This is a genomic window from Mammaliicoccus sp. Q-M61 (assembly GCF_022386055.1).
Lineage (GTDB): Bacteria > Bacillota > Bacilli > Staphylococcales > Staphylococcaceae > Mammaliicoccus > Mammaliicoccus sciuri_A.
The window spans coordinates 115,343-173,013 of the sequence record NZ_JAJNJL010000003.1 but is presented as its reverse complement, the minus strand read 5'-3'; the positions used below and the strand labels follow the sequence as shown (position 1 = coordinate 173,013).

Below are 57,671 nucleotides of genomic sequence, written 5' to 3'. Positions count from 1 at the left end.
CGACCGTCGAATGCTTTTTTAGAGATACCACGGAAGTCACGTACACGTGGTAATGAAACTGAGATTAATTTATCAAAGAATTCATACATTCTTTCTCCACGTAATGTAACTTTTGCACCGATTGGCATACCTTCACGAAGACGGAAAGTCGCAATAGATTTTTTAGCTTTAGTTACTAATGGTTTTTGACCAGTGATTGCTTGAAGTTCTTCAACTGCAGAGTCTAAAACTTTAGAGTTTTGAACTGCATCACCGATACCCATGTTTACAACTATTTTTTCGATTTTTGGTACTTCCATAACTGAACTATAGTTAAATTTCTTAACTAACTCAGCAGAAATTTCATTATTAAACTTTTCTTTTAAACGTGTCAAAGTGGATCCTCCTTTCACTTAATAATTATTCGTTTGATGATTTGATTTCTTCGCCAGATTTTTTAGCGATACGAACTTTTTTACCATCTACTACTTTGTATCCAACGCGAGTTGGTTCATTTGTCTTAGGATCAAGTAATTGAACGTTTGATACGTGGATAGTACCTTCTGTTTCTAAGATACCACCTTCTGGATTGAACTGAGTTGGTTTTTGGTGTTTTTTAATGATGTTAACACCTTCTACAACTACGCGTTCTTTCTTAGGTAATGCTTCTAAAACTTTACCAGTTTTACCTTTATCTTTACCTGAGATAACGATTACGTTGTCACCTTTACGTACGTGCATGTGTAGGCACCTCCTTAGGAATTTTGTTTTTTATCATTATAGATTAAAGTACCTCTGGCGCTAGAGAAACGATCTTCATGAAGTTACCTTCACGTAATTCACGCGCTACAGGACCGAATATACGTGTACCACGTGGACCTTTGTCATCACGGATGATTACACATGCATTTTCGTCAAATTTGATGTAAGAGCCATCTTCACGACGTACACCTGATTTAGTACGTACAACAACAGCTTTAACAACTTCACCTTTTTTAACAACGCCACCTGGTGTAGCATTTTTAACAGTAACGACGATTACATCACCAATGTTAGCTGTCTTACGACCAGATCCGCCTAAAACTTTAATTGTTAATACTTCACGAGCACCAGAGTTGTCTGCTACTTTTAAACGTGTTTCTTGTTGGATCATCTTTGTTTGACCTCCCTTATCTTTATACTTCTATTAAATAATTACTGATTCTTCAACGATTTCAACTAGACGGAAACGTTTAGTTGATGATAAAGGACGTGTTTCTGCAATCTTAACGATATCGCCCATTTTTGCTGAATTGTTTTCATCATGCGTTTTATATTTTTTTGAATATTTTACGCGTTTACCATATAATTTATGAGTTTTGTATGTTTCAACAACTACTGTAATAGTTTTATCCATTTTATCTGAAACTACTTTACCAACGTAAACTTTGCGGTCATTTCTTTCACTCACAGTAATGAACCTCCTCTACTTGATTATTTATTATCTGCTGCTTTCTCTTCTTCGATTTCTCTTTCGCGAACGATTGTTTTTAGACGTGCAATCGTCTTTTTAACTTTTCGAATGTTAGCAGTCTCTTCAAGTTGACCAGTTGCTAACTGAAAGCGTAAGTTGAATAATTGCTCTTTAGCTTCTTTGATTTCTTTTTCAATTTCAGTAGTGGTTAAATTTCTGATATCCTTAGCTTTCATTTGTGTCACCACCCAATTCTTCACGTTTTACAAACTTAGATTTAACTGGAAGTTTGTGTGCTGCAAGACGTAATGCTTCACGTGCAACTTCTTCTTGAACACCTGCAACTTCGAACAAGATACGTCCTGGTTTAACTACTGCTACCCATCCTTCAACTGCACCTTTACCTGAACCCATACGTACTTCTAAAGGTTTTTTAGTATATGGTGTATGTGGGAATATTTTGATCCATACTTTTCCGCCACGTTTCATGTAACGTGTCATTGCGATACGAGCTGATTCGATTTGACGAGAAGTAATCCAAGCTGCTGTTTGAGCTTGTAAACCGTACTCACCAAATGTTACTTCATTTCCGCCTTTTGAACGACCAGTTGTTTTTGGACGATGTTGACGACGGAATTTAACACGCTTTGGTAATAACATTATTATTTTCCTCCTTCACTAGACTTCTTTGTAGGAAGAACTTCTCCACGGTAGATCCATACTTTAACACCTAATTTACCGTAAGTAGTGTCGGCTTCTTCATGTGCGAAATCAATGTCTGCACGTAATGTATGAAGTGGAACAGTTCCTTCTGAATATTGTTCTGCACGAGCGATATCTGCGCCACCTAAACGACCAGATACTTGAGTTTTGATACCTTTAGCTCCCAATTTCATAGCACGTTGGATAGCTTGTTTTTGAGCACGACGGAAAGATACACGGTTTTCTAATTGACGAGCAATGTTATTTGCTACCAATGTTGCATCTAAATCAACTTTTTTGATTTCGATAACGTTGATGTGTACTTTTTTGTTAGTCAATGCGTTTAATTTGTTACGTAATTTTTCAATTTCTGAACCGCCTTTACCAATAACCATACCTGGTTTACCAGTGTGGATAGCGATATTGATACGGTTTGCTGCACGTTCAATTTCAACACTTGAAACTGAAGCTTCTTTTAATGCTTCTGCGATATATTTACGAACTTTTAAGTCTTCATGTAAAAGTGTTGCGAAGTCTTTACCTGCATACCACTTTGCTTCCCAGTCACGAATTACACCGACACGAAGTCCGATTGGATTAATTTTTTGACCCACTATATTCCCTCCTTAATGATTTAGTTAATTATGCTTCTTTAACTTCTTTAGCTTCTTTTTCGCCAACTACGATTGTAATGTGGCTAGTACGTTTGTTAATCGCACTTGCACGACCTTGTGCACGTGGACGGAAACGTTTCAATGTAGGTCCTTCATTAGCGTAAGCTTCTTTTACTACTAATGTGTCAGGATTTAAATCATAGTTATGTTCTGCATTTGCTAATGCTGACATTAATAATTTTTCAACAACAGGTGATGTTGCTTTGTTTGTTAATTTTAAGATGGCAATTGCTTCTGCCACTTCTTTACCTCTAATAAGATCTAAAACTAATCTCACTTTACGAGGTGCGATTCTTATTGTTCTAGCAACCGCTTTTGCTTCCATTGTGACTTCCTCCTCTTTTTAGAAATTAGCGTTTAGTCTTTTTGTCGTCTGCAGCATGACCTTTATAAGTACGTGTAGGTGCAAACTCTCCTAATTTATGTCCAACCATATCTTCAGTAATGAAAACTGGCACATGTTTACGACCATCATATACTGCTATTGTATGTCCGATGAAGTTAGGAAATACTGTTGAACGACGAGACCATGTTTTAATAACTGATTTTTTTTCACCTTCGTTTTGAGCTTCAACTTTTTTCATTAAATGATCATCAACGAAAGGTCCTTTTTTAAGACTACGAGCCATTATGGCGCCTCCCTTCTTATTTAATGCGCGCGGCATCTAAGCCGCACACGTAAATAAGGTATTATTATTTTTTCTTACGACCACGAACGATAAATTTAGATGAACGTTGGTTTTGTTTACGAGTTTTCTTACCAAGTGTTGGTTTGCCCCATGGAGACATTGGTGATTTAAGACCGATTGGTGTACGACCTTCACCACCACCGTGAGGGTGATCGTTAGGGTTCATTACAGAACCACGAACTGTAGGACGTTTACCCATCCATCTAGAACGACCAGCTTTACCAATTGTGATTAATTCGTGTTGTTCGTTACCAACTTGACCGATTGTTGCACGACAAGTAGATAAGATCATACGAACTTCACCTGATTTAAGACGAACTAGTACGTATTTACCTTCTTTACCAAGTACTTGTGCACTTGTACCAGCTGAACGGACTAATTGTCCACCTTTACCTGGTTTTAATTCGATATTGTGAATTGTAGTACCAACTGGGATATCAGTTAATGCTAATGCATTACCTACTTTGATATCTGCATCTGGACCATTGAATACTTCTTGTCCTACTTTTAATCCTTTAGGAGCAATGATATATCTTTTTTCACCATCTGCGTATACTAATAATGCGATATTAGCTGAACGGTTTGGATCATACTCGATAGTTGCTACTTTAGCAGGAATTCCATCTTTGTTACGTTTGAAATCAATTACACGGTATTGACGTTTATGACCGCCACCTCTGTGACGAACTGTCAATTTACCTTGGTTGTTACGTCCCGCTTTTCTCGGAAGCGGTTGTAATAAAGACTTTTCAGGAGTCGTTGATGTAATTTCAGCGAAATCTGAAGATGTCATATTACGACGACCATTTGTAATTGGCTTATACTTTTTAAGAGCCATTGTCGTTTTACCTCCTTAATGGTAATTGTTTTTAGTTAAATAGGTCTATTGAAGAACCTTCTTTTAGAGTTACGATTGCTTTACGACGTTTGTTAGTGAAACCATTGTAACGACCAACACGTTTAGCTTTTGCTTTAACGTTCATGATATTTACTGTATCAACTTTCACGTCGAAAATTTCTTCGATTGCGATTTTTACTTGTGTTTTGTTTGCACGTGTATCTACATCAAATGTGTATTTATCTAAAGCCATATCTGATGAAGATTTTTCTGTGATTACGGGGCGCTTAATAACATCTCTTGCTTCCATTATGCGAGCACCTCCTCTACTTTATCCACTGCTGCTTTAGTTATTACGACTTTACTAGAATCTAAGATATCTAATACGTTTAAGCTTTGAGCGTCGATAACTTTAACACCTGGAATGTTACGAGCTGATAATTCAACGTTGCTGTCTACAGTATCAACGATGAATAAAACTTTCTTAGAAAGTTCTAAGTTGCTCATTACATTTTTGAATTCTTTTGTTTTAGGTGCATCAAAGTTGAATGCTTCTAAAACTGTTAATTCGTTACCACTTACTTTTGAAGATAATGCAGAACGTAATGCTAAACGACGCATTTTCTTAGGCATTTTGTAAGAATAACTTCTTGGTGTAGGACCGAATACGATACCACCACCACGCCATTGTGGCGCACGGATTGTACCTTGACGAGCACGACCTGTACCTTTTTGTTTCCAAGGTTTACGTCCACCACCACGAACTGCTGAACGATTTTTAACTGCGTGAGTACCTTGGCGTAATGAAGCACGTTGTAAGTTGACTGCTTCGAATAATACGTGTTGGTTTGGTTCGATACCAAATACACTATCATTTAATTCGATAGAACCTGATTTTGATCCATCTACTTTTAATACATCAATATTAGCCATAATGTTGTTTCCTCCTTTCACCTAAATAATTATTTATTACCTTTTTTAATTGAAGTTGTAAGTTTTACTAAACCTTTTTTAGGACCCGGCACATTACCTTTAACTAAAATTACGTTATTTTCTGCATCAACTTTAACTACTTCTAAGTTTTGCATAGTAACTGTGTTTCCGCCCATACGGCCTGGTAATTCTTTACCTTTAAATACTTTAGAAGCATCTGAAGCCATACCCATTGAACCAGAGCCTCTGTGGTAACGAGAACCATGACTCATTGGTCCACGAGAGAAACCGTGGCGTTTAATAGAGCCTTGGAAACCTTTACCTTTTGAAACGCCTGTTGCATCAATAATGTCTCCTGCTTGGAAAGTATCTACAGTGACTTCTTGACCTACCTCGTATGCTGAAACATCAATGTTTCTGAATTCACGAGTGAAGCGCTTAGGTGCTGTACCTGCTTTTTTAGCATGGCCTTCAGCAGCTTTAGTAGCATATTTGTTAGATTTACGATCTTTTTTATATGCTTGTTTGTCTTCAAAACCGATTTGAACAGCGTTGTAGCCGTCTACTTCTTCAGTTTTAGTTTGTAATACTACGTTTTGACTAGCTTCTACTACAGTAACTGGTATTAATTCACCGTTTTCTGCGAATACTTGAGTCATTCCAATTTTTCTTCCTAAGATTCCTTTGGTCATCGAAAGTCGCACCTCCTGTTATTTTAATGAATTATAATTTGATTTCGATGTCTACACCTGATGGTAAGTTTAAGCCCATAAGAGCATCAACTGTTTTTGGTGTAGGGTTAAGAATGTCGATTAAACGTTTATGCGTACGTTGTTCGAATTGTTCACGTGAGTCTTTGTACTTATGAACGGCACGGATTACAGTATAAACTGATTTCTCAGTTGGTAATGGAATCGGACCAGACACTTGAGCTCCTGAACGTTTAGCTGTTTCAACAATTTTCTCTGCTGATTGATCGATCATGCGGTGATCATACGCTTTTAAACGGATACGAATTTTTTGTTTTGCCATAATTTTCCCTCCTTGTTCGTCTACTTTATAGTGATAGACTTCTCCACGAAAACTCTCTCACACACCGCCATGGCAAAGCGGCCGGGTGTGTCAGTAACCTCTCGCTTCATCGCTTCTTAAAGTCCAACATTAGATATGATACATGATTTATTTCTATTAATCAATAGATAACCATATATTTTTTCTAATTTCATCTAACACATACCCAAGTATTATAACGGATTATGCGTTCTTTTTCAATAGGTAAAATTTAAATAGATAATTTGTAATCAAAATGTTATAATATAACAAGCAATTTTAACTAGGTGGTGAAATCATGAAAAGAGGAATTAAATCAGTGTTGCTAGTTCTTTCTATTATATTAGTTGTATCTGAGTTATTATTAGCCATTCCATCTTTAGGTGGAGGAATTGTTCTATCAACTGGTTATAATGCTTTGGTACTTAATGGAACGTTATACTTTATTACGACACTTATCCTATTAATAGATAACCAGAATTCTGTTAAAGTAATATTTGTCATTCCATTAATCGGACTAATCGCTAGCTTTGTTGCAATCATTCCTATTATTGGCTGGTTATTACATATCGTAATGGTCGTTTTAATGATCATCTTCTTATTTACGATTATAATTGCCCCAGTATATATCCCATCTAAATATTACAAGACTACTTATAAAAGTTAATATATAAATAGAAAGCCACGAGACTTCATTAAATGAAATCTCGTGGCTTTTTTTATTATGCATGTACAAATACAAAGTAAGCGACAAAGACGAAGAATAAACCGTACATAATTGGGTGAATTTCTTTATGTCTTTTTGCTACGATCATTGTGATTGGATAGAAGATAAATCCACACGCAATACCTGTTGCAATTGAATATGTTAAAGGCATCATAATCATTGTTAAGAAAGCTGGTACTGCTATCTCAAATTTTTGCCAATCAATTTTACCTAAGTTACTAACCATCAATACACCTACTATAACAAGCGCTGGTGCTGTAACCGCACTTGTAACAACTGCCATTAATGGAGAGAATAATAATGCTGCTAAGAAACAAATACCTGTTACAACACTTGCGAACCCTGTACGTGCACCAACTGCAACACCTGCACTAGATTCTATATAACTTGTTGTAGTTGAAGTACCAAATATTGCACCTACAATTGTTGCTAATGAATCAGAGAATAATGCTTTACCTGCTCTAGGTAATTTATTATCTTTCATTAAACCAGCTTGGTTTGCAACCGCAACTAACGTTCCTGCAGTATCAAAGAAATCTATAAATAAGAAAGTTAAAACGACAATTAAGAATTGTACATTAAATATAGTAGATAAATCACCAAACGCTTCGAATGCTGCACCAAATGTTGGTGATACACTTGGTACCTTCCCTACTATACTATCTGGCATTGCAATTAAACCTGTAATTAATCCCGCAATAGCTGTTAAGACCATTCCGATGAAAATTGCTCCTGGTAATTTTTTAGCCATTAATATAATAGTAATGATAATACCAAATACTGCTAATAGTACTTCTGGGTTATGCATTGTTCCAAGAGTAACTAAAGTTGAATCTTCTTTTTTAACAATACCTGCTCCTTGTAGACCTACAAAGGTAATAAACAAACCTATACCGGCAGATACAGCCATCTTTAATTCAAATGGTATTGCATTGATAATAACCTCTCGTAAACCACTCATCGTTAATATCGCAAATATAACACCTGAGAATAGTACGCCCGTTAAACCAGTTTGCCATGGAATACCCATTGTAAGCACAACTGTAAACGCGAAAAATGCATTTAATCCCATACCTGGTGCTAAAGCTATCGGGTATTTCGCTATGATACCCATAAATAAACAACCAACTAATGCTGCTAACGCTGTAGCAACAAACACAGAACCTTGGTCCATTCTCATTGAATCAGGTACATTTTCAACACTTGCCAAACTTAACATTGATGGGTTAACGGCTAATATGTATGCCATAGATAAGAATGTCGTTAAACCACCAAGAATTTCTCTTTTATAATTTGTTCCCAATTCATCAAACTTAAAGTAACGTTTCATCATAAGACTCCTTTATTAATTTCAACACTGTACATTGTATTACTGGGAACATCAAAAATCAATACTTTTTACGAACATTTATATAATTAATTTTATTTATGTTCGTGTTATAGTTCGGTTTTCACACATTATAACCCCTGACAATACGCTTCTAGCCAACTCAATTGCTACTAATAGATTAAAAAAACTGAGACATCACACGATGCCCCAGTCTCTTTTCATATTAAATTAGAACTTCAATCCTTTTAAAGCGTCTTTAAACGGATTGTTTTCTACTTCTTCAGTTTGCATATATTTCTTCATTTCTTTTTTACCTATTTTGCCTGATTTTCTGTTTTTAAGTCTTTCGTCCATATGCTCTTGTGTTTCTGTATGACCACATACACATCTATATGTCGCTTTTTTACCTGTTCCATACAGTGTTAGTTTCTTCTTACAGTTTGGACATCTGGCATTCGTTTTTCTTTGTTGATTCTTCTTAGTCTTACATGTTGGATCTTGACAGACGAGCATTTGACCATTTTTCGTTTTAACTTTAAGCATAAATTTACCACAAGTCGGACACTCAGTCGTTGTGATATTATCATGCTTGAATTTATCATCACTTTCTTTAATATCCGCAATGATTTCTCTCGTGAAGTTTCTCATTTCATTCATGAATTTATTTTTAGAATAATTTCCTTTTTCGATTTGCGTTAACTTCATTTCCCAATCTGCCGTTAATTCTGGTGATGTTAGTTGTTCAGGCGCTAAGTTTAATAATTGTTTTCCTTTAGGCGTTATCTTAATTTTACCTTGCACCGCTTCTATTACATTAGAACTATATAACTTCTCGATGATATCCGCTCTTGTCGCAACTGTTCCGATACCACCTGTTTCATTTAAAGTTTGAGCCATTTTCTTATCTTTAAGTTTAAAGAAATGATGTGGTGATTCCATCGCTTTAAGTAAAGTTCCTTCATTGAAGTATGCAGGCGGTTCTGTATCTTTACTAACGACATTCACTTTTTGTATGTTCACATGCTGCTGTTCTTTAAAAGGCAAAGCTTTCACATGCGTCTTTTCTTCATATAGTTCTTTAAAGCCTAATTCAACTGCTACTTCTTGTGTCAGTTTAAAAATTTCCCCTTCACATGTTAATGTCACAGTTGTTTCTTCATATTGATATGGTGGTAATAATACTTCTAAAAATCTTTCTGCCACTAGCATATAAATTTTCTGTTCTCTAGGAGATAACTGATCAAAGTTAGGTCTCACTTCTGTTGGTACAATCGCATGGTGGTCTGATACTTTCTTATTATCAACAAAATGTTTACCCGCTCTAATTGGTTTTTTAAGCAATGGTACAGCATGTGATTTAAGTGGTGTAGCGCTTAATGATGATACTCGTTCTTTCAGAGAAGAAACCATATCATCTGTTAAATAGTTAGAATCTGTTCTTGGATAAGTCAATACTTTATGTTGTTCGTACAATGCTTGCATTGTATTCAACGTTTCTTTCGCACTCATTTTATATCGTTGATACGCTGTTTGTTGCAAACTTGTAAGATCGTATAACTTTTGAGGATACTTTGTTTTTTTCTTCTTCGAGATATTTTGGATAATACCCTTTTTATTTTGAACTTGTTGTTTAACTTGTTCTATTAAATCAGAATCAAATGTTTTATCTCCGCTCTTACTCAACCATTTAAATTTATAACCTTCTACTTCAATATTCATCTGATAATACTTTTCAGGTTTAAATGATTGAATTTCTTGTTGTCTCATTTGTACAAGATTTAAAGTTGGTGTTTGAACACGACCACATGATAATTGTGCGTCATATTTCGTTGTTAAAGCTCTAGTCGCATTTATACCGACAATCCAATCCGCTTCACTTCTACATAATGCTGCTTGATATAAATTGTTGTATGCTTCACCAGGTTTTAAATTTTGAAAGCCTGCTTTAATTGCTTTTTCAGTAACTGAACTGATCCATAGTCGCTTAATTTGCTTTTTAACTTTTGCTTTTTCAATAATTAACCTTGCAACAAGTTCACCTTCCCTACCAGCATCTGTCGCAATAATAATTGAATTTACATCGTCTCGTTTCATCAAATGTTGAACTGTATTAAATTGGCTTCTTGTTTTCTTAATTACAACATGTTTCATATAATCAGGAATTATTGGTAAGACATTTAAATTCCATTCTTTAAATTTCTTATCGTATTCTTCAGGCGTAGCATTCGTTACAAGATGTCCTAATGCCCAAGTAACGATATAATTTTTATTTTCAAAGTAACCTTTCTTCTGATCATGAATACCTAATGCTTTAGCGATGTCACGACCTACTGAAGGTTTTTCTGCAAGAACTAATGCTTTCATTTCTTTTCACCCATTCTTTTTTACATTCGTACTATTATAACATGAATAAAAAGTGTTCTAAAGGCATGAAAAACTTTTATAAATTTTCGATTAATCGTATAATGGAATAAAATAATCGTTGAATATTAAAGGAGTGACTATCATGCAAATACTGCCTCTTAAAGAAATCGATCCGATAGCTTCTTATTTACACGAAAAAAACAGGCAAGAAACAAACTACGTGACACATATACCTCAGTCAATAGAAGAGATTAAGAATGACTTAAGCCATAAATTTGATGAAACCACCTTCTACTATATAGAAGACAATGACACAATTACCGGGATATTAGGATTTGAGCGTGTAGATGATGAGACTGCAAATGTATGGGGACCAATCGTTAATAATACAAATGAAGAAACGTTAAACGCCTTAAAAGAAATATGGGAAACACTTTTAAATAATCATCCAAACATTAAATATTGCCACATTTCGCTACATAAAGATCACATTTTAAATAATAGTAAACTGAAAAGACTACATGCGGGATATGTAGAAACGCAATATACTTTAGAAATTCAACAACCACCTTTACCAATTGATAAGCAACACCAAATGACGCCATACAGCAAACCTTATTACTATGCCTTTAACAAATTACATTCCAATAGTTTCAAACATAGTGATATAAGTGCTGATGATATTATAGATTCACTAGATGACAATCATGCGCTTTATTTATATATAGCTGAAGGTCTTGTTAAAGGATACATCTATCTATCCATAGATATACCTGAGAAATTAGCCACAATTCCTAATTTAGCTTCTCACCATGATTACAGAAAACAAGGCATCGCGTTTCAAATGATTCATTTCGCGACGACAGAAGCATTTAATCATCAAGATGTCGAAACAGTTCGTATTTATGTAGATAGTAAAAAGCATGAACAAATACAATTATTATATGAAAAAGTCGGTTTCCACATCGTCAATGAAACACATCATTTTAAATATGTGAGACCATACGATGTATAATATTTAAACTAAGGCTCATGAATGCTTAATAAGCGCTCATGGGTCTTTTTTAATAGTAAAATTACATTGTGAGCTATATGTTTTACAATAAAAAAGTTTCGGGCGTATAATACTTGGGTAGTTTAAATAATACAAATAAATAGAGAAAGCGAGTCTTGTGTATGGAATACCTTATAGCGCTATTACCAGCATTGTTCTGGGGAAGCGTCGTATTAATCAATGTTAAAGTTGGTGGAGGTCCTTATAACCAAATTTTAGGTACAACAATCGGGGCTTTCATCATCGGTTTATGTCTATTCTTCTTTGGTGATGTGCACTTTACATTCACTACAATTATTATCGGTATGATTTCTGGTGCTTTCTGGGCACTTGGACAAGGATTTCAACTTAGAAGTGTAGACTTAATTGGCGTTTCAATAACGATGCCTATATCTACAGGCTTACAATTACTTGGAACAACATTATTCAGTGCTGCATTTTTAGGAGAATGGTCAACAGGTACGCAAGTTGCACTTGGCCTATCAGGTTTAGTGTTACTGATTATCGGTGTGATATTTACATCTGTTCAGAAAAAAGGTTCTGGAAATAGCGGAAATACTAAAAAGCTTGGTAAAGCTATTCCAATATTACTCATCTCTACTGTCGGTTATGTCGTATACGTTGTAATCGGCCAAGTATTCGGTGTTGAAGGTTGGGATGCATTATTTCCACAATCTATAGGTATGGTAATTGGGGGTATCATTTTATCATTCAAACATAAACCTACTGTTAAACATACGACACTCAACTTATTGCCAGGGATTGTATGGGCATTAGGTAATATGTTCCTATTCATTTCACAACCAAAAGTTGGTGTCGGAACGAGCTTTTCATTTTCACAAATGTTAGTAATCGTTTCTACTCTAGGTGGTATTTACCTATTAGGCGAACAAAAAACAAAACGCCAAATGACATTTATTTGGATAGGTATCGTGTTAATCATTATTGCAGCATTCATTATTGGTGCAGCTAAAGGGTAAACTCAATATATAAAAATAGGAGTGTTTAATATGTATGAAGATTTAAAAGATAAAGTTGTGATTGTCACTGGTGGTAACAGTGGTATTGGTAAAGCAACTGCTGAACGATTTGGTAAAGAAGGATCAAAAGTTGTTATTGGATATTTAGATCACGTTGAAGAAGCTGAAAAAATCGTTCAATCTATTAAAGATTCTGGTGCTGACGCGGTTGCTATTAAAGCAGACGTTTCAGTAGAAGCAGATATCAAGAACTTGATTCAACAAACACATGAAACATTTGGTCGTATAGATGTGTTAATCAATAATGCTGGTTTCGAAAAACCAATTCCATCTCATGAAATGAGTTTAGAAGAATGGTCTAAAGTTATCGATATCAACTTAACAGGTGCTTTTATTGGTAGTAGAGAAGTCATTAATTACTATTTAGAGCATGATATTAAAGGTCAAATCATCAATACTGCAAGTGTGCACGATGTTATTCCTTGGCCAAACTACGTCAATTACGCAGCAAGTAAAGGCGGCTTAAAATTGATGATGGAAACTTTATCTATGGAATACGGTAAAAATGGTATAAGAATTAATAATGTTTCTCCAGGGGCTATTGTTACAGAACATACTCGCGAAAAATTCTCTGACCCAGCAACACGCGAAGAAACATTAGAAATGATTCCACTACATGAAATTGGTGAAGCGGATCAAGTTGCAAATATTAATGCATTCCTAGCTTCAGAACAAGCAAGTTACATTCACGGTACAACAATATATGTTGATGGCGGAATGACAAACTACCCTGCTTTCATGGGCGGTAAAGGTTAATAGATTACAAAAAGCGTTTGGATGCGAAATCCAAACGCTTTTTTTGTTTTATTAAACAAAGAAAAATTGATATACATATAAAATGACGATTGATATGACAATACTTAAATTAGTAGCCATACCCACTATAGGTAAAGTCTTATATTTAAATGTAATGGCATAAGACAGTACTGAAACACCTATAGGTAATAACCAACCAATAAGTAACGTCGTTTTGATCATTGGGTCATCAACAGGTAAGAAGAAATGAACAATTAATCCCATTAATAAACCAAAGCCATAATGAAATGCTAAGTATTTAACAACAATCGGTAAGTATGCTTTTTCGATTTTAAAATTCAAGAATAAACCTAATAAGATCATGGATAATGGCATATTCGCATTTGCAATAATTTCAAAGAAATCTATCGCTTTGTCAGGTACTTTAATGCTCATTATATTTAAGATAAACATAATCATATATGTCATAAGTGGTACGGTCTTTAATAAATTTAAACCCATTCGTTTAAAGTCAAATTGATCGCCACCATCATTGAAGTAACTACCAACAAAATATGTTACACCGAACATAATGATAGCTGTACCAATGTCTAACATACCAAAGTATAATAAACCATTTTTAGGCCAAATTTGTGCGACTAATGGATATGCAAACAGTCCAATATTAACTGAAGCGGCCATCATGCCCACAGTACCTCTTATTTGATTATTATATTTTTTCTTGAATAACCATATGATTAGTAGCTTTGCTATAATGCCGTATAATAGCATTAATATAGGAAGCCATCCTAAAGATAAATCTAAATCAGATCCATTTAAATTTACAATCACTAATGAAGGCAAAGTAACATTTAGTACAAGTGTTGCAAGTACATTACCATCAGAAGCTTTAAAGAATTTAAGCTTCTTTAGAACGTATCCTAAAGCAATTAATAAAATAATCATTATAAATTTTTCTGTCACTTTATCACTTCTCTCATTAAACTCACATTTATCTATATTAACAACAGTTTAACTTCTATGCACACTTTTTGTTTGAAATATTAATAAATTATACTAAAATTAGTTTAGTTATATTTAATAATATCATCAAATCTTACATCAATCACTTTGGCTAAATCTGCTGGATCAAGTTCAATCTGATAGCCACGTTTACCTGCACTGACGATAAACGTAGATAATGATTCAGCATTGATATCTATTACGGTTTGATATGTTTTTTTCATACCAATTGGAGAACAACCACCTCTTACATAACCTGTAACTTTGGTGAGTTGATCAAGTGGTAAGAGTTCTAATTTTTTCTGACCAACAGCTTTACTAGCTTTTTTCATATCAAGATGTTCAACGACTGGAATAACAAAGATGAAATATTCACGATTCCCATTTGTTAATACAAGCGTCTTATACACTTGATGTTCTGGTTTCTGAATTAATTGCGCAACTTCATGACCATCTAAATGATCTTTTCCTATTTTAAATTCATGAGTATGATAAAATATATTATATTGATCTAAGATGCGCATCGCATTGGTTTTAACTTTTTTCAATTTATCACCTACTTCATAGCTATTTTATAAAAAGGAGTGTTTAAAATGGATTTAAACCAACAACTTTCTGAACTTAAATATGATTACATACGTATACAAAATGACCTAGAAAAGAGAGAATCTACTGGTCAAGCAACCGACTTACTTGAAAAACAACTTGTCAAAATCGAAGAAGAAATCAGTAAAGTTCGCGCTCAACTTGATCAAGATTAACGAAAGGAAATGACTATGTTAATTCTCATACTTTTATTATTTACCATTATTTATCTTATTATTAGTTACTTAAGTATATACCAACTACATACGATGCTTACGCAAGCTTTAAGATTTATAATGGGGCTTATGCTTATTGTCTTTTTAGGCAGTATTGTATTTAGTTTTGCAATGCAAACTTGGTGGATATTAGCTGTATTGGTTTGTCTCGTTATCAATGTTGAAATCACAGCATTTAAATATCGCATTAAAGACCAAAAAGCAATTCAACTACTCAATTATATGTCGATCTTTATATTAATCATATTTGTGATTTTATTATTTATAGTGTTTTAATACCCTAAAGCATATCTACAAAATCTCATTTATATGAAAAAGCTGAGAAAATTATTTCTCAGCTCTTTTTATTTATATAAGTGAGCTAGACCTTGTAACCTCTTAGCACCTTCCAATAGTTCGTCATCACTTAACGCTAATGAGATTCTGACATAATTTTGACCATTATCGCCGAATGGTACTCCTGGAGCAACTAATATAGAAACCTCTTGTAATAAGTATTCTACAAATGCTTCTCCATCATAATCTGGAGGTGTTTGTAACCAAAGGAATATACCACCTTTCATTGGTTCAAATGGTATACCTACTTCTCTTAATGACGCTTCAAATTGATCTCTTCTCGTCTTAAATATTTCATTTTGTTTAATAAGAAAATCATCGCATTCATTTAAAGCGACAGTACTCGCATCTTGTAATGCACCAAACATACCAGCATGTGTGTGCGTTTGATATTTCTTTAAAGCAGCAATCATTTCTTTGTTACCGACTGCAAAGCCTACTCTGTAACCAGACATGTTATACCCTTTCGATAAGGAAAATATCTCTACAGCTGTTTCTTTAGCACCTTCCGATTGGAGAATACTCGGATTCTTCTGATCAAATCCGAAAGCACTGTATGCAAAGTCATGTATGATATTTGTTTGTGTATCTTTAAATTTAGCAATCGTTTCATCAAAAAACTCTGTATTTGCAACAGATCCAGTTGGATTATTTGGATAAGTTAAATAAATTAATTTTGTCTTATCTAAGATTTCAGGTTCTATGTCATCCCACTGTGGTAAGTATTGATGTTCAGGCGTTAATTCTAAAGAATATGGTTTAGCACGAGCGAGTAGAACACCTGCTAAATAATCTGTATAGCCTGGATTCGGTAATAATACATAGTCATTAGGTTCTACAACACAAATCGGTAAACCGACCAAACCATTTTTTGTACCATATAAAATACAAACTTCCTCTTCTTTATCTAAATCCACATCATATTGCCTCTTATAAAAATCTACAATCGCTTGTTTAAACGTATCTTTACCATGAAAAGCACCATATTTCTGATTTTCTGGCTTTTGTACAGCTTTAATAAATTCATCTACGATAACTTTTGGCGTCTCACCATCAGGGATGCCAACCGCCATATTAATTAACGGTAACGGACCATGTTCAACCTTACGACCCATTGTCTTTCCAAAGTAACTGTCTGGTATTTCTGATAATAGTTTTGATATTGGCACAATAACGACTCCTCGAAATAAAATTCTTCAGACTATTTTTTGTATATGAATATATTCTATCAAAGTATGAAACACGAACAAGTATTTTCTTATTAAATTACTAAGAAATAAATCATAATAGGTATATGGAATGGTTACTCAGGTTGCTTTTATTAGGATAGGCAGCTCTTAGTTACAATTCTCACGACTTTTGTTACTAACTTAACCAATATATATTTACTACATACAAAAACCCCTCCTTGTCTCACAGACATGGAGGGGTTAATCATCTATTCTATACGTTCTTTTGGTCTTTTAAATATTGCTCGCTTAAATTTCATAATGATTTCATATGAAATTGGCACAACTAATAGTGTTAATAATGTTGAAGAAATTAATCCACCTATTACTGTAATTGCTAATGCTTTTGAAATAAGAACAGAACTTCCGCCACCAAATAATAGTGGTACTAATGCTCCGATTGTCGCAATAGCTGTCATTAAGATAGGTCTTAAACGCGTGCCTGCTGCTTCTATTAATGCTTCTCTTGTAGTCATGCCCGCCTCTTCCATATTAATCACTCTATCTATTAATACAATCGCATTCGTTACAACAATACCAATCAACATTAACATACCAATCATACTTGGTACGGATATCGTTTCTTGTGTAATTAACAGTCCTGCGATTACACCAATAATAGATACTGGTAATGAGAATAATATTGTAAATGGTGCTAATCCACCTTTGAATGTTAATACGATTACTAAATATACGATTAGAATTGCTGCACCCATTGCAAGCAACAGCTGTTCTATTGCTTCGTTGATGTCATCATTTGTACCGCCAACATTTAATTCAACATCTGTTGGTGTATCAATTTTAGAAACTTTTTGATTAACATCTGTTGTTACTTTAGCAACATCGTCTGCAATGATTTTCGCATCTACAGAAACAGAAATTTTGTCATTTTCTCTTGTAATTGTATCTGGTGAAGTTGTTTTCTTCAATGTCGCAATATCACTTAGTTTCACATCTTTACCTAATGGAGATGTAATCTTAGTATCTTCTAATTTCTTCTCTGACCAATCTGTTTCTTCTTTCTTAGTCAGTTTAACATCGATAGATTTACCATCATCATTTAATTTAGTAACAACTTTTTCTTGTGTAGTTTGATTAAGCGTCATAGCAATTTGACCAGCTGAAAGTCCTAATTTGCTCGCTTTATTTTGATCGACTTTCACATCGTATTGCTCATAAGATTTAGAAAGGTTCGAACTTACGTTTTCTACACCTTTAACTTTCTTCATTTCTTTCTCTACGTCTTTAACTGTACCTTCTATTGCTTCAGTTGATGGACCTGATACTTTTACAGATACTTCGTTCGCTGTACCGCCAGTAGAGAAATCTTGTTGTTTCCATTCACCTTTATGGTTGAATTTACCGATATGATCCATAACTTCTTTACCGACATTATCCCAGTTAGGTGTATCTTTATCGTATTTAACCATTAAAGCCATGTCATTTTTGGCAGAAGGATTAAATGGATTTTCGCCACCTACACTATATTGAACGAATTCTACGTTTTTATCTTTTGATAAATATTTCTCAGCTTGTTCACCGTTTTTAACAACTTGATCTTCTTTTTCACCTGGTGAAGGTTTATAAGTTAGTGCTAACATTTTATCTTCACCTGTATCGATAAACGACTTACCGATATATGGCGTAAATACAAGTGCAATACTTGCGATAACAAGCACGATACTTAATACAATAACAAGCCATTTATGATTTAAATTCCATTTTAAAATGCCTTTGTATTTATTTGCTAACCAATGTCCTCTTTCTTTCTTAGCTTTCTTAATTCCATTTCTAAAGAAGATGTGTGAAAGAACTGGCACAATTGTTAATGCGATAAGTAGTGAAGCTAATAAACTAAATGCTACTGCTAAAGCAAATGGTCTAAACATTTCTCCAATTTGACCAGTTACAAAAGCTAACGGTAAGAACACGACAATTGTAACGATTGTTGAAGACATGATTGGAATAAACATTTCTTTCGTCGCACTTGTAATCAGTTTACTACCTTTCAGTTCTTCACCTTTATCCGACATGCGTCGATAAATATTCTCTATAACAACAATGGAGTCATCAATAACACGTCCAATTGCAACTGTTAATGCCCCTAAAGTTAAGATATTTAATGAAACATCCATCGCTTTTAGACCAATGAGTGCCATTAATAATGACATTGGAATAGAAACCATCGCGATAATAGTTGATTTAATATCTCTTAAGAAGAACATAATGATAATCACTGCAACGATAGAACCGATTAAAGCTTTCTCAACCATTGTCGATACTGAGTCTTTAATTGTTGATGCTGTTTCCATCAATTGTACAGATTCTATGTTCTTATGATCTTTCTTATAAGCTTCAAGTTCTTTGTCTACATTATCAACGACATCTACTAAATTGGCATCTGTAGATTTCGTTACTTGAAGCGCTAAAGCATCTTTACCATTTGTTTTAGAAATTGAATCTCGTTTCTTCTCTTGTTTAACATCTGCGATATCAGATAATTTTACAGATGGGATACTTTGAGATGCGCTACTATCGCTTGATTCAGAACCCTCTTGACCTTGTTGAGCTTGCTGGCCTTGTTGTGATTGACTTGCTGCACTTTGCCCTCCACCACTTGAAGCGCCACCTGTCATAGGTATTTCTAAATCTTTCAGTGCTTTTATTGAAGTGAATCTTCCATCTACAACAATTGATTTCAAATCATCACCAAATGTATATAAACCTAAAGGTGATTCTTTCGTAGCACCGTCGATGTATTGAAGTACTTCATCTTCACTCATACCACGTTTCGTTAATTCATTTTGGTCAAATTCTAAATTAACTTCTTCTAATGTTTGACCTGACAATGATACATTTTGTACGCCGTCTACTTTTTCAAGTTTAGGTATTAAATCTGATTGCATTTGTTTTGTTACTTTTTCAAGATCGTCATCTTTATCAGAAATTGAATAACTCACAACTGGGAATGAGTACATAGACATTCTACTCATATCCGGATCTTGAACACCGTCAGGTAAATCTAACGCTTCTAATTTCTTTCTTAATTCAGTCTCAGCTTCATCCATGTCTGTTTGATATGTATATTCTAATGTAATTGCTGAAGCATTTTCTAAAGACTGACTTGTGACATTTTGTACGCCTTCTAGATTTTGAACTTCTTTTTCAACTGGTTCTGTTACATTTTCTAGAACACTTTCAGGTGTTGCACCTGGATATGGTGTCGTAATTGTTATAACAGGTGTTGTAATATCCGGTAATAACTCTAGTTTCATTTTAAACGCTGAATATATGCCGCCAAGCAAAATAATAATCGTCATAAGCAAAATAGCAAATTTATTATTCAGCGAGAACTTGATCATTTTTTGAACCACTCAATTTCCCCCTAATTTATGATTTGTAAATAATTGTATAATAATTTAACGCTAAAACATACCTTATACATAAAGAAAGCACTAAAATTTTAATAATTTAAAGTTTTAGTGCCTTAATCTTATGTCTAGTTTCTTTTGATTTTCTTTTCGATTTTTCTTTTATAAGTAACTACTGCTGGCTTAACTTTCTCGATTGCAGTATAAAGTGGTTTATTTAACACATAATCAAATTCACCAATTTTCTCACTTAAATAAGTGCCCCAAACTCTCTTGAAAGCCCATAATCCATAATGTTCATGGTCTTGGTCTGGGTTATTATCCGTACCACCGAAGTCGAACTTAGTAGCGCCTTTTTCTTTAGCAAAACGCATCATTTCAATAATCATGCGGTGATTTGGTAAAAATTCACGATATTCATTTGATGACGCACCATATAAATAATACGATTTCTTACCTGAGAAGATTAAGATACCACCAGATAAATACACGCCATCTGGTTTTTTACTTTTTAACTCTTCCATTTCTTGAATTCGTTTTTCAAAGTTACCTAATTTTTCATCAGCATCATTTAACTGATTAACGACTTTCTTAGTTTGTCTTCTATTTGCTAATTTTTCTTTTTCTTCAAGTAGTGCATCACGTTCTTTAAATAAGTCTTTTAAGACTGTATCTGGCACAACTTTAACTAAGAATAATTCACAGTCGCCATCTGGATGTAAATGATCATAAATATTCTCAAAGTATGAAACATCTCTTGTTAAGAAATTGTCTCTCTCGCCTGTTTCTTCCATGATTTTTGCAAAGATTTTTAAGTCATCACGGTTACCAATAACTAATTCAGTACCTCTTTTTAAAGAGTTTCTAACACGTGAGCGGTTTCGTTTATCAAAGCTTTGCATTAAGTCTTCTTCAGGTTGATCGATTTTTGTGATCATCGTCATTCTAGGTTGGATATATTTCTTACTTAATCCATCTTCAAAACCTTTATGTTCAAATCCTAATGAAGTTAAATATTCAAGAACACCTTCAGATTGATCCACTTCTATATCTGGGTCAATTTTAATGGCATAACTTTTCTCATTACGTGCGATTTCTTTAGATAATTCAAAAAGTACTTTAACAGATGTTTCGTCTTTATAATCAACAACAAAACCTCTAGATATGTAACATAATGTATATGGTAGCTTTGGCACTTTCTTAAATAAAAGTTGTGCTACACCTGTTATCTTTTCACCATCGCCCACTGCTATACGACGAGAATACCAACCTGTAAGCTTTTTGGATTCTGCCCACTTTGTAAGTTGCAACATATCACCATTTGGATGTTGCTTTACAAATTCATCATGTTGCTCATGAGTGATATTCATTTTCTTTATCGTCATTTATAAATCTCCTTTTTATCAATTCGTCTTTTAATTATACAATGAAACGTACTATAATTTCACGCAAAAGACCAATATTTGTTATACTTGTCATATAAAACATACAGTTAGGATTGAAATATATGAGACAACTTGTTCTAACGCTTTTTATTATTATAAATATCATACTGATTGCGGTCAGTCTAAATTTTGATAGCACAATTAATTATTTAAGCTATCGTATCATAACTGTTGCCTTCACCTTGCTACTAAGCATCGTCTTTATTCTTGAGAACGCACGCAAATCTATATTATTTATAGCCATTATAAGCGCCTTAATTGCACTCGTACATTTAGGCATTATTGTTCAAAGCGTCTATCTCAGTGTTTATGCTAATTAGCTTTGAATTCGTAACACGCGCCTTTAAATAAAATGCGCGTGTCTTTTTTTATATTTGTTGATGAGAGTGATAATGTTGTATATTTCTCCTCTACATCCTCTGTAAGTTTAATGACAACATCATCTTCTTTAAAGCTTAACTTAACATATTCTTCGCTTTTCTCAAGCTCTTTCAAACCATACCAAGATTGCCAATTTTGACTCGATTCATGAAGATTCTTCACTTGAATCGTCACTTCATCGATCGATAAATCATCATGAAAATGAGCTTTTAAAGATGCTGCTCTTTGTTCATCACTTTCTCCCCACTGAATGATGAATGGTAAATTTAAATCTTGCTTATCATCTAAATATAGTAATTGCCATTGTATCATAGTGCCATCCGGTTTCGTTCTCGACATTTCAATTGGACCTACTATATCTATATCAAATTGCTCTAGATGAGTCTTCACGTTATCGATATTTTGTGTTCTAAGGCAGATTCTTTTAAATCCTTCTTGTACATGCGCATCTTTAAATGTATTCGCAAAGCTTAATCTGCCTTCTTCTGTTTGAGCATATGAACGTGCTAAATCTGCATCAAAGACATCAATCCACTCTATATAATGTAAATCTATATAACTTAATTGATTGTAGGTTCCTAATTGCGTATGTTTACCACCTTGGATGGCTTGTATATATTGATGTGGAAATTCAATTGATTCTATACCATCTACATAATGAATAATATGATCAAATTTTAAATTCATGTTCATACCCTCCTACTTTTAAGCTGCTCTTTTAAACACTTTACTATTAACGAAGAATAAAATAATCAACAATATTGAAACGATAATAATCGTCAGGACATATGGATATACTTCATGTTCTCCTTTTATACCCACTAATGGCGAAACGATACCACCGAATAGAAATTGAGATAATCCTAATAAACTCGCAGCACTTCCTGCGCCACCTTTATTGTTAGCCATCGCAATGGAAAAACCTGTCGTACCAATTGCAGATACTGGACTAACGAGTATAAAGAATCCAATCATTAATATCCAAATTGATAAACCATTCATTAATGTGATTGAAACGATAATCACACCTATAATTTGAATCATTCCGAATAAACGCATAAGTACATGTTCATCATAATAGTCGACTAATTTATTAATAATTTGACCTGACAATATTAATCCAAGACCATTAAAAGCAAACATACAACTAAAAGCTAATGGTGAAATATGATAGACAGATTGCGTTATGAATGATGAAGCGGATATGTAACTAAATAACAACGCGTATGTACAACCTTGTATAAATAAAGGCATTAAAAATTTTGGACTTTTGAGTAAATTTTTAAAGTCTGTTAGCACTTCACTGATTCTACCTGATGAACGTTCTTCTACAGGTAATGATTCTGTCAATTTTACTGAAGATAAACTAAACATAATAAAGCCGAATATCGTTAATAAAATAAAGACTACTTTCCAAGTTGAAAATGATAATATAATACCACCCAATACAGGTGCTAAAATAGGTGCTACACCATTAACAAGCATTAATATCGCTAAGAATTTCGTTAAAGCTTTACCTTTATATAAATCACTGGAAATTGCCCGGGAAATAACTGCCCCTGCCCCACCAGTAAAACCTTGTACAAATCGTAATGCCATCATGACGTATATATTAGGTGCAAATACGCATAATATTGAAGCTACTGTATATACAATCAATGCAACCATGAGTGGTCGTTTACGTCCTATAAAGTCAGATAGTGGCCCGACAAATACTTGTCCAACTGCTAAACCAACCATAAAGAGTGTGAGCGTCAATTGTGTATTTGACGTTGTAGTATCAAAATCACGACTAATTTCTGGTAATGCTGGTAAATACATATCTATTGAAAATGGTCCAAATGCGGTTAATAAACCGAGAATGACGATTAAAAATAATGAAGGCTTAGCCATCTTTTGTTCGTTCATGAAATACGCTCCTTTTATATCTATTACCTAATATTATTGCTTAACAATTTTCAAATAGCAATGTTATATGTGAACACTTATTAAAATACTTTACTTTCAGATAGTCATCGTTCAAAATATAGTCAGAAACTTAGAATCGGAGTGGAAACATGAACATTTTTTTAACAGGTGCTACGGGATTTGTAGGTGCAGAGTTAATACAATCACTTGCAAAAGATGCACAAAAGCAATTTTATGTATTATACAGGAGTGAGCAGAAGAAAGATCAATTGCTCAAAAAATTAAAACCATCGTATCATTCAAGAATTCACTTTATTAATGGAGACATTACAGAAACATTATGTGGCGTGTCTGAAAGTGATATTGAAACGATACCTCAAATAGATAAATTTTATCATTTAGCTGCACTCGTCAAATTTAATTTCGAACTTGCAGATGATCTTTATCAAATCAATTATATCGGTACACAACATGCTTTGGACTTAGCAGAACAAATACAAACAAAGCATTTTTTATATGTTTCAACAGCCTATACGGTTGGTGAACAAGAACTCGGTAATGAAGTACTTCATTCAATCGATTCGCCTACAAATAATCCTTATGAAGCGACTAAAATTAAAGCTGAACATATCGTGATGCAAAGAAAAACAATGGAAACTTCAATTATTCGTCCAGCAATCATAATAGGTGATTCCGTAACAGGAGAAGCTGATTCAAACTTTACGCTGTACGGCTTTATGAAAGCATTAAAAGTCTTCAAAAGACGTGTAGAAAAAAAGAAAGATCATTCAATATATAGACTATTTGGAGATGCAAGTCATACGTCAAATTTCGTACCCGTTGATTATGTTGTACAAGTACTCACAGTAGCATGTGATTATGCAGAAAATCATAAGATTTATCACGCAACCAATCAGAACCCACCATCAAATGACTTTATATTTGAGACAATTAAGAAACACTTAGACTTCCATCAATTAGAAGTTGCACCAATGAGTGAAATAAACACAATAACAGATGAAGAAAGAGTGCTGAATAGTTTTATAGATGTATTCGCACCTTACTTCTCTAAATCTATCAAATTTAATGATGAGAATACGGAAGAAATGCTCAAAAAAGCTAACGAACAAACACTCGTACTTTCAAATGAAACGTTAGATATGATTATCGGAAAATATTTTATGAAATAGTAAAACAAGCTAGGATAATGAGAATATCCTAGCTTGTTTTAGTTATATTAGAATGTGCTAACTTCCATTATTCCGAATTGTGGTAATTAGAATCAGCTAACTTCCATTATTCTGAATTGTGGTAATTAGAACGCTGTAACTATCATTATTCCGAATTGTGGTAATTAGAACGCTGTAACTTCCATTATTCTGAATTGTGGTAATTAGATGGGCGCTCATTTACGGACACTTCTCGGAATTCTGTCCCTAACGACACTTCTTACGGACATTTCTCAGAATTCTGTCCCTAACAGCACCTCTTACGGACACTTCTCAGAATTCTGTCCCTAACGACATCTCTTAGAGACATTTCTCTGAATTCTGTCCCTAACTTCTAATCTAACCACCTATATAGTTCATATTAATTTTATTTTTCTTTCGTCTTGCTACTGTAGCTGCTGTTCGTTCATCTGAGTATCTGTCATCTCTTATATTCCATAAATACTTTAATGTGCTTAATAATTCTTCGTCTGTCTTGCCGCTTCTTAGCTCTGATTTTATATCATAGCCATTTTTTTCAGCAAATAAACAGCCATAAAATTTACCGTCAGATGAAATTCTTGCTCGTGTACATGATGAACAAAATGATGCTGACACACTCGTGATCAAACCAAATTGTGCGCCGTTATCTTTATGGCGATAGTATGTTGCAACTTCTCCAAAATAATTGGCGTCCACTGGTTCTACATCATAGGCTGAAGAAATGATATTTAACATTTCTTTCTTAGTGACGACTTTATCAAAATTCCACCCGTTATCATTACCTACATCCATAAATTCTATAAATCTTACGATAATGTTTTTCTCTTTAAAATGCTCAACAAGTGGTAGTATTTCTTGGTCGTTCACCCCTTTTTGGATTACGACATTCACTTTAACTTTTAAACCTATGCTTACTGCATAATCTATTTGATCGAGTATATGAGAAGCGGATATTTGACGATTATTAATCGATTTAAATAATTCATCATCCATTGCATCTATACTTACATTCACTCTTCGTAGTCCTGCATTGTATAAATTCAATCCATGTTTTTTTAACAACATACCATTTGTTGTTAGTCCGATGTCTTCGATACCTTCTATCTTGTTCAAGGCTTCTACAAGCTCATATAGATTTCGTCTTAGAAGTGGCTCTCCGCCTGTAATTCTAATTTTCTTTACACCAAGTGAGCTGTATAACTTCGATAATCTCGTAATTTCTTCAAAACTCAATAATTCTTCTTTAGGTAAGAAGACGTAATCATCCCCAAAAATTTCTTTAGGCATACAGTAATCACAACGAAAATTACATCGGTCGGTAACGGATATTCTTAAATCTCTAATTGGTCTTCCTAATTTATCTTTGATAGGTTGATGCATCGTAACGCCCCCTCTACCTATACAATCGTTAAGACTCGGCTTTTTCTAAATCTTCAATGTAATTTATATTTTGGTACCAATTAGTTGAATCTTTCACATTTGATACATCTAACCATTGTGAAGGTTTCTTTTCATATATTTCTTTCATTCTAAAAGCTTCATGGTCTAACGCTTCTTTAATGTCCGCTTCAACACGATGACTATAAAATGCTAACGTCGGCATTTTTTTACCATTTGCTTCGTATCCAGCAATGTCTAGCTGTTCTTCCATTACACGCGAAATAAAAAATTGATATAAATGACTAATCGCTTTTTCGGTAATTTTAGGTGTATCGCAAGCAATCACAAAATAACATTCCGAATCATGTTTTTGCATCACGCTATAAATCCCACCTAAAGGACCATTATTTTTGTACTTTGATAAATCTACGACAACATCATGGTGATTGAATGAATCTTTCAATTCTTCACTCGTACTAATCACAACTTTTTCAAATAAATTCGTTTGATTTAAAGTTTGAATGATTTTTTCATAAAAAACTTCTCCATTAATTGTCGCTAACGCTTTTGGTGAACCGAATCTACTGGACTTACCGCCAGCTAGAACTATTGCTATCATTTTCTCTTTACCCTCCACTAACTGGTGGAATCAATGCAACAACATCTTGGTCTGTTATAACACTTGAATCTTGCACAAATTCCTCATTTACAGCAACTTGAAAAGTTTCATCCTTTAACTCTGGATGCTTCTCAACTAAATATTGCTTAAAGTTTAACACAGAGTAGTCTTGGTTAAGAGTTATTTGCTCTTCATTTATGTTTATTATTTCTTTTAAATGAGCAAAATACAATACTTTCATTATTCACCCTCCATTTGAATAGAAGAATGGTATTGTTTTTGACTGCCTTGCCATTCTTCCCCATCTTCCCATATTTCTTTTTTCCAGATTGGTACGATTTCTTTAATCCTCTCAATCGCATATTCATTCGCTTTATAAGCATCTTTTCTATGCGGTGAAGATACACTGATAACAACAGCTATATCTGAAATTTGTAATTCACCAATTCTATGTGCAATTGCAACTATTGTACCTGGCCATTTTTCTTTAATTTCATCACCTATTTGAGCTAATTTCTTCTCTGCCATTGGGATGTATGCCTCATAAGCTAAGTACTCTGTTTTAATGCCTTTTGTCCATTCTCTCACATGGCCTGTAAAGACAACAACTGCACCTTGCTTTTCATTGAGTGTCCAGTTTCTGTATTGTTCAGGATTTATTGGATCATTGACGATTTCAAATTGTTTCACTTCTACACCTACTTTTTCAACCAATTTTCAAACCAAACTATAAAGTCTTTCTTTTCTTCAAGATTAAACGCATCAAACTGATATACAATATTTTGTAATGTTTGTGCTAAATCTTCAGACTGCTTCGTCAAAAGTACTTTTGGAAAATGATCATGCTTAAATCCTTCAATTAATAGCACATCAGGCTCAACAGACAAATCTTCATCTATTATTTGCTGCAACGACTTCTCTTCATACGTTACTCTCTCTATTAATTGTTTACCCAACACGATACTTTCTTTAGCACCGCTATTAATAAACGTTAAACTGTCTACTTCTTTATGATTTAAAGAAATTTCGTCTGCACCATGCCCATGATGTTTAATTGTAGATACTGTTAATTGCTGACTGCGACATTCTTTAATTAATTCATTTATTAATGTTGTTTTACCACTATTTTTATAACCAACTATTTGTAATATCTTCATAGTGTTAATTTACTTTCATATGACTGATGATCCGTTAATAGAACTTTCACATCATCATCTTTTTGGTAGCCTCTTGTTCCACCAGGTAAAATAATCATACCATTACTTTTAGCAATTGCGACAACCGCATTTGATTTATTAAATCCTGAAGGCTCAGCATAAACACCTTGTGAAGTGAATGATAATTTACCTCTTATAAATCTCGTAAATGGGTTGGCTTTTTTAAAGTCTTCATTCAACTTCGCATCTATAATGACCGGGTATATAGCATCTGCAGACATCATTTTTTGAATGGTTGGCTTAGTAAATAAATGAAATCCTGAGTAACAAGCTGATGGATTGCCTGATAAACCAAACAACATCTTCTCACCTTTGTAAGCAACCGTTGTTACGCTACCCGGTCTCATTTGCACTTTATTAAACAGTACTGTTGCACCAATTGCATCATACACTTTCGGTAAATAGTCAAAGTCTCCAACTGATACCCCACCTGTTGTAATCACGATATCATGTTCAGACATTGCTTTTTCAACAATATCAATGCACCCTTGTAAGTTATCTTCTTGAATGTTATATGTAGTAGCTTCGATATCAACTTCTTTACATAACGATTCAATCATTGGACCATTTGAATTTCTAATCTTACCTGTTTCTAATGGATCATTTGGTCCTACTAACTCGCTACCTGTTGCGATGACGGCAACGGTTGGCTTTTTGGATACTTTAACAGTTTCGTAGCCAAATGTTGCCAACACTGCAATAACACCACTGTTAATACGTTGACCTTTAAGTAAGACGTATTCATTTTCTTTACATTCTTCTCCTTGAAACGCGACATTTTCGCCTTCCGTAAATGGTTTACGAATGGTAAATCCTGTTTCTGTTTCTACTGTTTGTTCAAACATTACAACTGCATCTGCACCTTCTGGTATAGGTGCGCCAGTCATAATACGTACCGCTTCTCCACTATTTAAAGTCACGCTTGAAGCTGTTCCAGCACCGATATGATCTACAACTTTAAATGATATTCTATTATCTCCTGATGCCCCTTTAGAATCAGCACTTTTAATTGCAAATCCATCATAAGGTGATTTATCAAATCGAGGAATATCGTAAGTTGCTTTAATATCTTCAGCAAGTATATAGTTTAAACTTTCATTTATTGATACTGTTTCTGTCTCTAACTGCTTTACTACTTTAATAACACGTTCAATTGCTTCCTTCACTGGTATAGGTGTTCTCATTTCAACTGTCAATTGTCTACACTCCCTATCAATTTATTTAAACTTACATGTTATAATATCTTTAGAAAGGATGATGATTTTGTCTGAATTTACACATTTTAATGAGCAAGGCCATGCAAAAATGGTCGATGTCTCAGATAAAGAAACAAGCACACGTATCGCAATTGCAAACTCAAGTATTAAAGTAAATCAAACAATCTATGATCAAATAAAAAATGCAACAAATAAAAAAGGCGATGTACTTGGTACAGCACAAATTGCTGGCATTATGGCTGCTAAGAATACAAGCCAATTGATACCTATGTGTCACCCACTTCAATTAACAGGCATCGATATCTCTTATGAATGGGATAAAGATGAACCATGCACAATAAATATTTCAGCAACCGTTAAGACGAAAGGTCAAACGGGTGTAGAAATGGAAGCTTTAACTGCTGCAAGTGTTACAGCTTTAACAATATATGATATGTGTAAAGCCGTTGATAAAGGCATGGTTATAGGTGAAACATATTTATCTTATAAGACTGGTGGCAAAAATGGCGACTTCAAACGCCAATAGTTATTTATTAAGCTCATGTACTAAATGATTCAATTCTTTAGTTATGAGCTTTTCCATTGCTAATTTAACTGCACCTGTAGAACCCGGTATTGAAATAATAACTTGATGCCCGACTGTACCTGCAATTGCTCTAGAAAGTATCGCTCTAGTACCTACATCTTCTGTATAACTTAAATATCTAAATATCTCACCGAATCCTTCTATTTCTTTATCTAGTAAAGGTTTAATCGCCTCAATTGTCACATCTCTTTGACTAATACCTGTACCGCCAGTTGTAATAATGGCGTCAACATCTTTACTTAACCACTCATTCACTTGCGTTTGAATTTCGTTGACATCATCTTTAACAATTTGATAATGCCCTTCTTTAATTTCAACATTGAGATCTTTCAAATATTGTTGAACAAGTTGTCCACCTTTATCTGTTTCTTTCGTTCTCGTATCACTTACGGTTAAAACTGCCACATTTATAAGACGATCTATTCTATTAACTACACTCATCGATTTAACTCCTATCCAAACATATTCTCAACAAACTGTCTGCCTTCTTCTACAGAATCCAAATCATGAATTAATAACCTACCATTATTAAATGCTACGACACGATGGTCATCGTATAAATACTGAATCATATACGCATTAGAACGATGCAATAATCCATTTTGAGCAACAAACTTTTCAATAGCTGGTCGATTAAGTTTCTCGTTTATATATTGAACAGTATGACGGCCACATAATTCAGTTAGTTGTTTGTCTGAATTTGATAATTTGGAATAAGTTGGTTCTGCTCCACAAGTCTCACAATCGTCTCGTTTCATTTGTTCAAATCCAAATGATTGATGTTCACCGAACCAAACGTCACCGTACGTAATTTTAGGTGTAAATGAATAACCAGCCAATATTTTAAGTGCATCTGCAACTTGTAAACTTGCTGCCATTGTTACTGCCGGATTTATCACGCCTACTGTATCACAAGTTCTATTAATCACTGGCAATTGTGGTAATACACAGTTGAAGCAAGGTGTTTCTTTAGGCACAAAAGTCGCTTGAACATATGTAGATTCTAAGCATGCGCCATATATCCACGGAATATTCATCTTGTACGCAAAATCATTAATAATTTGTCTTGTATTAAAATTATCTGTCGCATCAATAATAATGTTTGAGTAACGCGCAACTTCATGTAATAACTTTGCATCACATTGCGCAATATAAGATTTTATTGTAATGTCTTCACGAATTTTCTTTAAATGTCTTTCTGCTGCTACAACTTTAGGTAGCATTTCTTTAATATCATTCTCTATAAATAATGTTTGTCTTTGTAAGTTTGACGATTCAACATAATCTCGATCAATAATATTGAGTCTCTTTATACCCGACCTAGTCAACTGTTCAGCAACATGTGTACCAAGTGCACCCATGCCTACAATAGTGACACTCGCTTGTTCAATTCTTTCTTGACCTTGTTCTCCAATTTTATCGAATAAAATTTGACGAGAATAACGTTCGTTCATTTATATCAACCTTTCACGAATCTCTTTAACTCTATTATAGAGTTAAACGCTTTTATCCTCAATTAATTGTAAGGCTGAGGCAAAACATTGCCTCAGCCTTTTTAATTTTTTAAGACAAACAACTAAACATGCTTTCTTTCTATTTTAGTCATATGCATCATTGTAATGAGTGCAAGCACACCAAATATAGCAAGCATAAAGAATGCTAAATGATTTGAACCAGTCAAACTCGTTACTAACGTTATCATTAATGGTGGGAAGAATCCGCCGAGACCACCCATCATAGATACGATTCCGTTTACAACACCTGCTTCTTTTGTGAAGTATGTCGGCACAAGTTTAAATACAAGTCCATTACCAATACCTGCACAAACACTTACCGTCAAACATCCAATTGTAAACAAGATGAGATGATGTGATATTGAAAGGACGATTGCGCCCGCTATTAAGCCGATAAAGAATATTTTCAATACGTTTAAAGCATTAAATTTATCTCCTAACATACCACCAATTGGTCTAAGTAATGTTGCGATTGCAATAAAGATACCTGTTCTAATACCAGCATCTACTTTATCAATTTCAAAATGACTCACTAAAAAGTTCGGCAAGAATAAACCAAATGCAACAAATGCACCAAACGTAATAAAATACCAGAAACTAAAATAGTAAAGTTTATAGTTATTGATGACTTGCTTCGTTTGTGAAATCATTGGAATTTTTACTTTAGGTTCTTCTTTATCTCCAAAGATAAACATTAATACTGCGAAGATAAGTAATACGATTAAATAAAGTTGTACAGTATGTTGCCATCCGATAATGCCTGCTATTGGAGGCGCTAAAAATGATGATACAGCTGTCCCTAAATTACCCATTCCATAAATACCATTCGCAAAACCATGCTTTTCTTTTGGAAAATATTTAGGAATAGAAGTAACACCTACTGAAAAGATTGCACCACCGAGACCTATAAAGAATCCTGCAATCATCAATCCTGTAGTTGAATGTGCTTGGCTTAAATAAAATACTGGAAATAATAAAATAATAAAACTCACTAAAAATACAAGTCTAGAACCTAATAAGTTCGTATAGTAGCCAATTGGTATTCTTAAAATCGATCCTAAAATAACGGGTATTGCTAAAATAATAGCTTTCTGACCTTCTTCTACACTTATATCTTGTGTAATATAAGGCATTAAAGGTGCCAGTATACTCCAAACCATAAATCCTGCCATTAAACTAAAGGTTTGAAGTGGTAGTTGAACTTTTCCTAAGTTGTTTCTCATGTTTTTCACCCTTCGAAATTAATCTTTATGTATAATCTTTCCAATATTATTGTAGGTTATTTGTGAAAAAGTGCACATAAGGATATCCCCTTATTGAAACATGGAAAATCCCTATATTCATTTATAAAAATTAATCCAATAAAAAACATAAAAAGACCTGATAAACTAAGGTTTTTAAGCCGCAATTTATCAGGTCAGTTTCATTTTAGAAATCTAATAATTTTTTCTTCATAGCATATTCAACTAATTCTGGACGCGATTTTAAACCGAGTTTATCCATAATTCGCGCTTTATGTGCTTCAATCGTTTTGACAGAAACAAATAATTTCTCCGCAATTTCTTTATTACCATAGCCCTTTGCGATTAAAGGTAAGATTTCTAGTTCTCTTTGAGACAATATTTTAAATGGATCAGAAGTACTTTGCTCATTGTTATCTTGATGATTAAAGAGTTCATTTACGAGTGAACTTGTAACTTTAGAATCAATATACATATCGCCTCTATATATCGTTCTTACAGCATGTATTAACTCTTCATCTGGTGCATTTTTTAAAATATATCCTTTAGCACCACTTCTTAATACATGAAATAAATATTCTTCATCATCAAACATCGTTAATATTAATATTTTAGTTTGCTTAAAGTCTTCTGCTATTTTACCAGTTGCGATTAATCCTGATTCACCAGGTGGCATACTTAAATCCATGATCAATACATCTGGTGAATGTTTTGCAACCATTTGATATGCTTCTATACCATCTGCAGCTGTCGCAACAACTTCCATGTCTTCTTGATAATTCAAAATCATTGAAAAGCCTGTTCTCACCACTGCATGATCATCTGCTATTACGATTTTCATATATACCACCCACCATTTATGCTATTGGTACATTCAATTTAATATTTGTACCTTTTTTAAGTTTACTTTCGATATTGATTTTACCGCCAACAATTTCAGCACGTTCTTTCATACCATATATACCAAGTCCTGAACCTTTTGGCTGACTACCTAATACAAATCCATTCCCTTGGTCAGCAATTTCAACTTCTATTTCATTGCCATCACAAGACATATGAACATCAACACTATCCACATTAGCATACTTCAATGCATTAAACACCGCTTCTTGTACAATTCTATATACGACCGTTTCAATCTCCGTATTAAAACGTTTAATAGACGAATCATAATGATAGTGAACATGGAAACCGAAATTTTTCTCAAGCTGTTTAAAATATGACTTAAATGCTGCGTCTAATCCAAGGTCATCTAATGATGAAGGTCTTAGTTCTAAAGATAAGTTTCTAATATCATCGATTAATCGAGACATTAACGTTTCAATATGTTGAGACTGCTGCTTCAATTCGTCAATATCATTCTGATATTTCAATAATCTAAGTTCAACACTGACATTAAGCAATTCTTGAACAACACCATCGTGTAACTCTCTAGAAATTCTTTTACGCTCGTTTTCTTGTGCGGATATTGTTTTTTGGATCATCGTTTGTTGATGTAATTTCTGTTGTCTTTCAATTTGTGGCGATACATTTTGTAATGTATACACTTTAACATCGTCTTCTTGACTAATCGTTTGATAAGTCGCTGTAAAAGGTTCAACAGTCCCACTATTTGTCTGCATAAACACTTGAAAACTAGTGTTGCCAATTTTTGAAGACTCTAAAAAGCAGTCTCTACATGATTGTAAGGCATATTCATTTGAATAACCTTCACATCTACTACAAATGGCATGTGTCAATGATGATTGATTGTCTTCAGAGATTACTCTTCGGGCAGCTTCATTCATATTAATTACCTGTCCTTTACTATTTAAAAACACAATCATTTCACTCGTTTTTTCATAGTATTGTTTTAATATATCCATTAATATTGAAGCATCTTCTGAACTCATGCATTCATCATATCCTTTCCATAAAATGGTCCAAAGCGATTAAAATCATTTATATCTATTTCAGGAAATTGTTTTTCATCACGTTGTCCAAGCAAGAGCACACCACATACTCGATACTTTTTCCATAATGGAATTGCAAGTAATGATGTTAATTGTTCACTTTGAACAATCGGATAGTTAAAGGGTTGATCATGATAAGGACTTTCTTTCAAATCACGAATTTCAATAGGTTTACCACTTTTAATCACAATCCCTGCTATCCCTCTTCCGCTTCTTAAAACAATGTTTTGATATCTATGATTTAAATTTCCAGATACATATTGCCACTTAATATGAAAGTGAGCAGCGTCTTCAGAAGTCATAGCTAATCCGACAAAATCAACACCATAAGTACTACGAATAAGATCCAAATGTTCCTGAAAATTAAAATCATTAGACATTTTAAACACCTCGACTTTTTTACTTATAGTTTAATTCGTTTTATGTTTTCTGTAAATAATGTAACTTCTACTGAAGTAATTAAGTGGCACACTCCAAACATGTACCAATCTCGTAAATGGCCATAAACTTGTAATTAAAAATCCTAAAATAATATGCGTCTTAAATGTTAAAGGTACGTCATTCATTAAAGCAACATCCGGTTTAAAGATTAATAAACCTCTAAACCAAACAGAAATTGTTTGTCTATAATCAAAGTCTGGTGTTGTCGCGTTCGTCCATAACGTTGAAATACACCCCATCAATACGATCACTAACAATAATATATTTACTATAATGTCCGAAGCTGAACTTAGCCTTCTTACATTTTGTTTCGTAATTCTTCTAGCTGTTAACAGAACCATACCGATTAATGTCACAATACCGAAAATACTTCCAATATAAACTGCACCGATATGATATAAATGATCATTAACGCCGACACTACTTAACCATTCTGCAGGTATGCCTAAACCAACTATATGTCCAAATATAACTGGAATAATACCTAAGTGAAATAAAATACTTCCCCACATCAATTGTTTCTTCTCAATAAACTCACTAGACTTTGCTGTCCATGAAAATTGATCATATTTAAATCTGAATAAATGACCAATAATAAAAATAGCGATACATAAATAAGGATAGATAACCCATATAAATTGATTAATCACCGTTGATCACCTTCTCTTGCTCTACTACACATGATTTTAACGTTTCTCTAATTGCTTTAATCAGATGAAAATACGGACTGTTTTGTTTACCTAAAGCTTGAAGCAATCCATATGTCCCATCTTCAATGACCATCACAACTAGCGTTAAACTTTCTTGTGCACGATCGTCACCTCTCCACTCTGCAACATATAAGAATTCAAGCATAAGTGGTAAAAAATCTGACAGTTCATTTTGAGGCATTTCTAGCCCGAACATTTCATAAAGTACTTTTAATCTTGCTAGCATTTGACCACGTTCTTTTTGTTCCGTTAGTTTATTGTACGTCATATATAACGTCGTCTTTTTTTCAAAATCAAACGTTCTTGTATATACTTCTTGAATATCATCTAAAGATATATCATGCATATTTTCCCAATATTGCTTAATGTCACGATAAGCCGGATGATTGGTATCAAAAGCTTTATCAAATGCTTTAGGATGAAAATCGAGCTTTTCTGGATAAGTTAACTGGTTACTAAAAAACCCAAAGCTTTCTTTAAGTTGATATAATGCATCTAAATTAATCACGGAAAATCCCTCCATAGAAGTTCTCATTATATATTTCTTGTCCGGATTTTTGCTCTGATAATCCTTGAACACCACAACCATCACAATTTGAGCCAAACATTTCGCCACCATATCCTTGGCTACCTTGTGCTCTGTAAGTATCCATGTAACCTTCTTTATGGGATGTCGGTACAACAAAACGATCTTCATGTTTAGCAATCGCGAGTAATCTATACATCGATTTCGTTTGTCTTTCCGTAAGTCCTACGCGTTCAAGTCTTGAAATATCAAAGTCTTTACCACTTGATTTAGCTCTCATATAACTACGCATCATCGCCATTTTTTGCAATGCTTCTTTAACTGTCTTCGTATCACCTGCTGTTAGCATATTTGCTAAATATTGAACAGGTAATCTCATTTCTTCTATTGCTGGGAAAATCATATCTGGATTTCTAATAGAATCTTTACCTTCAAAGTAATTCATAATCGGACTTAATGGTGGACAATACCATACCATTGGCAATGTTCGATATTCAGGGTGTAAAGGAAATGCTAATTTATATTCTATTGCCAATTTATATACTGGTGAATTTTGTGCCGCTTCAATCCAATCATGTGAAATACCATCTTTTTCAGCTTGTTGAATAATGTCTTCATCAAATGGATCTAAAAATAGATCAAGTTGTTTTTGATATAAGTCTTTTTCATTTTCTGCAGAAGCTGCTTCTTGAACTTTGTCTGCATCATAAAGTAATACACCTAAATATCTCATACGACCTGTACATGTTTCAGAACATACTGTAGGTAAACCTGCTTCAACTCTAGGAAAACAGAATGTACATTTTTCTGCTTTGTTTGTTTTCCAGTTGAAATATACTTTCTTATAAGGACAACCTGTCATACAATATCTCCAACCACGACATGCATCTTGGTCGACAAGTACAATACCATCTTCATCCCTTTTATACATTGCACCAGATGGACATGATGCAACACAGCTTGGGTTTAAGCAATGTTCACACAATCTTGGTAAATACATCATAAATGTTTGGTCGAAGTTAAATTTAATTTCTTCTTCGATTTTTTGAATGTTTGGATCAGTGGGTCCAGTTACATGAGCACCCGCTAAATCATCTTCCCAGTTTGGTCCCCATTTGATATCTAATTTTCTACCTGAAATAACAGATTCAGCTTTTGCTACTGGAGAATGGTTTCCTTCTTTAGCTGTTGTTAAATGTTTATAATTATATGTCCAAGGTTCATAATAATCTTTCATTTCTGGCATATCAGGATTATAGAAAATCTTACCTAATGCAATTTTAGATAGTTTACTACCTGATTTTAATTCTAATTTTCCTTTTTTGTTGAGTACCCAACCACCTTTATAAGTTTCTTGGTCTTCCCAACGTTTCGGATAACCGATACCAGGTTTCGTTTCGACATTATTAAACCATATATATTCAGCGCCTGGTCTATTTGTCCATGTACTTTTACATGTGACACTACATGTATGGCATCCTATACATTTATCTAAATTCATAACCATAGCTACTTGCGCTTTAATCTTCAAGCCAATCTACCTCCTTCATTTTTCTGATGGCAACATATACATCTCTTTGGTTCCCAATTGGCCCATAGTAATTAAAGCCATAACTTATTTGTGCATAACCGCCTACTAATTGCGTAGGCTTCAAGTGAATACGTGTAGGTGCATTATGTGAACCACCACGAGTATCTGTAATTTCTGATCCAGGTGTCTCAATATGTTTATCCTGTGCATGATACATAAACATCGTACCTCTAGGCATTCTATGCGATACAACCGCTCTTGCTGTAACAACACCATTTCTGTTATATACTTCTAACCAATCATTATCTTTAATGTCATTCGCCATTGCGTCTTCTTTCGCAATCCAAACAGTTGGACCACCTCTAAATAACGTCAACATATGCAAATTATCTTGATATGTTGAATGAATATTCCACTTACCATGCGGCGTTAAATATCGTAAGACTAATGTATCAACGCCCCCTTTTATGTTTTTATCTTTCGTACCAAATACCATTGGCGGCAATGTTGGTTTATAGATAGGTAAGTTCTCACCAAACTGTAAGAATACTTCATGATCAATATAATAACTTTGTCTACCTGTTAACGTTCTAAAAGGTACAAGACGTTCGATATTTGTCGTAAATGGCGAATATCTTCTGCCTAATTTATTTGAACCAGGGAATACTGCTGTCGGTATAACTTCTCTCGGTTGTGCTGTTATATTTTGGAACGTTATTTTTTCTGATGCACGTTCACTAGAAATATCTTTCAATGTCATACCTGTTTGTTCTTCTAAATCATCGTAAGATTTTTGTGAGACTTTACCATTTGAAGCTGACGAAACATTCAATATGACATCTGCTACTTTACGTGCTGTATCCATTCTAGGGAGACCATTTTTAACAGTGTCATCTTCCCACGTATCTAACATAATCTTTAATTCATCGTATTGCTCTTTAACTGAGAAACTTACCCCATGAGCACCGACTTTACCTTTTTCTAATAATGGTCCAACTGATACATATTTGTCGTATATAGCTGTATAATCCCTTTCTACAACTGCGAAACCAGGCATCGTTTTACCAGGTATTGCATCAATTTCACCTTTAGACCAATCTTTAACAATTCCGTAAGGTGTTGAAATTTCTTGTTTAGAATCATGTGCTAAAGGCGTTGTTACAACATCTTTAAATGTGCCTTTCATATGTGTCTTCGCTAAATCAGAAACAGATTTTGCTAACGTTTTATAAATATCCCAGTCTGATTTTGATTCCCATAATGGGTCAACTGCAGGGTTAAACGGATGTATGAATGGATGCATATCAGTAGAAGATATATCATGTTTTTCATACCATGTTGCTGCTGGTAATACGACATCTGCATACAATGGTGTTGCTGTCATTCTAAAATCTAGCGCAACTAATAAATCTAATTTGCCGGTTGTTTCTTCTCGCCAAACAATTTCTTCTGGTTTATCTGTTTCATTAGGATTTGCTAATAGACCTGATTTAGTACCTAATAAATGTTTCATAAAGTACTCTTGTCCTTTTGCAGAACTAGAGATTAAATTTGAACGCCATACGAACAATGTTTTTGGATGATTTTTCTTTGCATCTGGATCTTCTATAGCAAATTTAGTCTTTTTAGATTTTACAGATTCAACTGCCCTTTTAAGAATCGCTTCATTTGAGTCATCTCCTGCATCTTTCGCTTCTTCTCCAAACAATAAGCTATTACAATCAAATTGCGGATAAGATGGTAGCCATCCTAATCGAGCAGCTAATACGTTATAATCAGCTGGATGTTGATGTTTCAATTCATTTGATAATGGTGACTGTAATTTATCAACACCAGACTCTTCATATTTCCATTGATCCGTTGCAAAATAGAACCAACTTGTAGCATTTTGAAGTCTAGGTGGTCCTTGCCAATCCTTCGCAAAAGCAATTGTTGACCAACCTTCTATTGGACGACATTTTTCTTGACCAACGTAATGCGCCCATCCGCCACCATTTACACCTTGGCATCCGCATAATATAACAAGGTTTAATATAGAGCGATAGATCGTATCAGAGTTAAACCAGTGATTGATACCTGCCCCCATAATAATCATTGAGCGACCATTTGTATCAACTGCATTTTGCGCTAATTCTCTTGCCACTTGCGTCACTATTGAAGATTTAACACCTGTTACTTTTTCTTGCCATTTAGGCGAATACATAGAATTTTCATCTTCATAACTAGTTGCTTCTAGTGGATGATTTAATCTTCTAACACCATATTGACTTGTCATTAAGTCGTATATTGTCGCGATATAAATTGTTTCTCCGTCTTTATTTTCGATTTCTTTAACGATAATAGGTCTTTCAAAAATACCATTACCATCATTATCAAAATACGGAAATTGAATTGTCATCACTTTTGATTCATGGTCTTTAAAAGATAAAGCTGGATCTATTTCTTTACCATCTTCACCTACTAAATTTAAGTTCCATTTAACGCCTTCTTCATATCTTTGTCCCATCGTTCCATTAGGTATGACAAATTGTTCACTATTTTGATCGTAAACAACTGGTTTCCATTCTGCATGTTCTGTTTCCATACCTAAATCACTAGATCTTAAGAAACGACCTGCTTTATAGCCTTCTCCATGTTTATCAAGTTGTATAATAAAAGGCATATCCGTGTATTGTTTAGCATAGTTGATAAACATCTCTTCTTGTTTATCTTCATAATATTCTTGAAGAATGACATGCGTCATAGCTTGTGCTAATGCTGCATCTGTACCAGGATTTGGTGCTAACCAGTTATCAGCAAATTTTACATTTTCAGCATAGTCTGGTGCGACAGATACGACTTTAGTACCTTTGTATCTAACTTCTGTCATAAAATGCGCATCTGGTGTACGTGTTAAAGGTACATTTGATCCCCACATAATAATATAACCGGCGTTATACCAATCACTTGATTCAGGAACATCCGTTTGTTCACCCCAGATTTGTGGTGAAGCGGGTGGTAAGTCAGCATACCAATCATAAAAACTAAGCATTTCCCCACCTAATAACGATATAAAACGCGCACCTGAAGCATAGCTAATCATGGACATAGCCGGTATAGGTGTAAATCCAGCAATTCTATCTGGACCATATTTTTTCACAGTATATATAATTTGTGCTGCGATGAGTTGTGTAACATCTCTCCAATTGACGCGAACATGTCCACCTTTACCGCGCGCACTTTTATAAATTTCAGCTTTCTGCTCATCTTCAACAATGGATGCCCAAGCGACAACAGGATCTTCATATTCACTTAATGCAGCTTTCCAAAGTTTCCATAACTTACCTCTAACATAAGGGAATTTCACACGTAATGGACTATATTCATACCATGAAAATGAAGCACCACGCGGACATCCTCTAGGTTCAAACTCAGGCATATCAGGTCCACAAGAAGGATAATCAATTTGTTGATTTTCCCATGTAATCACACCATTTTTCACGAATACTTTCCATGAACAAGAACCTGTACAGTTCACACCATGAGTCGTTCTGACAACTTTATCGTGACTCCATCTTTCTCTGTACATTTTCTCCCATTCTCTACTTTTTTCTTCTAATATAGACCAATTCCCATTAAATTTTTCGGTTGGCTTAAAGAATTTCAAACCTAACTTAGACATAGTTAGAACCTCCTATTATTTGCCCTTAATTATCTATATCAATTGTAATTTTTTTCACAATGTTTATGTATTAGGGGATTACCTATACAACATGACGAATTCCCTACATTCTTTTATTTGCGCAAAAAAGCCTCAAACAAAGTGTTTAACTTTGTTTGAGGCTTCGAACATATTATTTATTTTTCACCTTACAATGAACTGTTAACTAATTTCGATAACTTCATCTGCTAAAATTTGAACTTCTTTTTTAGAATGAGACACAAGTATAATCGGTATTTGCCAAGTCTTGAAAATGGACTTTACTAACGCCATACCTTCATCTTTTGTTTCATCATCTAAACTTGAAAATGGTTCATCTAAAAGTAATAAGTTAGGTTTGACACTTAATACTCTACATAATGCAACTCTTTGTGACTCTCCACCAGATAACGTAGATGGATATTGATTTAAACAATTTTCTATACGTAAATGTTTAATCAATTGCTCTGTCTCTTTATTAGGCTCAATCATGTAATGAATATTTTCATGAACTGTCTTATGCGGAAAAAGTTGATAATCTTGAAACAGATAGCCAATATTTCTATCTTGCACTTTAATCACATGCTTTTGATCACTGAGCACTTTTTGATTAATTTCTATTCTGCAAGTTTCCGCTTCAGTAAGACCTGCAATAATATTTAATAATGTGGATTTACCTATACCTGATCGACCAACTATCGCATAAATTTTCGGAGTGTCAGCTTGGATATTTAATGATATCGTTCTGTCTTTAATTAACTTTTTAATTGATATATCAATCATCCATATCTACTCCCATTTATGATTCTTTTGATTTAATATATTAAGTGAGCTAATCACACAAACTGCAAATGCGATCAGTACAATAACCCATAACCATGCTTTGTGTTCCTCACCAGCTTGCACTAAGAAATAAATTTCTAATGGCAATGTGTTCGTTAAACCAGGAATATAGCCAGCAATCATAAGCGTTGCTCCAAATTCTCCTAACCCTCTAGCAAAACTCATCACAACACCCGAGAAAATGGAACGTTTAGATAACGGTAAAATAATCGTTCTAAAAATTTTCCCTTCACTAGCACCCATCGTTCTTGCTGAGTTAAGCATCTTTGGATTAATAGATTGAAATCCATTCATTACATGTTGATACATTAGCGGCAAACTTACAATAATCGCTGCTATTACTGCACCTACCCACGTAAAAATCACATTGATATGCAATACATCAGATAAAAATTGACCGAAAAACTTATTCTTACCGAAGACAATAAGGAGTATAAAACCCATAACTGTCGGTGGTAATACGATTGGAAGCATAATGATGCTTTCAACTACAGGCTTTAATTTACCTTTATAATTGAGCATCAACTTTGCCAGAATAATACCTAGGATACACACAATGATTGTACTGATAATTGTTACTTTAATTGATATCCATAGTGGTGTTAAGTCTGGCATAGCTTTATCTCCTATCCATCAAAGTGATATTCTTTAAGAATTTCTTTAGCTTCTTTTGATTTTAAGAATTCAAACCATTCTTTAGCTTCTTTCTTGTCAGTAACAAGACCAGCTCTATAAGTAATTGGATGATCTAAAGGTGCATCCGCTAATTTAACAACGTTATCGACTTTTTTATCTTTACCTTTATACATATCTGTTGCGTATACAAATCCTGCTTCTGCATTTTCTTTTTGAACATAGTTTAATACTTGTTTTACATCTTTAGCGAAAACAAATGTACTTGTCATGCCGTTATATAAATCTTCTTTTTTCAAATATTCTACAGCGTAACGACCTGCTGGTACACTTTTTTCTTCACCAATTGCGACTTTGTTTGGTGCACTAACATCTTTAATATTTTTGATGCTAGAGTTTTCGTATTTAATGATAATTAATTTATTTTTAGCGTAATCATAAACTTCTTTAACTTTTTTACTATCTTGTAATTTATCAACATCAGAAGTGTTAGCAGACATTAATACGTCTACATCTGCGCCAGCTTCTACTTGTTTACGTAAACTACCTGAACCACCGTAATTGAATTTAATATTCGTATTCGGATGCTTCTTCTTAAATTCTTTTTCTAGAGCTTTAGAAACATCTGTCAAACTTGCTGCTGCTGATACTGTTAACGTCTTGCTTTCAGTTTCTTTTTTAGCTTTATCTTGGTTAGATTCTGTGCTACAACCAGCTAATACAAGTAACAAAGCAAAGACTAATGTTAAAAATCTTTTCATGACTTCTTTCCTTCCTTTTTAGATATGTACAAACTTAATTTACACCTTTATTTATACTATTGTAAGGCTCAAGTACATTTTTTCACAAATTATCCTTAAAGTATAGTGAAATTTGTAATTATAGGGAATATCCTTATTTATTTGAGGCTACTCCCTACCTATTATTGCATCGGTATTTCTTCTAAATCTTTAATCGGTTTTTCATAATAGTCTCTATCTTTTTTAGCGTTAAATCTGTCCGCTTTTTCTACTTTGACTGTTATGTTGTAATCAGGAATCTTAGCGTATTTCTCATATCTACCTCTAGGTAATAAGTAGTTGCCTTCAGGGAAATAGACTTCAATGTTCCCTTTTAATATATCTACATATTTTGCGACACCTTGGAATACGCCGAATCCATTATGTAATACAACTCCTTCACCTTCAGCGATGCTTAACCTATCAGCATCTTCTTTATTCATTAATACATCATATCTTCCACCATGGTTAAAGGATTCATAATCACCATATACCATTGAGTTAAATTGTTTACCTCTTCTTGTCGTTAACATGAAATCATCAGGTTGTCTGTTTAAGTCTGGAATGTCTACACTGATTAAATGACCTTTGCCATCTTCAGTTGGACAAATACCATCTTCACATAACCAAGCGCCACCCCACTGGAAGACATCTCCTTGATTTTTTAAATGTTGGATACCATCATAATCTGGATTTGCTTTAGCAATCTCTTCTCTAATAGACTGACCATCTTTAAAATCAATTAAATGTGCTTGTTCAGGTTTAACACGTTTAGCTAAATCAATATATATTTGCCACTCTGATCTTGCTTCTTTTATTCTATTTTGATTCCCTTCAATTACTGGTGAGTAGTAAACCATGCGTTCTGTCGAAGTAGACGTGCCACCACCATCTTGCTCATATCGTGTCTTCGCAGGTAAAACAATAACCGTTTCTTTCGCATCAACTAAAGTTGACGTATTTAAAATAATATCTTGATGTACTCTAAGTTCTAGATTTTCTAAAGCTTTTTGTATAAATGTTGGGTCAGGCATTGTTTCTAGGAAATTCCCACCGGACATGTAATAACATTTAATTTTACGTTCATGATCATCAGGTAACATTATATTTTCTAACGTTACACCGACCGTATCACCTTGCCAATCCGCGATATCAAATCCCCATAACTTCTCAATACGCTTTTTATTTTCTCCATCAAAAGCACCGCCTGGTAATACAAATGGATCACAGCCCATTTCTCCAGTACCTTGCACACTAGAATGTCCTCTAAACGGCATTAGACCGCTATGTTTTCTACCTAAGAATCCTCTTAATAAAGCTAAATTACATACTTGTGATATATTATCCGTCGCAAACTCATGCATCGTTAATCCTAGTGCCCAGGCAAATACAGCATTTTGAGCATTGGCAAGTTCAAGCGCTAATTTGTAAATTTGATCTTTAGAAATACCACTTGATTGTTCAATCTCTTCCCATGACTGCTTCTCGACTGTTTCTTTAAGTTCTTCATAGTTTGTAACATGTTCCTCAACAAACTTATGGTTAATTGCAGAACCGTATGCTTGTTCTTCCATTTCAAACCAGTGTTTCATAATACCATGCATAAATGCAATGTCACCACCAATATTGACTTGGTAGAATTCGTCTGCAACATTTGTACCAAATAATGCTGATTCTGCTACAGATGGAATCCAATATTTATCCATTGCTGGTTCTTTATATGGATTGATAACGATGATTTTTGTTCCTTTTTTCTTTGCTTCAAGCATATATTTAGTTGAAACTGGCGAAGCATTAGAAGCTACACTTCCCCAAAACAGTAATACGTCCGTACCTATCCAGTCTTGGTAATTCGCGGTTGAAGCTCCAACACCTACTGAACGTTTCATCGCCGTTTTACTAGGTGAATGACATATTCTAGAAGCATTGTCGATATTGTTAGCACCTAAATATCTCGCGACTTTACTTGCAACATAATATGATTCATTCGTAATACCTCTTGAAGTTAAATAAAAAGCATAATTTCTCGGATTCAATGATTTCATTTTTTGTGCTATTGTTTGCATCGCTTCTTCCCAAGAAATACGTATAAACTTACGATCGCCTTTTCGTCTCATCATTGGATAAGGAATACGACCTAATTGTCTTAATTCTGTGCTATTATATTTTCTCAATTCATCTATATCTTGATGTAAAATTTCTGGTTTAATTTCTGGCATTGTATTGAGTCTTAAAACATTAAATCGTGTTGTACACATGTGAGGACCGGTTAAAGTTTGATCGCTTAATCCAGATACACCTAATGCACAACCGTCACAGACACCTTTAGTGATAATATTTTTAGCGTAATTTAAATTATCTTTATTATCCCAAACTATTTTCATTGTATCTCTTATATGTTTAGGCTTTACTTTACCTAGTCCAAAAGGTATTGGACTCACCCAAAATTCTGGTGCCGGCTTTAAATCTTTCTTCATAGGACCTTGATGTTTAGTCTTACCCATTTTTACCCCTCCATGATTTCACTTATATTTATTATATGAAATCACAATATATTTTGAAAGTGCTTTCACTTTATTATTAGTAGGTTACAAAGTAAAATAAACCTATTAAACAATTATTTAAATGGGGAATTATTATGAAGCAAAATATGACTTACAATCTGCCAATATTAAAATACCAAAACGGTCAATTTATTGAGACAACGGATAGCTACGTAACAGAATTTCCTATTACGATTATTATAAACGGAGAAGAGTTTGCAACAATCGTTTGTTCACCTAAAGATTTAGAAGAACTCGTGCTCGGATTTATTGCTTCTGAAGGAGTTATAAAGAAGAAATCTGAAATTAAATCTATTTCAATAGACGATTCTAAAGGTTTTGCGCATGTAGAACTCACGAAAGAGATTGATGTCAATTTCAAAAAGAATACACAACGCATGATTTCGTCGTGTTGTGGTAAAAGTAGAGCGTTCTATTTTAATAACGATGCCGTAACAGCTAAAGTGTCACAATCTAAATTAAACATTACGCCTCAACAAATTATAACTATGATGGATAAACTACATGAAGAAAGTAAGATTTTCAAAGAAACGGGTGGTTTGCATAATGCTGCCATAAGTGATGGAGATGACTTCTATTTACATCGATCCGATATAGGTAGACATAACGCATTAGATAAATTATATGGTTATTGTATAGAACATGACATTCCAATCAGAAATAAAGTACTCATCTTTAGTGGAAGAATTTCCTCGGAAATATTAATCAAAGCATCTAAAATTGGTGTTGGCATCATCTTGTCTAAATCAGCACCAACTAACTTAGCAATTGGATTAGCACATGATTTAAATATAACAGCCGTTGGATTTATAAGAGATGGCAGCTTTAATGTATATAGCCACGCTAATAGAATACAAAACCAATCCTAACAATAAATAAACAGGTTGAGACATCATTGCTGCCTCAACCTGTTTTTATTTGTATTCTTTTAATGTTTCAAATTGAAATCCACTATAAATATAACCTTGTCTTTTATACATATCTTTAGCTGTATCTTCACCATCAGCTACAAGAATTATTGGTTTATCTTTAGCGATTTCTGCTACGAAGGCTTGCATTTTCGTTCCTATACCTAACCTTCTATATATTTCTCGAACACCAAAGCTATCTAATTCTACATACTTCTCATTCATCCATATAAGCAACATACCTGCAGGCTTACCTTTATAATAAGATAATACTTGAATCGGATTATCACTATGTAATTGTTTTTTATTTAATTCAACTTTAAGCTCTGCATAATCTTTGCCATATGCTTCATCTTGTTCATATGATACGTTCAAAAAATCAACAATGTTATCCTCATTCGTTAGAACAACTTCAATGTCTTGATTGGCATCACTTTCAAAGTTCTTCTCAGCATTGATATATAATTCTAACCAACCTGTTTCATAACCTTGAAATTTTAAATATTCTCTTAATTCAATATCGATTGTTTCATTTTCAGGAAAGACAAATTTAAGAAAAGGCTGATTATTTTTTTCATGGATTTCTTTTAACATTGCTTCATCTGCTTTAAACGTATCTATGTCTGGCATTTCTTTATATACAATTTTGTTAGAATCATACTGAATACGTTTATCCAATGTTTGGTAATGTATATACCTATTTGTTTCAGTCAAAACCTTTCCATCTGTTTCTATATCTTTAAATGAAACCATCGTTATTCACCTCATTAAGTATTTCTTAATCGTTTTATTTCGGGTACGTTCTTCAAACTAAATAATAACATAGTTGCTAATATTGCTTTAACAATATCACCTGGTAAAAACGTTGCTGCTAATATGTATCTTTTAGCGATTGAAATATTCATAAATTCACCCATCACAAATCCGCCAATTAAATTGAGTAGTAGAACCCCAATGACAATATTAATTGTTAACGCATATGTAAACGAGAGATCTTTCCACTTTCTATCTATAAAGAATCCAATTAAAAATGCAACAACTGGGTAGCCGAATAAGTAACCAGCAGATGGACCAAAGAATACACCTAGTCCACCTCTACCACCTGATAATAATGGCAGTCCTGTTGCAACAAGTAATAAGAAGATAATTACACTTAATGTACCTCTTTTATATCCTAATAAACATCCCGCTAATATGATACCAATATTTTGTAGAACGATTGGTACCGGCATAAACGGTAATGGAATTGGTGGTATAAATGCTAATACTGAAATAAAAGCAGTAAACATTGCTATAATAACGATATCTTTAGTTTTCAAATTCTTCACTCCTAATATAAGATAACGATATTATACCACATTGTTAACCAATGTAAATTACAGGTTAACAATTATTTTATAAACATGAAATAGCACCATATAAAGCTGAATCATTTCCTTTTGAAGTGACTTCAATTTTGGCATGACCATAATCAGTTGGTAAATAATCATCGATAAATGGTTCAATCAATGAAAGTAGTCTTTCTTCTTGTTTAGAAATACCTCCGCCAATCAGTATTATTTCTGGATCAAACATAATTTGAACTTGCGCAATACCTTCTGCTACGTGTTTAGCCCATTGATTAAGGATGTCTTGAGCTTTTTCATCATTTTGATACGCCAAATCAAATAATTTCTCGACTTGAACCTCTTCATTGTAATTGGCACTGATTAATTTTTTTAAAGCTGTCGTTGAGCCTCTATCTTCATATGTTGTATCCGTTTCTTTGTCATATAATAAATAGCCTATTTCACATGCTCTATACTTTTTACCTTCTAGTAATTGATTTTCATAATATGCGCCACCTATACCCGTACCAATTGTCATTAAAAATATCGATTGAACTGCTCTATCAAACGTTAACAATTCACCAAGTAACGCGCATGATACATCATTATTAACCGCTACTTTACCAGCAATATGTGCTAATGATTGTTTAAAATTTGTACCATTATAATATGGTATCGTAGGGCCAGCATATGTAATTTCACCTTTATGTGAATCAACAACACCTGCAGTAGAAATTCCGACTTCTGGTTTATTTAAGTTAAATTCTTTTGTATATGATTCTACGATTCCCTTAACTGCTTCAACAATACCCCCATCTTTATTATGTGGTGTTTCAATTTTTTGATAACTATGTATTGTGTGGTGGTCATCAATTGCACCAGCTTTAATAAATGTACCACCTATATCAATTGCAATTTTCATAATATCCTCCTAAATAGACAAATGTGTCGTCATAAGTTCTTTAGCTAATTGAACATCTTTATTGGCAATTGCTTCTATAATTTTCTTATGCATTTCATTCGTTTGAATATAATTAATTTCTTTCCCTTCTTCTTCAATATGATAGAAGTAAGACTGAATAACAGAGCTTAATTGTTCAAATAATACATTTCCTGTAGTACTTAATAACGTTTGATGAAATGCCTTATCATTCTCATAATGATTGATAACATCTTCATTTACAATTGCTTTTAATTCACTGATATCCTTATCCAATTTAACGATTTCTTCAATAGCTGCACATTCAAAAATAATTCTCAATGAAAGTAAATCATTTTTCGAACCATTTGCGACTTGAAAACTAAATAGAAATCCTTCAACTAAACTAGAGATATCTGGTGCTTTGATAACCGTTCCTCTTCCTTGAACTGTCTCGATCACACCTGTATGTTCTAGATAACTCAAAGCTTCTCTTACAACTGAACGACTCACGCCATACATTTCAGTAAACGCACGTTCTGTCGGTAAGCGATCCCCTTCTGTCATGCCTTTATCCAAAATATATTGCTTAATTTCTTGTAATACTTGCGACTTCAAACTTTGGACTTCAATCTTATCTAATTTACCCATCATTTTTGCTCCAATTCTTCTATCCACTCAACGACTCTAGACAGATGTTTATTAATAATGTCATGTGCTAAAGTTAAATTTTGTTTCTCAATTGCTTCTATTAAATCAGCATGTTCTTTGTAAGATTTTTCTATATCTTCTTTATCAACGATTTGATTAAACTGGTTCTTATCGAAATACTCTTTAATAACTTTACTCATTGTGATTAATGTTTGATTTTCAGTAAAGATAATAATCGTTTCATGAAAGGCTGAATCATAGTGCGCGAATTTTTGAGATTTGTTGAAAGACTCATAATAAATATCATTCAAATCTCTTAGTTTATTCGCATCGATTACGATTTTATTTTCTATTAAGAGTCGTATCGCACCAAGTTCTAATATTTTACGCACTTCCAGTAATTCTTTAATTTTAAAACCATGCACTTTCATATGTGACTCAAAAAGCATTGATAAATGTTTATTCTTCTCTGTTATAAACATGCCACTTCCTGATTTAACTTGAATGAGACCACTTTGCTGCAAGCGACTAATCGCTTCTCTCACAACTGTGCGACTCACCCCTAATTGTTCGACAAGCATTTTCTCTGAAGGTAGTTTATCTCCATTATCAAATTGATGTTCTGCTATATATTCTTTTAATTTTTCAACAGCCACATCAACGAGTGATGTTCGTTTCATCATTTTACCTACCTCCTCTTAATTATTTATTTTATCATAAGTGATGTATCAAATAATAAAACGATTGACAGAAGAATATGTATTCGCTTACAATATGATTATAAATTGGTCTGACAATATTATCAATTAATAAATATAAAGGAGTTTTTTTAAATGAAAGGATTATATTCTGCATTACTCGTGCCATTTGATGAGGAAGGCAATATTTTAGAATCAGGTTTAAGACAAATCATTCGCCAAAATATCGATAAACAACAAGTAGATGGTTTATATGTAAATGGTAGTTCTGGTGAAAATTTCTTAATGAATACTGAACAGAAGAAGAAAGTCTTTGAAATTGTTAAAGACGAAGTAGGATCAGACGCTAAATTAATCGCACAAGTTGGTGCATTAGATTTAAACGAATCGATCGAATTAGGTAAATTTGCTACAGAATTAGGTTATGATGCGTTATCAGCTGTAACACCATTTTATTACCCATTCAAATTCGAAGAGATCAAGTATTACTACAATGCCATCATTGAAGCTACTGGTAATGAAATGATTATTTATTCAATTCCAGCATTAACTGGTGTTAACTTATCTATACAACAATTTGAAGAACTTTTCGAAAATGAAAAAATCATCGGTATTAAATATACTGCTGCTGACTTCTACTTATTAGAAAGAATTAGAAAAGCATTCCCAGACAAATTAATACTTTCTGGCTTTGATGAAATGCTTATTCAAGCTGCTGTGTCAGGTGTAGATGGTGCGATTGGTTCAACTTATAACATCAATGGACAACGTGCTAGACAAATCTTTAATTTAGCTAAAGAAGGCAAAATTGAACAAGCATATGAAATTCAACATGAAACAAACGATATTATTGAGCAAGTATTAGCTTTAGGTATTTATCCTACTTTAAAAGCTGTTCTTAATGAAAATGGCATTGAGGCTGGTACGACTAAACGACCACTCGCGCCATTAGATGAAGCATCACTCAAAAAAGTTAAAGAACTTGTTTCTAAATACAATTTATAATTATTTGATGTACAAAGGGGATGTCATATTATGAATGAAGTAGGATTTGGTACAGGAAACTGGATTGCATTAATTTTATATTTAATTGCAACGTTATTAGTAGGTGTATATTTTACAAAAAGAGCTGGTCAAGATACAGACGCGTTCTTCAAAGCAAAAGGTAGAGTCCCTGCATGGGCAGTTGGATTCTCAATTTATGCGACAACTTTAAGTGCGATTACTTATATGGGAACACCAGAAAGAGCATTTAATACAGACTGGTCTTATGCAGCAGGAAATATCGCCATTATCGCGATCATTCCATTACTGATTTATTTCTATATTCCATTCTTCAGAAAGCTTGATGTAACAACAGCTTATGAATATTTGGAAGAAAGATTTGGTATCACAATGCGTGTTATTGGATCTTTAGCATTTACATTATTCCATATTGGTCGTGTTGCGATTGTTATTTATTTACCAACATTAGCAATCACTTCCGTTTCAGATATTAACCCATATTTAATCGCAGCGTTAGTTGGATTATTATGTGTTATCTATACGTTTATGGGCGGTATAGAAGGGGTTATTTGGAGCGACGTTATTCAAGGTATTATCTTATTAGGTGGTGCTGTTGCCGTTATCTTCTTAGGTGCTTTCCAAATTGATGGAAACTTCGGTACAGTCTTAAATGAAGCTGTACAAGATAAGAAGTTTGTCTCAGTGGATAACTGGAAATTCGGGACTGCTGCCGCTGCAATTCCAATTATATTTATTGGTTCTATCTTTAATAACTTACACCAATACACTGCCAGCCAAGATATCGTTCAACGTTATCAAACAACTGGTTCAATATCATCAACAAACAAATCATTATGGACTAACGGGTTATTAGCGTTTATTACAATCCCTATCTTCTACGGAATGGGAACTGTGTTGTATTCCTTCTATAATAATGTTACATCTTTACCAGAAGGATTTAATACATCAGCTATCGTACCTTATTTCATTCTGACACAAATTCCACCATTTGTTGGCGGATTATTAATCGCTGCTATATTTGCTGCAGCACAATCAACAATTTCTTCAAGCTTGAACTCAATTTCAGCCTGTGTAGTTGTCGATTTAAAACAAAGATTTTCTAAAACAAATAACGCTAAAAATGATGTATTATTAGCAAGAATCATCATTATTCTTGCAGGTGTCTTTGGTACATTAGCATCATTATACTTAATTAATCAAAAGACAAACGAAACTTGGGATTTATTCTTACTTGTAACAGGACTATTCGGTGTACCAATCGCCGGCGTGTTTGCAGTAGGTATATTCACTAAGAAAGCCAATACTTATGGTGTTATCATCGGACTAATCGTCGCAGCAATCGTTTCTTACTTTGTAGGAAAAACAGATATCACACCATTTACAGTATCCGTTATCGGTTTCTTTATCGCATTTATTGTAGGTTACTTAGCAAGCTTACCATTCGCAAAACACAACAAGAATATCGTAGGCTTAACCATTCATACAATTAACGATCAATACGTGAAAGAAACAAAATAATGAACTATATTAAAAGCAGGGACATCGGGGTCCCTGCTTTTTATTTTTTATTTTTTATATAATGTTCTTTAATCTTCTTTATGACCTTCCCCTAATTCTAATTCCTTTCTAAGTGCACGTTGTAAAGTCTGACTAAAGTTAATTTTCTTTTTTTTGCCTAACTCTACCATATATTTAGGGAGAGTTACCATTTTATTTACCGTCTTATTTTCTTCACGTAACCTCACAATATTTGTGTCTACTTTAACTAGCTGAAGTTGTTGCTGACTTTTTAAATTTCTTGCAAGATCATGATAGTTAGTAGGATTAGGAATATAATCATGGTCATCCTCCATTACTAATAAATGACCTCCTAGAGCATCAGAAGCCATATCAATAGCATCCTCTATATTTTCACCAAAAGTATTAGCTCCAGGCAGATCAGGAAATGAAACATTGTAAAATTTATCTTCTTTTTCTAATAAGGCATAAAAATGGTATTTCATATCATCCACTCCTATTATATTACTTCTATTGTTATCTCATTTTTTACTTATATTATATCACCACTAAAACATATGTTTAAACATATGTAAATTTTTAAGACAATAAAAAAGCAGAGACTGACGTCCCTGCTTTTTATATTCTGATAATGAGAATCGGTGTTATAGCATTTGCTATTGATTATTCAGCTTTTTTAAGAATTTCATCTTTTAAGTATTTACGTTGCATTTCTAATGAATATGGATCGTTATACCAGAATGTTTGTGCATCAATTTCGATGACTTTATCATTTTTAACTGCTGGAATTGATTTCCATGATTCAGTTTTAGTGAATTCTGGTTTTGCTTGTCCTTTTGTTACTGGTAAGAATAAGTAATCTCCAGAATATTTTTCAATTTCTTCTTGAGAGATTTTTTTCCAACCGTCTTTCTTAACATCTTTTTCAATGCTTTCTGGCATTGCTAAACCGAATGCTTGGTATAATACTTCTGTTCCTCTACCCCAGTTTTCACCGTAAGTATAGATGTCTTTTTGGAATGCTTCAATAACTGATACTGTAGTATCTTCGCCGATTTTATCTCTAATTTCTTTCCCGTCTTTAGAAGTTTCTTTCTTCCATTTTTCTACCCATTGTTTAGCTTTATCTTCTTTACCAACTAATTTACCTAATTCTACTTGCATGTCTAAGTAATTGTGTTTTGCATAGTCATAAGGAATTGTTGGAGCGATTTTATTATATTTCTTTAAGTTTTTATCTGCGTTATATGTAATGATTAAGTCTGGTTTTAATTTAGCTACTTGTTCAACATTGTCTTCACTAACTTTTTCAATACCTTTAATTCTATCTTTAAGTATTGGTGTTTGATCTGTAGAAGCTGGTACACCCACAGGTTTAACACCTAAGTGTAATAAGCCACCAACGTATGATGGTGCTAGTACAACAATACGTTTAGGGTTTTTCGGGATATCTATTTTTTTACCGTCGTCTAATTTATAACTTACTGTCTCTTTACTTGATTTTGTTTTACTGCTGCTCTCTTTCTCATCAGATTTATTGCCACAAGCAGCAACAACTAATGCTAAAGCCATAATAAACACTAAAAGTTTCTTCATAATTATCCTCCCAATTGATAATGACTCTCATTTTCATCTTTGTCTATTATATAACCCTTCAATATATATAGCAATAGAATTTTTAAATTTATATAACTTTTTTATTCTATTTTACAATAATAATGATGTATGCAAATACAACAAAAAAATACCGATAAAAGACGTTACGTCATTTTATCGATATTTGAATATTATGATTTATTTTTACTTGGTAAAGTTTTAACAAAAGTGAATAATACAACAGTTTGGAAGAATAGCATGATGCAAAGACCTATGCGAATATAAAAATGATCAACCATCCAAATTGAAAAGCCTACTACGATATATACACTTATAAGCAGTTCGAATTTTTTCTTTAAAGTGTACCCTCTATATTTTTGAAAATCTTCTACATATTCTTTATAAACTTTTGTGCTTACTAACCAACTATGGAATTTATCTGAACTTTTAGCAAAACAAAATACTGCTAATAATATAAAAGGTGTTGTAGGTAATAACGGCAATACAGCGCCAGCAAATCCTAATATAGTAGCAAGTATACCAACTGATATTAATACAAATTTCATGCGGAAACCTCACTTTTAACTCATTATGTTCATTATAAGAACGCATATTATAAAATTGCAAGTAAAACATTTCAACTTATTGTTTAATAATTTATCAAATGCTAAAATTAATTAATTAACATCTTTTAGAATCGAGGGGCTTATAAGTGCAAAACAAACAACTAAAAGGTACTTTATTAGTGATGCTTGGCGCTACTTTTTGGGGATTAGGTGGAACAGTTACTGAAAAGTTATTTACAGAATATCATTTACCTGTTTCATTATTTGTAGCTGAAAGATTGATATTAAGTGGATTTTTCCTTTTGCTCATTGCAAAATTAATTCAGAAACATCCTTTAACAAATATATTTAGAGTCAAACATTCATTATTTCAATTGATTATATATGCTTTATTCGGCATGTTAGGTGTGCAATACACATTTATGGCGACAATTGATAAAGGTAATGTTGCAATCGCTACTTTGTTACAATTTTTAGCACCAGTCGTCATATTACTATATTTACTGATCACTAGAAAAAGCAAATTTAGAATAACAGATATCATCATTATTGTGTGTTCACTATTTGGAACGAGCTTATTATTAACAAATGGTGATTATGCCACATTATCAGTCCCTCCAAATGCAATCGTATGGGGATTATTAACAGCTTGTGCAGCTGCTTTTTATACTGTATATGCTGTTAAATTATTTTTAAATTGGCCATCTCTTGTTGTTATCGGTTGGTCAATGTTTATTGGCGGTATTGCACTTTCAATTATCAACTTAGACTTCTCATTTCCTTGGCATTTATTAGATGTTCAAGGTGTGATTTATTTCATCTTTGTGATCACTTTCGGAACGATGTTTGCTTTTTGGATGTATTTAGAAAGCGTGAAGTATATTAGCCCACAAACAACTGCATTATTTGGTGTGCTTGAACCCGTAACAGCAGTTATATCTTCTGTTCTATGGTTAAAAGTACCATTTGGATTGTGGCAACTTATTGGCATGATTGTCATCTTGGTTGTCGTACTATATATGTCAGTAGGCATGAAACCAAGACGTAAAAAACGTAAAAAAGTCATACAAACAGATCAATTATAATAAAAAATTGGGTTGAGACATGATGTTATGTCCCAACCCAATCCTTTTATTTAAGTTTACTTCTTTCTTCTCTAGCTTTTTTAGCTAATTTTGTAATGGTTACATCATCCATCGGCGGATTGTGTAAGCCAGCTCTTATATCTCTATAATAGCGTTGCAATGGCCTTTCCATTTGTAAGCTTTTCGCACCTACAATTCTCATCGCGATATCGATGATTTTAATAGAGTGATTCACAACAACATGTTTAGCTGCACCTAATTCAACATCTATAACCGCATCTGTTATAGAAGGATTTAAATATTTATTGATTACACTATATATATAATGTCTTGCTGTCGTTAATTCTAATTCCATCTGACCAATATTTTGTTGAACAGCTGGAATATCAGCAATTACGCCATCGATACTTCCAGGACTATATTCATTTGCAAAATCAACAGCATAATCTCGTGCTGCTTGGCCAATACCTAAGTATACTGCTGGAATATGTAAATTCCACGGGTTGATATTATTGCCTCTTGGGCCATTCGCAACTTCTACTAAGTATTTCTCATGTACTTTAACATCATCTAACACTAAATCATGACTTTCAGTAGCACGCATACCTACCATATTCCAATTCTCTGCTATTGATAAACCTTCAGATTCTC

64 protein-coding genes (2 of these 64 running past the window's edge) are annotated in these 57,671 nt (G+C 33.6%); 12 read left to right on the top strand and 52 right to left on the bottom strand.

Annotation, left to right across the window (positions count from 1 at the left end; translation table 11 throughout):
• The 14 genes from rplE to rpsJ all read right to left on the bottom strand — a co-directional run.
• On the bottom strand, positions 1-374 hold the 5' portion of the coding sequence (rplE, locus tag LQ677_RS06230) for a 50S ribosomal protein L5 (protein ID WP_025906788.1). 166 nt of this gene lie to the left of the window's left edge; only the first 374 of its 540 coding nucleotides appear in the window; it begins with the start codon at positions 372-374; the stop codon falls past the left edge of the window.
• Between the two features lie 25 nt (positions 375-399).
• Entirely contained in the window at positions 400-720 is a 321-nt protein-coding gene (rplX, locus tag LQ677_RS06225) for a 50S ribosomal protein L24 (RefSeq protein ID WP_037589018.1), read from the bottom strand.
• Between the two features lie 43 nt (positions 721-763).
• Positions 764-1,132 (bottom strand): 50S ribosomal protein L14, encoded by a 369-nt coding sequence (gene rplN, locus LQ677_RS06220; RefSeq protein WP_016911102.1) that lies wholly within the window; start codon positions 1,130-1,132, stop codon positions 764-766.
• A 33-nt stretch (positions 1,133-1,165) separates the two neighbouring features.
• Positions 1,166-1,429, bottom strand: coding sequence for a 30S ribosomal protein S17 (gene rpsQ, locus LQ677_RS06215; protein WP_016911101.1), 264 nt, complete (start codon positions 1,427-1,429; stop codon positions 1,166-1,168).
• Between the two features lie 23 nt (positions 1,430-1,452).
• On the bottom strand, positions 1,453-1,668 hold the full coding sequence (rpmC, locus tag LQ677_RS06210; protein WP_016998808.1) for a 50S ribosomal protein L29: 216 nt from the start codon (positions 1,666-1,668) through the stop codon (positions 1,453-1,455).
• The gene (gene rplP, locus LQ677_RS06205) at positions 1,658-2,092 is read right to left on the bottom strand and encodes a 50S ribosomal protein L16 (protein ID WP_016998807.1); all 435 of its coding nucleotides are present in this window, start codon (positions 2,090-2,092) and stop codon (positions 1,658-1,660) included. Before rplP ends, rpmC begins: the two co-directional genes overlap by 11 nt.
• 2 nt (positions 2,093-2,094) lie before the next feature.
• Positions 2,095-2,748, bottom strand: coding sequence for a 30S ribosomal protein S3 (gene rpsC, locus LQ677_RS06200; protein ID WP_025906790.1), 654 nt, complete (start codon positions 2,746-2,748; stop codon positions 2,095-2,097).
• A gap of 28 nt (positions 2,749-2,776) precedes the next feature.
• On the bottom strand, positions 2,777-3,133 hold the full coding sequence (gene rplV / locus LQ677_RS06195) for a 50S ribosomal protein L22 (protein WP_025906791.1): 357 nt from the start codon (positions 3,131-3,133) through the stop codon (positions 2,777-2,779).
• Between the two features lie 25 nt (positions 3,134-3,158).
• Entirely contained in the window at positions 3,159-3,437 is a 279-nt protein-coding gene (gene rpsS / locus LQ677_RS06190) for a 30S ribosomal protein S19 (protein ID WP_025906792.1), read from the bottom strand.
• Between the two features lie 64 nt (positions 3,438-3,501).
• Positions 3,502-4,335, bottom strand: coding sequence for a 50S ribosomal protein L2 (rplB, locus tag LQ677_RS06185; protein ID WP_025906793.1), 834 nt, complete (start codon positions 4,333-4,335; stop codon positions 3,502-3,504).
• Positions 4,336-4,366: 31 nt separating this feature from the next.
• On the bottom strand, positions 4,367-4,645 hold the full coding sequence (gene rplW / locus LQ677_RS06180) for a 50S ribosomal protein L23 (RefSeq protein WP_025906794.1): 279 nt from the start codon (positions 4,643-4,645) through the stop codon (positions 4,367-4,369).
• Positions 4,645-5,268: a 50S ribosomal protein L4 gene (gene rplD, locus LQ677_RS06175; protein WP_025906795.1), complete on the bottom strand. Its 624-nt coding sequence runs from the start codon at positions 5,266-5,268 to the stop codon at positions 4,645-4,647. Before rplD ends, rplW begins: the two co-directional genes overlap by 1 nt.
• A gap of 29 nt (positions 5,269-5,297) precedes the next feature.
• Positions 5,298-5,960, bottom strand: a complete 663-nt coding sequence (gene rplC / locus LQ677_RS06170; protein WP_025906796.1) for a 50S ribosomal protein L3 — start codon at positions 5,958-5,960, stop codon at positions 5,298-5,300.
• A gap of 31 nt (positions 5,961-5,991) precedes the next feature.
• The gene (gene rpsJ, locus LQ677_RS06165; protein WP_016998799.1) at positions 5,992-6,300 is read right to left on the bottom strand and encodes a 30S ribosomal protein S10; all 309 of its coding nucleotides are present in this window, start codon (positions 6,298-6,300) and stop codon (positions 5,992-5,994) included.
• Positions 6,301-6,616: 316 nt separating this feature from the next.
• Between rpsJ and LQ677_RS06160 the strand changes: the two genes are divergently transcribed.
• The gene (locus LQ677_RS06160) at positions 6,617-6,985 is read left to right on the top strand and encodes a hypothetical protein (RefSeq protein WP_239748172.1); all 369 of its coding nucleotides are present in this window, start codon (positions 6,617-6,619) and stop codon (positions 6,983-6,985) included.
• Positions 6,986-7,040: 55 nt separating this feature from the next.
• Here the strand turns inward: LQ677_RS06160 and LQ677_RS06155 are convergent, their stop codons facing one another.
• Both LQ677_RS06155 and LQ677_RS06150 read right to left on the bottom strand, forming a co-directional pair.
• On the bottom strand, positions 7,041-8,375 hold the full coding sequence (locus LQ677_RS06155; RefSeq protein WP_025906798.1) for an NCS2 family permease: 1,335 nt from the start codon (positions 8,373-8,375) through the stop codon (positions 7,041-7,043).
• A 228-nt stretch (positions 8,376-8,603) separates the two neighbouring features.
• Positions 8,604-10,739 carry a DNA topoisomerase III gene (locus LQ677_RS06150; RefSeq protein WP_126477769.1) on the bottom strand — a complete coding sequence of 712 codons (2,136 nt, stop codon included), beginning with the start codon at positions 10,737-10,739 and terminating at the stop codon, positions 8,604-8,606.
• 142 nt (positions 10,740-10,881) lie between these two features.
• Here LQ677_RS06150 and LQ677_RS06145 point away from each other — a divergent pair, with 142 nt between their 5' ends.
• The 3 genes from LQ677_RS06145 (at position 10,882) to LQ677_RS06135 (ending at position 13,589) form a co-directional block, all read left to right on the top strand.
• Positions 10,882-11,754, top strand: coding sequence for a GNAT family N-acetyltransferase (locus LQ677_RS06145; RefSeq protein ID WP_191836488.1), 873 nt, complete (start codon positions 10,882-10,884; stop codon positions 11,752-11,754).
• 161 nt (positions 11,755-11,915) lie between these two features.
• Positions 11,916-12,773 (top strand): GRP family sugar transporter, encoded by an 858-nt coding sequence (locus tag LQ677_RS06140; RefSeq protein WP_037589021.1) that lies wholly within the window; start codon positions 11,916-11,918, stop codon positions 12,771-12,773.
• Positions 12,774-12,803: 30 nt separating this feature from the next.
• Entirely contained in the window at positions 12,804-13,589 is a 786-nt protein-coding gene (locus tag LQ677_RS06135; protein ID WP_037589022.1) for a glucose 1-dehydrogenase, read from the top strand.
• Positions 13,590-13,640: 51 nt separating this feature from the next.
• On the opposite strand, the gene LQ677_RS06130 is transcribed toward LQ677_RS06135, so the two are convergent.
• Together LQ677_RS06130 and ybaK are read right to left on the bottom strand one after the other, a co-directional pair.
• Positions 13,641-14,552 (bottom strand): AEC family transporter, encoded by a 912-nt coding sequence (locus tag LQ677_RS06130; protein ID WP_037589023.1) that lies wholly within the window; start codon positions 14,550-14,552, stop codon positions 13,641-13,643.
• Between the two features lie 104 nt (positions 14,553-14,656).
• The gene (gene ybaK / locus LQ677_RS06125) at positions 14,657-15,139 is read right to left on the bottom strand and encodes a Cys-tRNA(Pro) deacylase (protein ID WP_185805840.1); all 483 of its coding nucleotides are present in this window, start codon (positions 15,137-15,139) and stop codon (positions 14,657-14,659) included.
• Between the two features lie 45 nt (positions 15,140-15,184).
• Between ybaK and LQ677_RS06120 the strand changes: the two genes are divergently transcribed.
• Both LQ677_RS06120 and mspA read left to right on the top strand, forming a co-directional pair.
• Positions 15,185-15,352: an SE1832 family protein gene (locus tag LQ677_RS06120; protein WP_049320027.1), complete on the top strand. Its 168-nt coding sequence runs from the start codon at positions 15,185-15,187 to the stop codon at positions 15,350-15,352.
• 9 nt (positions 15,353-15,361) lie between these two features.
• Positions 15,362-15,688, top strand: coding sequence for a membrane stabilizing protein MspA (mspA, locus tag LQ677_RS06115; protein WP_224658791.1), 327 nt, complete (start codon positions 15,362-15,364; stop codon positions 15,686-15,688).
• Positions 15,689-15,756: 68 nt separating this feature from the next.
• On the opposite strand, the gene LQ677_RS06110 is transcribed toward mspA, so the two are convergent.
• The 5 genes from LQ677_RS06110 to tcaB form a co-directional block, all read right to left on the bottom strand.
• The gene (locus tag LQ677_RS06110) at positions 15,757-16,917 is read right to left on the bottom strand and encodes an aminotransferase class I/II-fold pyridoxal phosphate-dependent enzyme (RefSeq protein WP_191836489.1); all 1,161 of its coding nucleotides are present in this window, start codon (positions 16,915-16,917) and stop codon (positions 15,757-15,759) included.
• 269 nt (positions 16,918-17,186) lie between these two features.
• The gene (locus LQ677_RS06105; RefSeq protein ID WP_308193309.1) at positions 17,187-20,351 is read right to left on the bottom strand and encodes an efflux RND transporter permease subunit; all 3,165 of its coding nucleotides are present in this window, start codon (positions 20,349-20,351) and stop codon (positions 17,187-17,189) included.
• Positions 20,352-20,476: 125 nt separating this feature from the next.
• Positions 20,477-21,727, bottom strand: a complete 1,251-nt coding sequence (locus LQ677_RS06100) for a lipid II:glycine glycyltransferase FemX (protein ID WP_048541317.1) — start codon at positions 21,725-21,727, stop codon at positions 20,477-20,479.
• 378 nt (positions 21,728-22,105) lie between these two features.
• Complete coding sequence (locus LQ677_RS06095; RefSeq protein ID WP_185805839.1) at positions 22,106-22,861, bottom strand: VOC family protein; 756 nt, start codon at positions 22,859-22,861, stop codon at positions 22,106-22,108.
• Positions 22,862-22,879: 18 nt separating this feature from the next.
• Positions 22,880-24,082 (bottom strand): putative multidrug effflux MFS transporter TcaB, encoded by a 1,203-nt coding sequence (gene tcaB / locus LQ677_RS06090; RefSeq protein WP_049320023.1) that lies wholly within the window; start codon positions 24,080-24,082, stop codon positions 22,880-22,882.
• A gap of 149 nt (positions 24,083-24,231) precedes the next feature.
• Here tcaB and LQ677_RS06085 point away from each other — a divergent pair, with 149 nt between their 5' ends.
• Complete coding sequence (locus tag LQ677_RS06085; protein ID WP_191836491.1) at positions 24,232-25,272, top strand: SDR family oxidoreductase; 1,041 nt, start codon at positions 24,232-24,234, stop codon at positions 25,270-25,272.
• A gap of 378 nt (positions 25,273-25,650) precedes the next feature.
• Here the strand turns inward: LQ677_RS06085 and moaA are convergent, their stop codons facing one another.
• From moaA to LQ677_RS06055, 6 genes are read right to left on the bottom strand one after another with little or no spacing between them, the layout of a single operon-like run.
• On the bottom strand, positions 25,651-26,673 hold the full coding sequence (gene moaA / locus LQ677_RS06080) for a GTP 3',8-cyclase MoaA (protein WP_191836492.1): 1,023 nt from the start codon (positions 26,671-26,673) through the stop codon (positions 25,651-25,653).
• 28 nt (positions 26,674-26,701) lie between these two features.
• Positions 26,702-27,292, bottom strand: coding sequence for a molybdenum cofactor guanylyltransferase MobA (mobA, locus tag LQ677_RS06075; protein WP_048541095.1), 591 nt, complete (start codon positions 27,290-27,292; stop codon positions 26,702-26,704).
• A gap of 7 nt (positions 27,293-27,299) precedes the next feature.
• On the bottom strand, positions 27,300-27,533 hold the full coding sequence (gene moaD / locus LQ677_RS06070) for a molybdopterin converting factor subunit 1 (RefSeq protein ID WP_048541098.1): 234 nt from the start codon (positions 27,531-27,533) through the stop codon (positions 27,300-27,302).
• Positions 27,533-27,982, bottom strand: coding sequence for a molybdenum cofactor biosynthesis protein MoaE (locus LQ677_RS06065; protein WP_126477759.1), 450 nt, complete (start codon positions 27,980-27,982; stop codon positions 27,533-27,535). Before LQ677_RS06065 ends, moaD begins: the two co-directional genes overlap by 1 nt.
• Before the next feature lie 8 nt (positions 27,983-27,990).
• On the bottom strand, positions 27,991-28,449 hold the full coding sequence (mobB, locus tag LQ677_RS06060; RefSeq protein WP_126477758.1) for a molybdopterin-guanine dinucleotide biosynthesis protein B: 459 nt from the start codon (positions 28,447-28,449) through the stop codon (positions 27,991-27,993).
• Positions 28,446-29,705 (bottom strand): molybdopterin molybdotransferase MoeA, encoded by a 1,260-nt coding sequence (locus tag LQ677_RS06055; RefSeq protein WP_191836493.1) that lies wholly within the window; start codon positions 29,703-29,705, stop codon positions 28,446-28,448. Before LQ677_RS06055 ends, mobB begins: the two co-directional genes overlap by 4 nt.
• Before the next feature lie 67 nt (positions 29,706-29,772).
• Here LQ677_RS06055 and moaC point away from each other — a divergent pair, with 67 nt between their 5' ends.
• Positions 29,773-30,252: a cyclic pyranopterin monophosphate synthase MoaC gene (gene moaC / locus LQ677_RS06050; protein ID WP_191836494.1), complete on the top strand. Its 480-nt coding sequence runs from the start codon at positions 29,773-29,775 to the stop codon at positions 30,250-30,252.
• Here moaC and LQ677_RS06045 read toward each other — a convergent pair whose 3' ends face one another.
• From LQ677_RS06045 to LQ677_RS05980, 14 genes are all read right to left on the bottom strand, one after another.
• A complete protein-coding gene (locus LQ677_RS06045) occupies positions 30,253-30,753 on the bottom strand; it encodes a MogA/MoaB family molybdenum cofactor biosynthesis protein (protein WP_239748171.1) in 501 nt (166 codons plus the stop codon).
• Positions 30,754-30,764: 11 nt separating this feature from the next.
• Positions 30,765-31,766 carry a ThiF family adenylyltransferase gene (locus tag LQ677_RS06040; protein ID WP_025906818.1) on the bottom strand — a complete coding sequence of 334 codons (1,002 nt, stop codon included), beginning with the start codon at positions 31,764-31,766 and terminating at the stop codon, positions 30,765-30,767.
• Positions 31,767-31,888: 122 nt separating this feature from the next.
• A complete protein-coding gene (locus tag LQ677_RS06035; RefSeq protein WP_191836496.1) occupies positions 31,889-33,049 on the bottom strand; it encodes a nitrate/nitrite transporter in 1,161 nt (386 codons plus the stop codon).
• Positions 33,050-33,254: 205 nt separating this feature from the next.
• Positions 33,255-33,908, bottom strand: coding sequence for a nitrate respiration regulation response regulator NreC (nreC, locus tag LQ677_RS06030; protein ID WP_025906820.1), 654 nt, complete (start codon positions 33,906-33,908; stop codon positions 33,255-33,257).
• Between the two features lie 16 nt (positions 33,909-33,924).
• On the bottom strand, positions 33,925-34,959 hold the full coding sequence (locus LQ677_RS06025) for a sensor histidine kinase (protein ID WP_025906821.1): 1,035 nt from the start codon (positions 34,957-34,959) through the stop codon (positions 33,925-33,927).
• The gene (nreA, locus tag LQ677_RS06020) at positions 34,956-35,399 is read right to left on the bottom strand and encodes a nitrate respiration regulation accessory nitrate sensor NreA (protein ID WP_126477756.1); all 444 of its coding nucleotides are present in this window, start codon (positions 35,397-35,399) and stop codon (positions 34,956-34,958) included. Before nreA ends, LQ677_RS06025 begins: the two co-directional genes overlap by 4 nt.
• Before the next feature lie 30 nt (positions 35,400-35,429).
• A complete protein-coding gene (narI, locus tag LQ677_RS06015; RefSeq protein WP_025906823.1) occupies positions 35,430-36,110 on the bottom strand; it encodes a respiratory nitrate reductase subunit gamma in 681 nt (226 codons plus the stop codon).
• Entirely contained in the window at positions 36,103-36,678 is a 576-nt protein-coding gene (gene narJ, locus LQ677_RS06010; RefSeq protein ID WP_191836498.1) for a nitrate reductase molybdenum cofactor assembly chaperone, read from the bottom strand. Before narJ ends, narI begins: the two co-directional genes overlap by 8 nt.
• Positions 36,671-38,227 carry a nitrate reductase subunit beta gene (gene narH / locus LQ677_RS06005; protein WP_025906825.1) on the bottom strand — a complete coding sequence of 519 codons (1,557 nt, stop codon included), beginning with the start codon at positions 38,225-38,227 and terminating at the stop codon, positions 36,671-36,673. Before narH ends, narJ begins: the two co-directional genes overlap by 8 nt.
• Positions 38,217-41,888: a nitrate reductase subunit alpha gene (locus LQ677_RS06000; RefSeq protein ID WP_191836499.1), complete on the bottom strand. Its 3,672-nt coding sequence runs from the start codon at positions 41,886-41,888 to the stop codon at positions 38,217-38,219. Before LQ677_RS06000 ends, narH begins: the two co-directional genes overlap by 11 nt.
• Before the next feature lie 201 nt (positions 41,889-42,089).
• On the bottom strand, positions 42,090-42,689 hold the full coding sequence (locus LQ677_RS05995; RefSeq protein WP_037589046.1) for an ATP-binding cassette domain-containing protein: 600 nt from the start codon (positions 42,687-42,689) through the stop codon (positions 42,090-42,092).
• A gap of 6 nt (positions 42,690-42,695) precedes the next feature.
• Positions 42,696-43,364 (bottom strand): molybdate ABC transporter permease subunit, encoded by a 669-nt coding sequence (gene modB, locus LQ677_RS05990; RefSeq protein WP_037589047.1) that lies wholly within the window; start codon positions 43,362-43,364, stop codon positions 42,696-42,698.
• An 11-nt stretch (positions 43,365-43,375) separates the two neighbouring features.
• On the bottom strand, positions 43,376-44,143 hold the full coding sequence (modA, locus tag LQ677_RS05985; RefSeq protein ID WP_239748170.1) for a molybdate ABC transporter substrate-binding protein: 768 nt from the start codon (positions 44,141-44,143) through the stop codon (positions 43,376-43,378).
• 161 nt (positions 44,144-44,304) lie between these two features.
• Positions 44,305-46,665: an FdhF/YdeP family oxidoreductase gene (locus tag LQ677_RS05980; RefSeq protein WP_232158351.1), complete on the bottom strand. Its 2,361-nt coding sequence runs from the start codon at positions 46,663-46,665 to the stop codon at positions 44,305-44,307.
• A 134-nt stretch (positions 46,666-46,799) separates the two neighbouring features.
• On the opposite strand from LQ677_RS05980, the gene fdhD reads away from it, so the two are divergent.
• Positions 46,800-47,594: a formate dehydrogenase accessory sulfurtransferase FdhD gene (fdhD, locus tag LQ677_RS05975; protein WP_159315458.1), complete on the top strand. Its 795-nt coding sequence runs from the start codon at positions 46,800-46,802 to the stop codon at positions 47,592-47,594.
• A 45-nt stretch (positions 47,595-47,639) separates the two neighbouring features.
• Here the strand turns inward: fdhD and LQ677_RS05970 are convergent, their stop codons facing one another.
• The 5 genes from LQ677_RS05970 to LQ677_RS05950 form a co-directional block, all read right to left on the bottom strand.
• Positions 47,640-48,386, bottom strand: coding sequence for a GNAT family N-acetyltransferase (locus LQ677_RS05970; protein WP_037589052.1), 747 nt, complete (start codon positions 48,384-48,386; stop codon positions 47,640-47,642).
• A 14-nt stretch (positions 48,387-48,400) separates the two neighbouring features.
• Complete coding sequence (locus LQ677_RS05965) at positions 48,401-48,952, bottom strand: biotin transporter BioY (RefSeq protein WP_196307854.1); 552 nt, start codon at positions 48,950-48,952, stop codon at positions 48,401-48,403.
• Positions 48,953-49,028: 76 nt separating this feature from the next.
• Positions 49,029-49,886 carry an ROK family protein gene (locus LQ677_RS05960; RefSeq protein ID WP_235906921.1) on the bottom strand — a complete coding sequence of 286 codons (858 nt, stop codon included), beginning with the start codon at positions 49,884-49,886 and terminating at the stop codon, positions 49,029-49,031.
• A 6-nt stretch (positions 49,887-49,892) separates the two neighbouring features.
• A complete protein-coding gene (locus tag LQ677_RS05955) occupies positions 49,893-50,531 on the bottom strand; it encodes a FadR/GntR family transcriptional regulator (protein ID WP_159315494.1) in 639 nt (212 codons plus the stop codon).
• Positions 50,531-51,214 (bottom strand): FadR/GntR family transcriptional regulator, encoded by a 684-nt coding sequence (locus LQ677_RS05950; protein ID WP_048541137.1) that lies wholly within the window; start codon positions 51,212-51,214, stop codon positions 50,531-50,533. The genes LQ677_RS05955 and LQ677_RS05950 overlap by 1 nt, the downstream gene beginning before the upstream one ends.
• Positions 51,215-51,364: 150 nt before the next feature.
• Here LQ677_RS05950 and LQ677_RS05945 point away from each other — a divergent pair, with 150 nt between their 5' ends.
• Entirely contained in the window at positions 51,365-52,234 is an 870-nt protein-coding gene (locus LQ677_RS05945; protein ID WP_204174858.1) for an N-acetylneuraminate lyase, read from the top strand.
• Between the two features lie 30 nt (positions 52,235-52,264).
• Entirely contained in the window at positions 52,265-53,773 is a 1,509-nt protein-coding gene (locus LQ677_RS05940; protein ID WP_037589058.1) for a sodium:solute symporter family protein, read from the top strand.
• Positions 53,774-53,841: 68 nt separating this feature from the next.
• Here LQ677_RS05940 and LQ677_RS05935 read toward each other — a convergent pair whose 3' ends face one another.
• The 3 genes from LQ677_RS05935 to LQ677_RS05925 all read right to left on the bottom strand — a co-directional run bounded on the left by LQ677_RS05935 (position 53,842) and on the right by LQ677_RS05925 (position 55,935).
• Positions 53,842-54,258, bottom strand: coding sequence for a type II toxin-antitoxin system HicB family antitoxin (locus tag LQ677_RS05935; protein WP_191836509.1), 417 nt, complete (start codon positions 54,256-54,258; stop codon positions 53,842-53,844).
• Positions 54,259-54,436: 178 nt separating this feature from the next.
• Complete coding sequence (locus LQ677_RS05930; protein WP_037589060.1) at positions 54,437-55,369, bottom strand: ABC transporter substrate-binding protein; 933 nt, start codon at positions 55,367-55,369, stop codon at positions 54,437-54,439.
• 191 nt (positions 55,370-55,560) lie between these two features.
• Positions 55,561-55,935 carry a YbaN family protein gene (locus LQ677_RS05925; RefSeq protein WP_025906841.1) on the bottom strand — a complete coding sequence of 125 codons (375 nt, stop codon included), beginning with the start codon at positions 55,933-55,935 and terminating at the stop codon, positions 55,561-55,563.
• A gap of 146 nt (positions 55,936-56,081) precedes the next feature.
• Here LQ677_RS05925 and LQ677_RS05920 point away from each other — a divergent pair, with 146 nt between their 5' ends.
• Positions 56,082-57,020: a DMT family transporter gene (locus LQ677_RS05920; protein WP_037589061.1), complete on the top strand. Its 939-nt coding sequence runs from the start codon at positions 56,082-56,084 to the stop codon at positions 57,018-57,020.
• Positions 57,021-57,066: 46 nt separating this feature from the next.
• Here LQ677_RS05920 and LQ677_RS05915 read toward each other — a convergent pair whose 3' ends face one another.
• Positions 57,067-57,671, bottom strand: partial view of an acyl-CoA dehydrogenase family protein gene (locus tag LQ677_RS05915; protein WP_239748169.1) — the 3' portion only. 565 nt of this gene lie beyond the right edge of the window; 605 of the gene's 1,170 nt are visible here — the last part of the coding sequence; the start codon falls outside the window, past its right edge; the stop codon is at positions 57,067-57,069.

Excerpts from the sequence above, each read along its gene's own strand:
- LQ677_RS06145 (WP_191836488.1), top strand. The coding sequence starts at position 10,882 with ATGCAAATACTGCCTCTTAAAGAAATCGATCCGATAGCTTCTTATTTA.
- LQ677_RS05955 (WP_159315494.1), bottom strand. The coding sequence starts at position 50,531 with ATGGGTAAATTAGATAAGATTGAAGTCCAAAGTTTGAAGTCGCAAGTA.
- LQ677_RS06040 (WP_025906818.1), bottom strand. The coding sequence starts at position 31,766 with ATGAACGAACGTTATTCTCGTCAAATTTTATTCGATAAAATTGGAGAA.
- LQ677_RS06150 (WP_126477769.1), bottom strand. The coding sequence starts at position 10,739 with ATGAAAGCATTAGTTCTTGCAGAAAAACCTTCAGTAGGTCGTGACATC.
- LQ677_RS06140 (WP_037589021.1), top strand. The coding sequence starts at position 11,916 with ATGGAATACCTTATAGCGCTATTACCAGCATTGTTCTGGGGAAGCGTC.
- LQ677_RS06000 (WP_191836499.1), bottom strand. The coding sequence starts at position 41,888 with ATGTCTAAGTTAGGTTTGAAATTCTTTAAGCCAACCGAAAAATTTAAT.
- mobB (WP_126477758.1), bottom strand. The coding sequence starts at position 28,449 with ATGAAGATATTACAAATAGTTGGTTATAAAAATAGTGGTAAAACAACA.
- rplD (WP_025906795.1), bottom strand. The coding sequence starts at position 5,268 with ATGGCTAATATTGATGTATTAAAAGTAGATGGATCAAAATCAGGTTCT.
- LQ677_RS05995 (WP_037589046.1), bottom strand. The coding sequence starts at position 42,689 with ATGATTGATATATCAATTAAAAAGTTAATTAAAGACAGAACGATATCA.
- LQ677_RS05970 (WP_037589052.1), bottom strand. The coding sequence starts at position 48,386 with ATGGTTTCATTTAAAGATATAGAAACAGATGGAAAGGTTTTGACTGAA.
- modA (WP_239748170.1), bottom strand. The coding sequence starts at position 44,143 with ATGAAAAGATTTTTAACATTAGTCTTTGCTTTGTTACTTGTATTAGCT.
- rpsJ (WP_016998799.1), bottom strand. The coding sequence starts at position 6,300 with ATGGCAAAACAAAAAATTCGTATCCGTTTAAAAGCGTATGATCACCGC.
- LQ677_RS06120 (WP_049320027.1), top strand. The coding sequence starts at position 15,185 with ATGGATTTAAACCAACAACTTTCTGAACTTAAATATGATTACATACGT.
- moaD (WP_048541098.1), bottom strand. The coding sequence starts at position 27,533 with ATGAAAGTATTGTATTTTGCTCATTTAAAAGAAATAATAAACATAAAT.
- LQ677_RS06085 (WP_191836491.1), top strand. The coding sequence starts at position 24,232 with ATGAACATTTTTTTAACAGGTGCTACGGGATTTGTAGGTGCAGAGTTA.
- moaA (WP_191836492.1), bottom strand. The coding sequence starts at position 26,673 with ATGCATCAACCTATCAAAGATAAATTAGGAAGACCAATTAGAGATTTA.
- rplX (WP_037589018.1), bottom strand. The coding sequence starts at position 720 with ATGCACGTACGTAAAGGTGACAACGTAATCGTTATCTCAGGTAAAGAT.
- fdhD (WP_159315458.1), top strand. The coding sequence starts at position 46,800 with ATGAAGCAAAATATGACTTACAATCTGCCAATATTAAAATACCAAAAC.
- rplN (WP_016911102.1), bottom strand. The coding sequence starts at position 1,132 with ATGATCCAACAAGAAACACGTTTAAAAGTAGCAGACAACTCTGGTGCT.
- LQ677_RS05950 (WP_048541137.1), bottom strand. The coding sequence starts at position 51,214 with ATGATGAAACGAACATCACTCGTTGATGTGGCTGTTGAAAAATTAAAA.
- mspA (WP_224658791.1), top strand. The coding sequence starts at position 15,362 with ATGACTATGTTAATTCTCATACTTTTATTATTTACCATTATTTATCTT.
- LQ677_RS05925 (WP_025906841.1), bottom strand. The coding sequence starts at position 55,935 with ATGAAATTTGTATTAATATCAGTTGGTATACTTGCTACTATATTAGGA.
- LQ677_RS06025 (WP_025906821.1), bottom strand. The coding sequence starts at position 34,959 with ATGAGTTCAGAAGATGCTTCAATATTAATGGATATATTAAAACAATAC.
- LQ677_RS05980 (WP_232158351.1), bottom strand. The coding sequence starts at position 46,665 with ATGGGTAAGACTAAACATCAAGGTCCTATGAAGAAAGATTTAAAGCCG.
- rpmC (WP_016998808.1), bottom strand. The coding sequence starts at position 1,668 with ATGAAAGCTAAGGATATCAGAAATTTAACCACTACTGAAATTGAAAAA.
- nreA (WP_126477756.1), bottom strand. The coding sequence starts at position 35,399 with ATGTCTAATGATTTTAATTTTCAGGAACATTTGGATCTTATTCGTAGT.
- LQ677_RS05940 (WP_037589058.1), top strand. The coding sequence starts at position 52,265 with ATGAATGAAGTAGGATTTGGTACAGGAAACTGGATTGCATTAATTTTA.
- LQ677_RS06155 (WP_025906798.1), bottom strand. The coding sequence starts at position 8,375 with ATGAAACGTTACTTTAAGTTTGATGAATTGGGAACAAATTATAAAAGA.
- LQ677_RS05935 (WP_191836509.1), bottom strand. The coding sequence starts at position 54,258 with ATGAAATACCATTTTTATGCCTTATTAGAAAAAGAAGATAAATTTTAC.
- rplV (WP_025906791.1), bottom strand. The coding sequence starts at position 3,133 with ATGGAAGCAAAAGCGGTTGCTAGAACAATAAGAATCGCACCTCGTAAA.
- LQ677_RS06135 (WP_037589022.1), top strand. The coding sequence starts at position 12,804 with ATGTATGAAGATTTAAAAGATAAAGTTGTGATTGTCACTGGTGGTAAC.
- LQ677_RS06045 (WP_239748171.1), bottom strand. The coding sequence starts at position 30,753 with ATGAGTGTAGTTAATAGAATAGATCGTCTTATAAATGTGGCAGTTTTA.
- LQ677_RS05930 (WP_037589060.1), bottom strand. The coding sequence starts at position 55,369 with ATGAAGAAACTTTTAGTGTTTATTATGGCTTTAGCATTAGTTGTTGCT.
- LQ677_RS05945 (WP_204174858.1), top strand. The coding sequence starts at position 51,365 with ATGAAAGGATTATATTCTGCATTACTCGTGCCATTTGATGAGGAAGGC.
- LQ677_RS06160 (WP_239748172.1), top strand. The coding sequence starts at position 6,617 with ATGAAAAGAGGAATTAAATCAGTGTTGCTAGTTCTTTCTATTATATTA.
- modB (WP_037589047.1), bottom strand. The coding sequence starts at position 43,364 with ATGCCAGACTTAACACCACTATGGATATCAATTAAAGTAACAATTATC.
- mobA (WP_048541095.1), bottom strand. The coding sequence starts at position 27,292 with ATGATAGCAATAGTTCTAGCTGGCGGTAAGTCCAGTAGATTCGGTTCA.
- tcaB (WP_049320023.1), bottom strand. The coding sequence starts at position 24,082 with ATGAACGAACAAAAGATGGCTAAGCCTTCATTATTTTTAATCGTCATT.
- rpsS (WP_025906792.1), bottom strand. The coding sequence starts at position 3,437 with ATGGCTCGTAGTCTTAAAAAAGGACCTTTCGTTGATGATCATTTAATG.
- rplC (WP_025906796.1), bottom strand. The coding sequence starts at position 5,960 with ATGACCAAAGGAATCTTAGGAAGAAAAATTGGAATGACTCAAGTATTC.
- rplW (WP_025906794.1), bottom strand. The coding sequence starts at position 4,645 with ATGGAAGCAAGAGATGTTATTAAGCGCCCCGTAATCACAGAAAAATCT.
- LQ677_RS06035 (WP_191836496.1), bottom strand. The coding sequence starts at position 33,049 with ATGAGAAACAACTTAGGAAAAGTTCAACTACCACTTCAAACCTTTAGT.
- LQ677_RS06095 (WP_185805839.1), bottom strand. The coding sequence starts at position 22,861 with ATGAATTTAAAATTTGATCATATTATTCATTATGTAGATGGTATAGAA.
- nreC (WP_025906820.1), bottom strand. The coding sequence starts at position 33,908 with ATGAAAATCGTAATAGCAGATGATCATGCAGTGGTGAGAACAGGCTTT.
- rplB (WP_025906793.1), bottom strand. The coding sequence starts at position 4,335 with ATGGCTCTTAAAAAGTATAAGCCAATTACAAATGGTCGTCGTAATATG.
- rplP (WP_016998807.1), bottom strand. The coding sequence starts at position 2,092 with ATGTTATTACCAAAGCGTGTTAAATTCCGTCGTCAACATCGTCCAAAA.